The organism is Streptomyces sp. NPDC001922 (genome assembly GCF_042891165.1).
GTDB lineage: Bacteria > Actinomycetota > Actinomycetes > Streptomycetales > Streptomycetaceae > Streptomyces.
Genome location: NZ_JBIASV010000006.1, coordinates 220559 through 277478, shown reverse-complemented (window position 1 = coordinate 277478; position 56920 = coordinate 220559). Strand labels below are relative to the sequence as shown.

51 protein-coding genes and 1 riboswitch are annotated in these 56920 nt (G+C 71.1%); of the genes, 31 read left to right on the top strand and 20 right to left on the bottom strand.

Annotated elements, in window-relative coordinates; genetic code table 11:
- Positions 1–593: 593 nt before the first annotated feature.
- The gene (locus tag ACFYYR_RS13110; protein WP_388850961.1) at positions 594–1466 is read left to right on the top strand and encodes a universal stress protein; all 873 of its coding nucleotides are present in this window, start codon (positions 594–596) and stop codon (positions 1464–1466) included.
- A gap of 227 nt (positions 1467–1693) precedes the next feature.
- Here ACFYYR_RS13110 and ACFYYR_RS13105 read toward each other — a convergent pair whose 3' ends face one another.
- From ACFYYR_RS13105 to ACFYYR_RS13095, 3 genes are all read right to left on the bottom strand, one after another.
- On the bottom strand, positions 1694–2002 hold the full coding sequence (locus ACFYYR_RS13105) for a hypothetical protein (RefSeq protein ID WP_388850958.1): 309 nt from the start codon (positions 2000–2002) through the stop codon (positions 1694–1696).
- 142 nt (positions 2003–2144) lie between these two features.
- Complete coding sequence (locus tag ACFYYR_RS13100) at positions 2145–2633, bottom strand: SRPBCC family protein (RefSeq protein WP_388850955.1); 489 nt, start codon at positions 2631–2633, stop codon at positions 2145–2147.
- Between the two features lie 327 nt (positions 2634–2960).
- A complete protein-coding gene (locus tag ACFYYR_RS13095) occupies positions 2961–3404 on the bottom strand; it encodes a MarR family winged helix-turn-helix transcriptional regulator (protein WP_388850952.1) in 444 nt (147 codons plus the stop codon).
- Positions 3405–3577: 173 nt separating this feature from the next.
- Between ACFYYR_RS13095 and ACFYYR_RS13090 the strand changes: the two genes are divergently transcribed.
- The 4 genes from ACFYYR_RS13090 to ACFYYR_RS13075 all read left to right on the top strand — a co-directional run bounded on the left by ACFYYR_RS13090 (position 3578) and on the right by ACFYYR_RS13075 (position 8280).
- Positions 3578–4747 carry a PP2C family protein-serine/threonine phosphatase gene (locus ACFYYR_RS13090; protein ID WP_388850949.1) on the top strand — a complete coding sequence of 390 codons (1170 nt, stop codon included), beginning with the start codon at positions 3578–3580 and terminating at the stop codon, positions 4745–4747.
- 184 nt (positions 4748–4931) lie between these two features.
- Entirely contained in the window at positions 4932–6173 is a 1242-nt protein-coding gene (locus tag ACFYYR_RS13085; protein WP_388850946.1) for a PP2C family protein-serine/threonine phosphatase, read from the top strand.
- On the top strand, positions 6173–7846 hold the full coding sequence (locus tag ACFYYR_RS13080) for an ATP-binding protein (RefSeq protein ID WP_388850943.1): 1674 nt from the start codon (positions 6173–6175) through the stop codon (positions 7844–7846). Before ACFYYR_RS13085 ends, ACFYYR_RS13080 begins: the two co-directional genes overlap by 1 nt.
- A complete protein-coding gene (locus ACFYYR_RS13075; RefSeq protein ID WP_388850940.1) occupies positions 7843–8280 on the top strand; it encodes a response regulator in 438 nt (145 codons plus the stop codon). Before ACFYYR_RS13080 ends, ACFYYR_RS13075 begins: the two co-directional genes overlap by 4 nt.
- A gap of 290 nt (positions 8281–8570) precedes the next feature.
- Here the strand turns inward: ACFYYR_RS13075 and ACFYYR_RS13070 are convergent, their stop codons facing one another.
- From ACFYYR_RS13070 to ACFYYR_RS13060, 3 genes are all read right to left on the bottom strand, one after another.
- On the bottom strand, positions 8571–10196 hold the full coding sequence (locus ACFYYR_RS13070; RefSeq protein WP_388850937.1) for an FAD-binding oxidoreductase: 1626 nt from the start codon (positions 10194–10196) through the stop codon (positions 8571–8573).
- A gap of 295 nt (positions 10197–10491) precedes the next feature.
- The gene (locus ACFYYR_RS13065) at positions 10492–11094 is read right to left on the bottom strand and encodes a TetR/AcrR family transcriptional regulator (RefSeq protein WP_388850934.1); all 603 of its coding nucleotides are present in this window, start codon (positions 11092–11094) and stop codon (positions 10492–10494) included.
- Between the two features lie 186 nt (positions 11095–11280).
- On the bottom strand, positions 11281–11454 hold the full coding sequence (locus ACFYYR_RS13060) for a hydrophobic protein (RefSeq protein WP_388851390.1): 174 nt from the start codon (positions 11452–11454) through the stop codon (positions 11281–11283).
- A 267-nt stretch (positions 11455–11721) separates the two neighbouring features.
- Here ACFYYR_RS13060 and ACFYYR_RS13055 point away from each other — a divergent pair, with 267 nt between their 5' ends.
- From ACFYYR_RS13055 to ACFYYR_RS13040, 4 genes are all read left to right on the top strand, one after another.
- Positions 11722–12693, top strand: coding sequence for an RNA polymerase sigma factor SigF (locus ACFYYR_RS13055; protein ID WP_388851387.1), 972 nt, complete (start codon positions 11722–11724; stop codon positions 12691–12693).
- Positions 12694–12896: 203 nt separating this feature from the next.
- The gene (locus ACFYYR_RS13050; RefSeq protein WP_388850931.1) at positions 12897–14069 is read left to right on the top strand and encodes a PP2C family protein-serine/threonine phosphatase; all 1173 of its coding nucleotides are present in this window, start codon (positions 12897–12899) and stop codon (positions 14067–14069) included.
- A 217-nt stretch (positions 14070–14286) separates the two neighbouring features.
- Positions 14287–15207, top strand: coding sequence for a YihY/virulence factor BrkB family protein (locus tag ACFYYR_RS13045; RefSeq protein ID WP_388850928.1), 921 nt, complete (start codon positions 14287–14289; stop codon positions 15205–15207).
- A 332-nt stretch (positions 15208–15539) separates the two neighbouring features.
- The gene (locus tag ACFYYR_RS13040; RefSeq protein WP_388850924.1) at positions 15540–15980 is read left to right on the top strand and encodes a hypothetical protein; all 441 of its coding nucleotides are present in this window, start codon (positions 15540–15542) and stop codon (positions 15978–15980) included.
- A 59-nt stretch (positions 15981–16039) separates the two neighbouring features.
- Here the strand turns inward: ACFYYR_RS13040 and ACFYYR_RS13035 are convergent, their stop codons facing one another.
- Both ACFYYR_RS13035 and ACFYYR_RS13030 read right to left on the bottom strand, forming a co-directional pair.
- Positions 16040–16432 carry a type II toxin-antitoxin system VapC family toxin gene (locus tag ACFYYR_RS13035; protein ID WP_388850921.1) on the bottom strand — a complete coding sequence of 131 codons (393 nt, stop codon included), beginning with the start codon at positions 16430–16432 and terminating at the stop codon, positions 16040–16042.
- Positions 16429–16659, bottom strand: coding sequence for a hypothetical protein (locus ACFYYR_RS13030; RefSeq protein WP_388850918.1), 231 nt, complete (start codon positions 16657–16659; stop codon positions 16429–16431). Before ACFYYR_RS13030 ends, ACFYYR_RS13035 begins: the two co-directional genes overlap by 4 nt.
- A gap of 350 nt (positions 16660–17009) precedes the next feature.
- Here ACFYYR_RS13030 and ACFYYR_RS13025 point away from each other — a divergent pair, with 350 nt between their 5' ends.
- On the top strand, positions 17010–17279 hold the full coding sequence (locus ACFYYR_RS13025) for a hypothetical protein (protein ID WP_388850915.1): 270 nt from the start codon (positions 17010–17012) through the stop codon (positions 17277–17279).
- 317 nt (positions 17280–17596) lie between these two features.
- Here ACFYYR_RS13025 and ACFYYR_RS13020 read toward each other — a convergent pair whose 3' ends face one another.
- Positions 17597–18793: a DGQHR domain-containing protein gene (locus ACFYYR_RS13020; protein WP_388850912.1), complete on the bottom strand. Its 1197-nt coding sequence runs from the start codon at positions 18791–18793 to the stop codon at positions 17597–17599.
- 655 nt (positions 18794–19448) lie between these two features.
- Positions 19449–20870: a hypothetical protein gene (locus tag ACFYYR_RS13015; RefSeq protein ID WP_388850909.1), complete on the bottom strand. Its 1422-nt coding sequence runs from the start codon at positions 20868–20870 to the stop codon at positions 19449–19451.
- A 581-nt stretch (positions 20871–21451) separates the two neighbouring features.
- On the opposite strand from ACFYYR_RS13015, the gene ACFYYR_RS13010 reads away from it, so the two are divergent.
- The gene (locus ACFYYR_RS13010) at positions 21452–22693 is read left to right on the top strand and encodes a hypothetical protein (RefSeq protein WP_388850906.1); all 1242 of its coding nucleotides are present in this window, start codon (positions 21452–21454) and stop codon (positions 22691–22693) included.
- A 1305-nt stretch (positions 22694–23998) separates the two neighbouring features.
- On the opposite strand, the gene ACFYYR_RS13005 is transcribed toward ACFYYR_RS13010, so the two are convergent.
- The 6 genes from ACFYYR_RS13005 to gcvT all read right to left on the bottom strand — a co-directional run bounded on the left by ACFYYR_RS13005 (position 23999) and on the right by gcvT (position 29367).
- A complete protein-coding gene (locus ACFYYR_RS13005; RefSeq protein WP_388850903.1) occupies positions 23999–24391 on the bottom strand; it encodes a type II toxin-antitoxin system VapC family toxin in 393 nt (130 codons plus the stop codon).
- Complete coding sequence (locus tag ACFYYR_RS13000) at positions 24388–24660, bottom strand: hypothetical protein (RefSeq protein ID WP_388850900.1); 273 nt, start codon at positions 24658–24660, stop codon at positions 24388–24390. The genes ACFYYR_RS13005 and ACFYYR_RS13000 overlap by 4 nt, the downstream gene beginning before the upstream one ends.
- Positions 24661–24915: 255 nt before the next feature.
- Positions 24916–26298, bottom strand: a complete 1383-nt coding sequence (locus ACFYYR_RS12995; protein ID WP_388850897.1) for an L-serine ammonia-lyase — start codon at positions 26296–26298, stop codon at positions 24916–24918.
- A 90-nt stretch (positions 26299–26388) separates the two neighbouring features.
- Complete coding sequence (gene glyA, locus ACFYYR_RS12990) at positions 26389–27654, bottom strand: serine hydroxymethyltransferase (RefSeq protein WP_388850894.1); 1266 nt, start codon at positions 27652–27654, stop codon at positions 26389–26391.
- Positions 27655–27685: 31 nt separating this feature from the next.
- A complete protein-coding gene (gcvH, locus tag ACFYYR_RS12985) occupies positions 27686–28063 on the bottom strand; it encodes a glycine cleavage system protein GcvH (RefSeq protein WP_388850891.1) in 378 nt (125 codons plus the stop codon).
- A 170-nt stretch (positions 28064–28233) separates the two neighbouring features.
- Positions 28234–29367, bottom strand: a complete 1134-nt coding sequence (gcvT, locus tag ACFYYR_RS12980; RefSeq protein WP_388850888.1) for a glycine cleavage system aminomethyltransferase GcvT — start codon at positions 29365–29367, stop codon at positions 28234–28236.
- A gap of 158 nt (positions 29368–29525) precedes the next feature.
- A riboswitch (glycine riboswitch) is annotated at positions 29526–29631 on the bottom strand.
- A gap of 143 nt (positions 29632–29774) precedes the next feature.
- On the opposite strand from gcvT, the gene ACFYYR_RS12975 reads away from it, so the two are divergent.
- From ACFYYR_RS12975 to ACFYYR_RS12925, 11 genes are all read left to right on the top strand, one after another.
- Positions 29775–30479, top strand: coding sequence for an AAA family ATPase (locus tag ACFYYR_RS12975; protein WP_388851384.1), 705 nt, complete (start codon positions 29775–29777; stop codon positions 30477–30479).
- A gap of 231 nt (positions 30480–30710) precedes the next feature.
- Positions 30711–31493, top strand: a complete 783-nt coding sequence (locus ACFYYR_RS12970) for an enhanced serine sensitivity protein SseB (protein ID WP_388851381.1) — start codon at positions 30711–30713, stop codon at positions 31491–31493.
- A gap of 176 nt (positions 31494–31669) precedes the next feature.
- The gene (locus ACFYYR_RS12965; protein WP_388851378.1) at positions 31670–32473 is read left to right on the top strand and encodes an enhanced serine sensitivity protein SseB C-terminal domain-containing protein; all 804 of its coding nucleotides are present in this window, start codon (positions 31670–31672) and stop codon (positions 32471–32473) included.
- An 839-nt stretch (positions 32474–33312) separates the two neighbouring features.
- Positions 33313–34311, top strand: coding sequence for an ABC transporter permease (locus ACFYYR_RS12960; protein ID WP_388850885.1), 999 nt, complete (start codon positions 33313–33315; stop codon positions 34309–34311).
- A gap of 115 nt (positions 34312–34426) precedes the next feature.
- The gene (locus ACFYYR_RS12955; RefSeq protein WP_388851374.1) at positions 34427–36202 is read left to right on the top strand and encodes an ABC transporter substrate-binding protein; all 1776 of its coding nucleotides are present in this window, start codon (positions 34427–34429) and stop codon (positions 36200–36202) included.
- A gap of 119 nt (positions 36203–36321) precedes the next feature.
- The gene (locus ACFYYR_RS12950; protein ID WP_388850882.1) at positions 36322–37320 is read left to right on the top strand and encodes an ABC transporter permease; all 999 of its coding nucleotides are present in this window, start codon (positions 36322–36324) and stop codon (positions 37318–37320) included.
- Entirely contained in the window at positions 37317–38414 is a 1098-nt protein-coding gene (locus ACFYYR_RS12945; RefSeq protein ID WP_388850879.1) for an ABC transporter ATP-binding protein, read from the top strand. Before ACFYYR_RS12950 ends, ACFYYR_RS12945 begins: the two co-directional genes overlap by 4 nt.
- A gap of 20 nt (positions 38415–38434) precedes the next feature.
- A complete protein-coding gene (locus ACFYYR_RS12940; RefSeq protein ID WP_388850876.1) occupies positions 38435–39586 on the top strand; it encodes an ABC transporter ATP-binding protein in 1152 nt (383 codons plus the stop codon).
- Between the two features lie 34 nt (positions 39587–39620).
- Positions 39621–40283 (top strand): trimeric intracellular cation channel family protein, encoded by a 663-nt coding sequence (locus tag ACFYYR_RS12935; RefSeq protein WP_388850873.1) that lies wholly within the window; start codon positions 39621–39623, stop codon positions 40281–40283.
- A 156-nt stretch (positions 40284–40439) separates the two neighbouring features.
- Positions 40440–41294 carry a thioesterase family protein gene (locus ACFYYR_RS12930; RefSeq protein WP_388850870.1) on the top strand — a complete coding sequence of 285 codons (855 nt, stop codon included), beginning with the start codon at positions 40440–40442 and terminating at the stop codon, positions 41292–41294.
- A 206-nt stretch (positions 41295–41500) separates the two neighbouring features.
- Complete coding sequence (locus ACFYYR_RS12925) at positions 41501–42670, top strand: cysteine desulfurase family protein (protein WP_388850867.1); 1170 nt, start codon at positions 41501–41503, stop codon at positions 42668–42670.
- 111 nt (positions 42671–42781) lie between these two features.
- On the opposite strand, the gene ACFYYR_RS12920 is transcribed toward ACFYYR_RS12925, so the two are convergent.
- A complete protein-coding gene (locus tag ACFYYR_RS12920; RefSeq protein WP_388850864.1) occupies positions 42782–43423 on the bottom strand; it encodes an N-acetylmuramoyl-L-alanine amidase in 642 nt (213 codons plus the stop codon).
- 89 nt (positions 43424–43512) lie between these two features.
- Here ACFYYR_RS12920 and mnmA point away from each other — a divergent pair, with 89 nt between their 5' ends.
- Both mnmA and ACFYYR_RS12910 read left to right on the top strand, forming a co-directional pair.
- Positions 43513–44661, top strand: a complete 1149-nt coding sequence (mnmA, locus tag ACFYYR_RS12915; protein ID WP_388850861.1) for a tRNA 2-thiouridine(34) synthase MnmA — start codon at positions 43513–43515, stop codon at positions 44659–44661.
- A 264-nt stretch (positions 44662–44925) separates the two neighbouring features.
- Complete coding sequence (locus tag ACFYYR_RS12910; RefSeq protein WP_388850859.1) at positions 44926–45363, top strand: hypothetical protein; 438 nt, start codon at positions 44926–44928, stop codon at positions 45361–45363.
- A 170-nt stretch (positions 45364–45533) separates the two neighbouring features.
- On the opposite strand, the gene ACFYYR_RS12905 is transcribed toward ACFYYR_RS12910, so the two are convergent.
- From ACFYYR_RS12905 to ACFYYR_RS12895, 3 genes are all read right to left on the bottom strand, one after another.
- Positions 45534–46142: a hypothetical protein gene (locus tag ACFYYR_RS12905; protein ID WP_388850856.1), complete on the bottom strand. Its 609-nt coding sequence runs from the start codon at positions 46140–46142 to the stop codon at positions 45534–45536.
- 215 nt (positions 46143–46357) lie between these two features.
- Positions 46358–46642 (bottom strand): DUF397 domain-containing protein, encoded by a 285-nt coding sequence (locus ACFYYR_RS12900; protein ID WP_388850853.1) that lies wholly within the window; start codon positions 46640–46642, stop codon positions 46358–46360.
- A complete protein-coding gene (locus tag ACFYYR_RS12895; protein ID WP_388850851.1) occupies positions 46639–47451 on the bottom strand; it encodes a Scr1 family TA system antitoxin-like transcriptional regulator in 813 nt (270 codons plus the stop codon). The genes ACFYYR_RS12900 and ACFYYR_RS12895 overlap by 4 nt, the downstream gene beginning before the upstream one ends.
- Positions 47452–47573: 122 nt before the next feature.
- On the opposite strand from ACFYYR_RS12895, the gene ACFYYR_RS12890 reads away from it, so the two are divergent.
- The 7 genes from ACFYYR_RS12890 (at position 47574) to ACFYYR_RS12860 (ending at position 56440) form a co-directional block, all read left to right on the top strand.
- A complete protein-coding gene (locus tag ACFYYR_RS12890; RefSeq protein ID WP_388850848.1) occupies positions 47574–47993 on the top strand; it encodes a hypothetical protein in 420 nt (139 codons plus the stop codon).
- Between the two features lie 332 nt (positions 47994–48325).
- The gene (locus ACFYYR_RS12885; protein WP_388850845.1) at positions 48326–49294 is read left to right on the top strand and encodes a ricin-type beta-trefoil lectin domain protein; all 969 of its coding nucleotides are present in this window, start codon (positions 48326–48328) and stop codon (positions 49292–49294) included.
- A 52-nt stretch (positions 49295–49346) separates the two neighbouring features.
- Positions 49347–49886 carry a TIGR00730 family Rossman fold protein gene (locus ACFYYR_RS12880; RefSeq protein ID WP_388850842.1) on the top strand — a complete coding sequence of 180 codons (540 nt, stop codon included), beginning with the start codon at positions 49347–49349 and terminating at the stop codon, positions 49884–49886.
- 38 nt (positions 49887–49924) lie between these two features.
- Positions 49925–50614 carry an SDR family oxidoreductase gene (locus tag ACFYYR_RS12875; protein WP_388850839.1) on the top strand — a complete coding sequence of 230 codons (690 nt, stop codon included), beginning with the start codon at positions 49925–49927 and terminating at the stop codon, positions 50612–50614.
- Positions 50615–50890: 276 nt separating this feature from the next.
- Positions 50891–51847 carry a methionine synthase gene (locus ACFYYR_RS12870; RefSeq protein WP_388851371.1) on the top strand — a complete coding sequence of 319 codons (957 nt, stop codon included), beginning with the start codon at positions 50891–50893 and terminating at the stop codon, positions 51845–51847.
- 31 nt (positions 51848–51878) lie between these two features.
- Positions 51879–54059 (top strand): NAD-dependent DNA ligase LigA, encoded by a 2181-nt coding sequence (ligA, locus tag ACFYYR_RS12865; RefSeq protein WP_388850836.1) that lies wholly within the window; start codon positions 51879–51881, stop codon positions 54057–54059.
- A 221-nt stretch (positions 54060–54280) separates the two neighbouring features.
- Positions 54281–56440: a putative bifunctional diguanylate cyclase/phosphodiesterase gene (locus ACFYYR_RS12860; protein ID WP_388850833.1), complete on the top strand. Its 2160-nt coding sequence runs from the start codon at positions 54281–54283 to the stop codon at positions 56438–56440.
- The last annotated feature ends 480 nt before the right edge of the window (positions 56441–56920 follow it).

The following is a 56920-nucleotide window of genomic DNA, read 5'->3' as shown; positions in this document are numbered from 1 at the left end:
GACGGGGCGGCGCCGGCGCGTGCCGCGCCGCCTCTCGTCCCCTCCCGCGGCTCGCCATACGGGCGGCACCGAGGCGGTGCCCGGGCAAGCCGCCTCCGTTTCGCCCGCCGAGGACCCGCCCCGACAAGATCTGCGCGGTCGGCTCCACAGCCGGAGACGACCGTTCGAGGGCACGTGGCGCACGGCGAGAGCAGCTTCGCGGGTGAACGCCACCACCGATGAATCCGCATGGCGTCGCGCGTGGCGCCGGCCTGGCGTTCGCCCAGGACCTCCGCGGACGACCCCATCGACGGCCGGCCCGGCGTGATCGTCGCAGGTCTGCCGGACCCGCCCGCCTTCCCGGCCCTGGTGGTCCGCAGCCGGCCCGGCGACGAAGGCCGCAAGAGCAGCGTCCCGGATCCGGGCGACGGATCCCGCGGGACTCGGGCCTGTTCCGATCAACGCAGTGGCAGAGCCACTGCGGCGTCGAGTTCGAGCCGAGATGATCGAGATTCCGGGGAGCACGGCCATGTCGCCCTGTGCATGGCCCATGCTGGACTGAGCACTTCGGCTGCAGCGACTGGCCCTGTCGAGACCGTGGAGGCACCCCCTTGATGACCCGTGCCATCGTCACAGGAGTGGACGGATCGCCCGAGAGCTTGGCCGCTGCGGAATGGGCAGCCCGCGAAGCCGCACTCCGGGCGCTGCCCCTTCGCATCGTGCATGCCTGGATCTGGCAGGACCGGGACGCGCCGATCGTCCAGGACAGGGAAGCGCAGGGCCGGTCCGCCCATGCCGTTCTGCGGGAGGCCGAGACGCGCGTGGCCACCGCATACCCGGACACGCAGGTCACCGCCGAACTGGTACCGGACACCGCGGTTGCCGCCCTGCTCTCCGAAGCCGAGCGGGCGAACATGCTGGTACTCGGCTCCCGCGGGCACGGGGCCATCGCCGGCTTCCTGCTCGGCTCCTACGGGCAGCAGATCATCGCGGCATCCGCCTGCCCTGTGGTCTCCGTCCGTGCCCCCGAGAGGGACTCGGGCGCGACACAGGGGGCAGAGGTCGTCGTCGGCCAGCAAGGCGACCGAGAGGACAGCGACCACGTTCTCCGGTTCGCCTTCGAGGCTGCCGCCGCACGGGGCGCGACCCTGCGGGCCGTGCGAGCCTGGAGCCTGCCACCCGTCTTCGCCTACAGCCCCGGATCGATGCGTCTGGCCGACGAAGCCGGCGGGCTGGAGCCGTTCGAGAGGCAAGCGCTGGAACAGGCAGTGAAGCCGTGGCGGGAGAAGCACCCCGACGTCACGGTGATCCCGCACGTGGAACTGGGAAGTGCCGGACAGGTGCTGCTGTCGGCCGCCACCCGGGCACAACTGCTCGTCCTCGGACGCCGGGTACGCCGCTCGCCCGTCGGTGGCCGTATCGGATCGGCTGCTCACGCCGCCCTGCACCACGCCCCCTGCCCCGTAGCAGTGGTTCCGCACCCCTGAGAACCGCTGCCGATCACGTGGTCCGTGCCCTCGAGTCGGGGTTCCGCACTCTGCGATCACGTGCGCGTTCACCGGTGGGAGCAGAGTCTTCCGGCAGCTGGATGCGGTGTCCGACCGGCGCACGGGCCCCTGATCGCGCACATCCATCGCGTGGACGTGCCGCCGAGGGGTGAGGCAGAGGCGATCCAGCCGCTCGTGGACGTTCACGGTTCGCAGGGCAAGGCGGCTCAGTGGCGGCCGTGCCGCTGGGTGCTCGCCCGCCGTCGGCGGTCGTTGCACAGCAGGCACTTGCCGTAGCCGGGCGGCAGCGGGTCCTCCGGGTCCCCGTACAGCGGGTCCACCGCGCCGCGGGGGTGCTGGGAGCAGCCCGTGGCGCCGTGTTCGCCGGACAGCGCGCCGGCCGCGGCGAGCGCCCGGCGCAGCGCGTCGACGAGGGCGGCCGCCTGGTCGCCGGACGGGTCGGCCTCCAGGGCGAACGCGATGTCACTGGCCGAGCTCAGCGCGGTCCGCAGTTCGCGCAGGTCTGCGTAGTTCATGCTGCGGAGCCTAGGCGCCCGCACCGACACCGCCCGCCGGCGCCTGCTGTCCGGTGGTCCGGCGCAGCCACGTGCAGGTCTTCCGCGGGCCGCGGCGGCCGGGGCCGTTCCGCCCCTCCCCGGGGGCCGCCCCGCTCAGGCCTCAGGCCTCGGGTCCGGGGCCGGGTTCGGGCTCGGGCCGCTCCACCGACGCGGCGACCTCCGCGAGGTCCTTCTCGATCGACTGGCTCACCGACTTGGCGCCGAGCCCGCCGAAGAGCTTGGTCAGCACCCCGGCGAAGCCGCCCGGCGGACGGGCCGTGAACGTCATGCGCACCGTCGTCGCGTCCGCGCCCTCCCGGCTCAGCTCGAACGCGGACGTGTAGTGGGCACCCCGCGAGTCGGCCTCGACGACGAAGCTCTCCGGCTTCTCGCACGCCGTGACGTACATCTCCTCGGTGGCTTCCCTCCCGAGCATCCGCCGGGTCTCGCGCCACCGGGTGCCCTCGGCGAACGGCCCCGGGGTGAGCACCTCGACCCGCTCCACACCGCTGAGGATGCGCGGGGCCGACTCCAGGTCGGTCAGCGCGTCCCAGACCCGGTCGACGGGCGCCGCGATCCGCCGCTCGACGACGACCTCCGTATCAGTCATGGACCTCTCCTGACGCCGATCACCCAGCATCACCACCCTGGCACCCGGCCGGAGGGCCCGCTACCGGAGCGGGCGGGGCGCTGCCCGGGACGGGGTCCCGTGGCCGGTCACGGCGCCGCCGCCGCCGGTCCGCGGCAGCACGTTGGCAAACTCTTTCTATTTGACAACTGTGTCCGTGAGGCAACAATCTTGCTCCGGCGGGACCGCGTCGCTCCGACGTGCCCGCACCCGCGCCGGGGGAGGGCGCGGACCGCGAGACGAAGGGGAGGTGCAGGCGGTGACGGGCAGCGCGGACCGGCGGGTGGGCCGCTTCACCGGACGCGGCGGTCAGGCCGACTGCGCGTCCCGGCCCGGTACGTCGGCGCCGTGTCCGGGCGTCGCGTCCTCGACCGCCGAGCGGAAGCCGGTCAGCCCCTCGACCAAGCCCTTCCGGGCGGTGGGGGACATGCCGCCGATGACGGCGAGCAGTGCCTCCTCGCGCCGGGCCCGGAGGTCACGGAGGTACGACTTGCCGCGGCCGGTCAGCCACAGCTCCAGCTCCCGCCGGCTCACCGGGCTGGGAGCGCGCTCGACGAACCCGAGTGCCTGCAGGCGGTCGCACAGCCGGCTGACCGAGGACGGGGCCGAACCCAGGACTTCTCCGAGCGTGCGGAGGTTGATGCCCTCGTCGCGGTCCAGGATGTACAGCACCCGCAGCTGTGAGGGGGAGACGGGGGTGGACGACACCGCGTCCCGGCCGCGTTCCCACAGGACCTCGAGCAACTCGATCACCTCACGGGCGGCGTGAGCGGCATCGCGAGCGCGTCGGGGGGATGGTGCGGGATTCACATGCCCAACTCTGACACCCCGGATCGCCCTTGTCAGCCCCGGGGGCCGTTACGTGCTTTGCCTCCCCTTTGCAGACCTCTCGGACAGCAGCACACGCAGAAAGCGATCGTCGAACGGTGGACAGCTTTGCGGCTGTGGAGCGCGCCCTGCGCGGTGCCGCCCCCCACGAACTTCCGGACGTGGTCCGGGCCACCCTGGTGAAGCACTACGCGGCCACCGCCGTCAGCCTGCTCATGGCCGACTACGGGGCGACCACCCTCCGGCAGGTCGACGTCCTCCCGTCCGCCGCGGAACCGCTGTTCGTGCATGCCAGCACCCCCGGCCGGGCCTTCGGCGCCCAGCGGCCCCAGGTCTCGGCCGGCGGCACCCCGCCCGTCGTCACCGCCCATCTGCCGGTGACCGTGCGCGGCGACCGGCTGGGCGTCCTGACCGTCACCCTGCCCGGGGCCCGGTACTCGCCGGAGGTGCTGAGCGAGCTCGGCGACATCTCCGAGATCCTCGGCCGGGAGATCGTCGTGGCCGCGCGCGACACCGATCTGTACCTGCGGGCCCGCCGCGCCGACCGGCTCACCCTCGCCGCCGAGATGCAGTGGCAGCTGCTGCCGGGCCAGGCGTGCTCGCGGCCGGAGTTCGACCTCGGGGCGCAGCTCGAACCCGCGTACGCCGTCTTCGGCGACACCTTCGACTGGTCGACCTCCGCCGACCACCTCACCCTGACCGTGGCGAACGGCACCGGGGAGGGCATCGAGGCGGCCCTGCTGACCGGTCTCGCCGTCAACGCCCTGCGCAACGCCCGCCGGGCCGGGCTCGGCCTCGTCGACCAGGCGTGCCTGGCGGACCAGGCGGTCTACGGGCAGCACCGCGGCGCGGCCCATCTGTCGGTGCTGCTGCTCCGGTTCGAGCTGGCCACCGGGCGGATCGAGGTCGTCGACGCCGGATCGCCCCGCGTCTGGCGGCTGCGCGACGGCGTGGTGGAGCCGCTGGAGTTCGAGGCGCAGCTGCCGCTGGGGATGTTCGAGGACACCATCTACCAGGCGCAGTACGCCCGGGTGCTGCCCGGCGACCGGCTGCTGTGCGTCAGCGAAGGAGTGTGCGAGGCGGCGTCGCCCGCCGGCGAGCGCTACAGCGAGCGGGCGCTCGCACGAGCCGTGACGAGCACCCGGCTGCTGCCCGCGTCCCAGGTCCCCCGGGCCCTGCTCCAGGAACTCGCGGGCCACTGCGGACGGCCGCCCCGCCCCGAGGACGACGCCCTCGTCCTCTGCCTCGACTGGCATGGCAGACCGTGAGGCCGGAACCAAGGCTCTCGCGCCCGGCGGCGTCCCGGATATCGTTGCGCCCGGACAACGGACTGCCCCTCGGTCGGCCTCGCCGCAGAACACTGCGCGTACGCCCTGTCGGGGACGGAGAACCGAGGTCGACGGGCTCCGGCGGAAGGAGACCCCGCGACGGAGTGTGGGGGTGGAGATGGACATGGCGGAGCTGACCGTCCGCCCGCCGGGCGAGGAGCCCGGCGCGGATCCGGACGCGGATCCCGGCGAGCTGGTGGTGCTGCTGGTCGAGGACGACCCGGGCGACGCGCTGCTGGTGGAGGAGCTGCTGGCGGACAGCCGGGTGCCGGCCCGGCTGCAGTGGGTCCAGTCCGTGGGGGACGCCTGCCGCGCGCTCACGGCGGGCGGGCCGCACTGCGTCCTGCTGGATCTGCACCTGCCCGACGCCCAGGGGCTCGGCGGCCTCGCCCGGGTCCTCCAGGCCGCTCCCCGGACCCCTGTGGTGGTGCTCACCGGGCTGGCCGAGGAGGGCGCGGGACTGGCGGCGGTGACCGCCGGCGCCCAGGACTACCTGGTCAAGGGGCGGGTGGAGCCCGATCTGTTCGGGCGGACGCTCCGCTACTCGATCCAGCGCAAGCAGGCCGAGCAGGCGGCGGCCGACCTCCAGGCCGAACGGCTGCGGGCGCAGGAGAACGCGCGGCTGGAACGCGGCCTGCTGCCCTCGCCCCTGCTGGACACGGCCGACGTCGAGGTGGTGACCCGCTACCGGCCCGGCCGGTCCCAGGCCCTGCTCGGCGGCGACTTCTACGACGTGGTGGAGTCGGGGGACGGCGTCGTCCACACCGTGATAGGCGACGTCTCCGGCCACGGGCCGGACGAGGCCGCCCTCGGGGTCTGCCTGCGCATCGCCTGGCGCACCCTGGTGCTCACCGGCGTCACCGGCCCCGACCTGCTGCGTCAGCTGGAACGCATCCTGACCGCCGAGCGGTCCGGCCCGGAGCTGTTCGCCACGGTGAGCACGCTCGCCCTGGAGCCGGACCGGCGCCGGGTCCGGGTGCTGCGCGCGGGCCACCCCGGACTGCTGCTCCGCAGCATGTCGGGGCCGCGCGGGTCCGAGCCGGTGGTCGATCTCGTGGAGCCCGAGTGCGGGCCGGCGCTGGGGCTGATCCCCGGGGCGGCCGACTGGCAGGAGGAGGAGCTCCGGCTGCCGGAGCAGGGCGCGCTGATGCTGTTCACCGACGGGCTGTTCGAGGGCCGTACCTCCGCGACCGGCTCCGCCCGGCTCGGTGAGGACGGGCTGACCGCACTGGCCCGCACCCATGCCCACCTGCCCGGACCCCGTTTCGTCGACGCCGTGATCTCCGGCGTCGAGACGATCGCCGCCCCCGGCGGCGGTCTCGCGGACGATGTCGCCGTGGTGCACCTCGAATGGAACGAGACCTGATGACCGAGCAGGAACCGGCGCCCGCGGGCCCCGCCGCCCGCGCCCCGAAGGTCCGCTTCCACCAGCGGCTCACGGTGCAGTCCTGGATCCACGTCCTGATAGCGGCGATGGCCGTGCTGGTGCTGACCTGCGCGGGTGTCGGCGCGGCGCTGCTGAACCGGACCGGCGAGGCCACCGACCGGCTGGTCGACCGGATCTCCCCGGCGCGGGCGTCCACCCTCCGCCTGCAGACCGCCCTGGTGGACCAGGAGACCGGCGTCCGCGGCTATCTGCTCAGCCGGGACCGGCAGTTCCTGCTGCCGTACGACCGCGGCCGGGCGACGGAACGGGCGGCGGTCCGCCGGATCGAGTCGCTGGTGGGCAACGACCCCCGGCTGGCCCGGGACCTCCACGGGGTCATCGCGGCGGCCCGCGACTGGCGCCGTGACCAGGCCGAGCCGCTGATCGCGGCGGTCCGCCGGGACGAGAAGCCGGACCGCGAGCGGATCGAGCAGAGCAAGCGGTCCTTCGACCGCGTCCGCATCCGGTTCAGCGAGCAGAACCGCCATCTGGACGAGCTGCGCGCGGAGACCCGGGCCCGGGTCGAGCGGTCCGAATCGGTCCGCGACGGCGCCCTGGCCGCCATGCTCGCCGTGTTCCTGCTCTCCGGGGTGGCGCTGGCCGTACTGATGCACATCGCCGTCGCCGGACCGCTGGGTGCGCTGCGCACCGCCTCCCGCCGGGTCTCCGCCGGTGACTTCGACCACCGCATCCCCGCGCACGGCCCCCGGGACATCCACGAGGTGGGCCAGGTCGTCGAGGAGATGCGCCAGCGGATCGTCGCGGAGCTCGCCACCTCCCACGCCCAGCAGGACCTGCTGGAGCGGCAGGCCGCGGACCTGGACGCGCAGACGATGGAGCTGCGCCGGTCCAACGCGGAGCTGGAGCAGTTCGCCTACGTCGCCTCGCACGACCTCCAGGAGCCGCTCCGCAAGGTCGCCTCGTTCTGCCAGCTGATCGACAAGCGCTACGGCGACCAGCTGGACGAGCGGGGCACGCAGTACATCGCCTTCGCCGTGGACGGCGCCAAGCGGATGCAGGTGCTCATCAACGACCTGCTCACCTTCTCCCGGGTGGGCCGGCTGAACGACGCCGACGAGGAGGTCGACCTGGCCCGGCCCCTGGACAAGGCGCTGGCCAACCTGGGCGCCGCGGTCGAGGAGTCGGGCGCCGAGGTCGAGCGGCCGGCGGCGCTCCCGCGGATCACCGGGGACCCGATGCTGCTGGCCATGCTGTGGCAGAACCTCGTCGGCAACGCCCTCAAGTTCCGCGACCCGGACCGGCCGCCGGTGGTGCGCATCAGCTGCGAGAGCGAGGCGGATTCCGGCTGGCGGTTCACCGTCGAGGACAATGGGATCGGCATCCCGGAGGAGTTCGCGGACAAGGTGTTCGTGATCTTCCAGCGGCTGCACGGCCGGGACACCTACGGTGGGACCGGCATCGGCCTGGCCCTCTGCAAGAAGATCGTCGAGCACCACGGGGGACGCATCTGGGTCGACACCGGCCGGGACGTGGGCACGCGGATCTGCTTCACTCTCCCCGGCCTCACCTCCGCGCCGTCCGAGGACACCGGAGGGGACTCCCATGCCGTCGCCGTCCCGGCCGGCCCGAACGCCCTGGAAGGAACCGTATGACCGCTGCCCATCCCATCGAGGTCCTGCTCGTCGAGGACGACCCCGGCGACGAGCTGATGACCCGCGAGGCCTTCGAGGACAACAAGATCGGCAACACGCTGCACGTGGTGCGCGACGGTCTGGAGGCCCTCGACTTCCTCTACCGGCGCGGCGAGCACACCGACGCCCCGAGCCCCGATCTGATCCTGCTCGACCTCAACCTGCCGAAGTACGACGGCCGGCAGGTGCTGGAGCGCATCAAGTCCGACGACGACCTGAGCCACATCCCGGTGGTCGTGCTCACCACCTCCTCGGCCGAGGAGGACATCCTGCGCAGCTACAAGCTCCACGCCAACGCCTACGTCACCAAGCCGGTCGACCTCGACCAGTTCATCGCCGCCATCCGGCAGATCGACGCGTTCTTCGTCACCGTCGTGAAGCTGCCCAACCGCTGAGCGCCGCTCCGGACGCCGGGGCGGGGCCGGGCGGTGCGGCGGCCCGTCGGCACGGGCGCCACTGAAAGGGCGTACGCATATCGGCGTCGGAACCGGCGGGTGGGTGGAGCGGGTCTGCCCCATGTCCATGGCCGGGCCCGGGCGTTGAGCCGGGCTGTTGCCAGGCGGGTGGCCCGGTCCGGGTGGCCCAGTCGATCTCGGGTGGTCCGGCGAAAGGACTCTCCGGCCGGTGCGGCCTTGCGGAAGGCCACGCCACCTGACGATGAGGGGTGTCAGGAGGAGTGCCCGGCTCAGTCGGACGGCCGTACCGACAGGGCGTGCCGGAAGTGGTTTCGTGGATCCCACGTCCGCTTCACACGTTGGAGCCGGGCGTAGTTCTCCCCGTAGTAGAGGGTGTGCCAGGGCACGGAGGAGGTGTTCTGTTCGGGGTCGGCCAGATCGGGGTCGGGATAGTTGATGTAACAGCCGCCGTTGCGCGCGTCATGCGGTGGTACGCCACCGGTTGTGGCGTACACCTTCTGGTAGAGGTCGCGTACCCACTTCTGATGCGCGGCGTCGTCCTCGGCCGACGAGCCGGACGCGGTGAAGATGGCCTTGAGTACACAGGCGCGTTGCGCGACGGCGGTATCGCCGGGGCGGACGGCATTGACCTTGCCACCGGTGGAGACCAGCCACACCGCGCCCTGCGGACCGGCTTCGGGCTCGGCGGACAGGGCCTGCCACAACACCTGGATCTGCGCGTCGGTGAACCGGTCGCGCAGATACCCGGTCTTGACGACGAAGCGGGAGCCGAGAATCGCCTCACTGTCGCCCGCCGACGTCTGGTTCTCGAGCCAGGGCCGGTACGCCTGCTCGAGGTGATGCGGTGCGCTCGTGCCCGCGGTGAGGGCGGCGACGTAACCGTCCAGTGTGCGCTCGGCCTGCGGGCCGACCACCTGACCCTTCACGATGACCGCGCCGAGCTTGGTCCCGAACAGCAGCAGCGCGCTGTGCAGGGCGGTGCCGGGGGAACCAGGCGCGCTGTTGGCGGCGTGCCATCGGCCGTGCCGGCGTACCAGCCGGGTGAACGATGCGTGGTCGAGCTGGTCCCATTTCCACAGCAGTTGGAAGTCCAGCACCCGCGCGGGCGGGCGCGGCAGCAGGTGCTGCGGGTCGTCGCCGGCCGCACCGGGTGTCCGCAGCCAGTAGCGGGTCACCACGCCGAAATTGCCGCCGCCGCCTCCTGTGTGCGCCCACCACAGGTCGCGGTTGGGATCGTGGGGCTCACGGGTGGCCACGGTGACCCGTACCCGGTTCGAGGCGTCGACGGTCACGACCTCGACGGCGTACAGGTGGTCGACGCCCAGCCCGTGCAGCCGGGACATCGCGCCGTGCCCACCGCCCATGATGTGCCCGCCCGCCCCGACCTCAGGGCAGCTGCCGAGCGGGACGGTCACCCCCCACCCGAGGAACAGCCGCCGGTACAGCTCCCCGAGCTGTAAGCCCGGTTCGACCGCGAACGCCCGCCGGGCGGGGTCGTACCAAAGGCCGGTCATCCCGGCCAGGTCGATGATGACCTCGGTGCCGGGGTTGTCGACGAAGTCGGCGAAGCAGCCTCCACCGCTGCGTACGGCGATGCGTTTCCCGGCTCTCACCGCCTGGGTGACCGCGGCGACGACCTGGTCGGTGGAGGAGGCCAGGTGAATGTAGTCCGGTTCGGCGCGGAACCGTTGGTTGGTGCCCCTGGCGACCAGATCGGGGTATCGGGTGTCGCGGCGGCCGACCTTGTCCCCCGGCATCAGCGGCGGGCAGGTGGCGGGCGTCGCTGCGGCGGCCGGCCGGGGCGCGGCCCAGCCGCCGGCACCGTCAGGGGCGAGGCCACCCACCGCGCCGACGGTCAGACCTGCCAGAACGGCGCGGCGGTCAGGCATGTTCATCAAACTTCCTCCTGGAAAACAATCCGTGCATGAATGCGGTGGGGAAGTGCCGGGCACGCCGGGCGAGGCCGAGATGCCCTGACGCAGGGCGCGGATCCGGAAGCCGGCCGGACATCACGATCCGCCGATCAACAGGTTGACGACCGCGTTGGTGGCCAGGCCGCGGCCGGGACAACCGTGACCACGCAAGATCCGGCGAGGACCCCGCCGGTGAGCTGCCTGGGGATCAGCAGCGTTCCGGAACTGGTGCTGTCGAGCAGGCTGAGCCCCGTCAGCCCCAGCGCGAGCGCGGGCGTCATCCTTCCCCGCCTCGGTCGAACGTTCGATCGACGTACGCCCGCAGTGCCGCACGCGAACTCGCGGCGTCGAAGGTGCTGGTGGCCGCGTGATGCAGGCACAGCCCGTCCACGAAAGCCACCAATGCCGCGGCCTCGGCCCTGACATCGAGGTCGAGCTCGAGCTCCCCGGCTCGTTGAGCCCCCTCGAAGGCCTCGGTGAGGCCGTCGATCAGCTCGGTGACCCTCGCCTGGTGAATCGCGGCCATCTCCCGATCGGTGAGCGAGGCCTGGACGAAGCTCAGCCAGACGCCCAACTCCTTCTCCCGCTCGGGCTCCAGCGGCAGGATCTGCTCCATCAGCGCAACGACGACCTCCCGGACCGGAAGCACGATCGGGACTCGGTGCACCCGCTCCTGCGTACGTCGGCAGACGTAGTCGAACCCGAACCGCAGCAGTTCGTCCTTGGAGCGGAAATAGCGCTGCACCAAGCCCACCGACACCCCTGCCGCGGCCGCGACATCCGTCAGGGTGGTCCGCATCAGTCCTCGCTCGGCGACCGTGGCCAGTAGCGCTTCGGCGACCTGGATTCTTCGTGTCTCGGCGGCGGCATGTTGGGTCATCGATAAAATAGTACCCACATATTCTTTGCTGGCAACAGCCGGCCCGCTACTTGCCCACCTGAGAGGTGGGCGGCGAGATGCGGGTCGGCCGGAGCGCACAGCAGTGGGGCCACCGGTCGATCCGGTGGCCCCACGGCCCTTCCCGTCCGGCGCGTCGTCAGGGGGTACGGCCCGCCGGATCCCACGTCACCAGCGGTACCACCGGCCCCTGCGGCCGCCCGCGCCGGCGGCGGGCCGGATGACGAATCCCAGCAGCCAGACCGCCAGCACGATGACGGCGATCCACCACAGGGCCTTGAGCGCGAACCCGGCGCCGAAGAGGATCAGGGCGAGGAGCAGTACGAGGAGCAGGGGAACCATCTTCATCAACCTCCGAACAGCCGGTGCATCGTCGTCCGAGCAGCCGTGTGCCCCCGATGGTTGCCGTCATGCAAAGGTTTTTCCCGGTCGGTTCCGGTGGTGCCCGTGGGGCGCGAGGGGCCGGTTCCCGCTTCCGGGGTCTGGCGTCCTCGCAGGTGGCGGCAGGTGGTCGGTGGTGGGAAATTCCTCCGGATCGTGGAGTGTGACCCTCCGGCGGACGGGCAGGGGCAATGGTGTCGTACGACAACAGTTGCTATGCGGGAGAGACTGATGAACACCATGGCCTTGAACGCGCCCACCGGCACGGCCCCCGAGGCGCTCGACGCGCCCACCGGGACGTCCCCCGACGCACTCGACGCACTCGACGCACCCGGCGCGGACGGGTTCGGCGCCCCCGGCGAGGCCGGACCGCCGCCGGCGGCCCCCGATGTCGGCCTGCCCCTGGTCACCGACCCCACCAAGGTGGCACCGCAGGACGCCCGCGCGATGTCGAAGCTCTTCTTCGACCGGCTCGCGGTGCTGGAGGAGGGGACGCACGCGTACCAGTACGCCCGCAACACCCTGATCGAGCTCAACCTGTCGCTGGTCCGCTTCGCCGCCTCCCGGTTCCGCAACCGGGCGGAGCCGATGGAGGACATCGTGCAGGTCGGCACGATCGGGCTGATCAAGGCCATCGACCGGTTCGACCTGAGCCGCGAGGTCGAGTTCACCACCTTCGCCGTGCCCTACATCGTGGGGGAGATCAAGCGGTTCTTCCGGGACACCTCCTGGGCCGTGCACGTCCCCCGCCGCCTCCAGGAGTTCCGCCTGGACCTGGCCAAGGCCGTCGACGACCTGTCGAGCCGGATGGGCCGCTCCCCGACGACCGAGGAGCTGGCCGAGCACATGGGGCTCACCGCCGAGGAGGTCGTCGAGGGGCAGATCGCCAGCAACGGCTACGTCGCCGGATCCCTGGACATCCCCGGCGGCGCCGAGGACGGCAGCGGCCACGACACCCCGCTGGCCGACCGCATCGGCGACACCGACCCCGCCCTGGAGAACGTGGAGAACTTCCACGCCCTCCAGCCGCTGCTCGAGAAGCTGGACGGCCGGGAGCGGAAGATCCTGGAGCTGCGCTTCGGCCGGGAGATGACCCAGTCCGACATCGGGGCCGAGCTCGGCATCTCCCAGATGCACGTCTCCCGGCTGCTGAGCCGGACCCTGGCCTCGCTGCGCTCCCGGATGCTCGTCGAGGAGTAGGACGCCGGCCCCGGTGGTGGCGGCGTTCCGTGGCCGGGTCCCCGCGCCGGGCCGCCCCGGACACCGCGGCCCGGCGCACGGCTGCGAAGCGGCCTGTTCCGGAACCTCCTCTTACGATGGCAAGCGCACGGGCGGACGACGACGTGCCGGCGGCTCGCACGCCGACGCCCGGATGGTTTCCATCCCTGGAGAAGCAGGACGATGTGGACAGAATCGCCGCAGCCGAGCGTGCGCTGCGCACCGCCGCCCCCCACACGCTGATCGACGTGACGGCCGCGGCGCTCCGGGAGAGGTACGGCGCCACCGGCGTGGCCCTCCGGCTCGCCGACTACGGCCTCACCACCCTGCAGGCCGTGGAGCGCGGGCCGTTCCGTGCCGAACCGGTCTCCGTCCACGACAGCCCGCAGGGCCGCGCCTTCGGGGCGCAGGAGCCGTTCGTCACCGCGGAGGAGACGGCCGGGACGCTGACGGTGCACCTCCCGGTCACCATCCGCGGCGACCGGCTGGGGGTGCTCTCGGTGTCCCTGCCCGAGGGCACCGACGTCCACGCGCTGCTGCCGGACCTGCGGCACCTCTGCGAGGCCCTCGGCCACGAGATCCTCGTCGCCGACCGGGACACCGACCTCTACCTGCTCGCGCGCCGCGCCACCCGGCTCACCCTCGCCGCCGAGATGCAGTGGCAGCTGCTGCCCGGTCACTCCTGCGCCCGCCCCGAGTTCTCCCTCGGGGCCCATCTGGAACCCGCCTACGCGATCTTCGGCGACAACTTCGACTGGTCCGCCTCCGCCGATGTGCTGACCCTCACCGTCACCAACGGCATGGGCGAGGGCAGCGAGGCCGCCCTCCTGTCCAACCTCGCCGTCAACGCCCTGCGCAACGCCCGCCGGGCCGGCCTCGGCATCGCCGATCAGGCCGCACTGGCCGACCAGGCGCTGTACGGGCACTACCGGGGTGCCGCCCACGTGTCGGTGCTGCTGCTGGCCTTCGACCTCGCGACCGGCGAGGTGCAGGTCGTGGACGCCGGGTCGCCGCGGCTGTGGCGGCTGCGGGACGGTGTCGTCAGCGGAATCACCTTCGAGCCCCAGCTCCCGCTCGGCATGTTCGGGGACAGCCACTACACCGTGGAGCGCTTCCGGGTGACCACCGGCGACCGCCTGCTGTTCGGCAGCGACGGCGTCTATGACACCCTGTCCGCCGCCGGGGAACACTACGGCGACCGGGCCCTGGCGCGGTCCCTCATCTCCAGCCGGCTGCTGCCCCCGCCGCAGGTGCCCCGGGCGGTGCTGCGCGACCTCGCCACCTACCGCTCGGACATCCCGCTGGAGGACGACGCCCTCGTCGTCTGCCTCGACTGGTACGGACGCGACGGCGGATGACGGCCCGCCGGGCGTCCGGCGCCGGAGGCGTGCCGGTCCCCGCGCCCGGCGGGTGCCCGTACGGTGACGGCCGCGGGCGGCGGTGACGGGCGCCCGACGGACGGCGGAGTGCCCCGGGGAGGTGTGGTGCCCCACGGAGGGCAGGGGCCCGCGCGGCAGGCAGGGCACCCGGGGCAGGCAGGGCGCCCACGAGGCGGACGAACGTGAGGACACGAGCATGGACATCATCGGCAACCGCCGAACGGGAGACACCGTGCCCAGTGACCCGACCGCCGGCGCCACACCGTCCCCCGTCGGCCTGCCCCGCTCCGAGGACTGCCTGACCGCGCTGCGCCGCACCCCTGCGGCGGTGTGGAACGAGGACGCGACCGACTGGGCCGCCGCGCTCACCTACTACGCGGTGCTCGCGGTCTTCCCCACGCTGCTCGTCACCGTTTCGGTGATCGGCGCGACGGACAGCGCGGCGACCGAGAATCTCATCCGGAGCGTCGTCGGCCTCGTCCCGGCCGAGTCCCGGTCCGTCATCCGCGGCACCCTGGAGGGCATGGCGGCCCAGAGCTCCGCCGCCTGGCTGCTGATCGTCGTCGGCACGATCGGCGCACTGTGGTCCGCCTCCAGCTATCTGGCCGTGTTCCGCCGGGCGCTGCACGCGATGCACGGCGTGGAGGACCAGCGCCCGGTCTGGCGGCGTGCGCCCCGCATCGTGCTCACCGCCCTCCTCCTGCTGGCCCTGCTGGTCTCCAGCGTGCTGGTGCTGGTCCTGACCGGGGAGGCCGCCCGCCCCCTCGGCGCCTTCCTGGGCCTGGACACCGTGGCGGTCACGGCGGCGTGGAACGCCCTGCAGTGGCCGCTGCTGCTGTGCCTGGTGGCGGTGCTCGTCCTGGTGCTGTTCCGTACCGGCCCGGCCGAGACCCGCGGGGTGCGGCGCCGCGCCCTGGGCGGCGCACTCGCCGTCGTACTGTGGCTGATCGCCTCCGCGGGCTTCACCCTCTACTCCTCGAACGTCGGCACCTACAGCCGGCTGTACGGCTCCCTCGCCGGGATCGTCGTCTTCCTGGTGTGGCTCTGGCTCTCCCATCTGGCCCTGCTCATCGGGGCCCAGTTCAACGCGGAACTGGCCAAGCTGCACCGGCGGTGAGGGGCGGTGTGCCGTCTCCGGCTCCCTGCTCGGCGGGCTCTGCCCGGCATGCTCCGAGCGCGCTGTGTGGCTTCGGCCGGCTCCGAGCCCACCGCATGCCGCCGCCCGCGGTGAACCGCCCCGTACGCCACCGCGTCTGACCTCCCGAACGGCCGCGGGGGCACGGGGAGACCCGCGGAGCGGAGACACGGGGAAGACCCCTCGGGGGCACGGGGACCCGCGGAGACGACCCACGGGGGGCATGGGGAAACCCGCGGGGGCTTGGGGAGACCCGCGGGGGCACGGGAAGAGAGGAGACGCCGATGCGCCGGAGCCCGGCCAGGAGAAGCCCGGTGGCGATCGGGGCCGCAGCGGCGGCCGCCGCGGTCGTCGCCCTCGCCACATGGTACGTCGTCGACACGGTGCGAGAGGTGGACCAGGACCTCGACCACCGCATCGCCCGGAAGGTCCCGTGCACCGAAGGCATGCGCTTCGCCGGTCTCGACGGTCTGCCTCCGGGCGCCCGCGACAGCCGGTGCCGGATGTTGAGCGGCATCGACACGCTGTACGACGTCCGCTTCCGCATCCCCCGCACCGACCTCACGGCCTGGCTGGAACGCACCTACCCGCACACGAAACTGACTGCAGACGCCTGCCTCCAACACAAGGCAGACGCCTGTGCCCAGTTTTCCCCCGCCCCCGCGTCCGGCGCGAAGGCCCACGTCATCGACCTGAACGTCACCTACGAGAGCGGCAACAGCGCCCGGGTGCGCTTCGCGCCCTTCACGACGTAGACGGGGCGGGGCGTCATGGATGCGGTCTTACCGACCGGCAGAGAGCCCGGGACGGGGAGTCAGATCTTCACGACCCGGGTGCCGTGACCGCACAACATCGGCAGGTCCTCGGGGTCGGAAGTCAGTACGGTCACCGGCGCGGGCGACGCCAGGGCGGTGGCGGCCACGAGGGCGTCGAGTGCGTACTTGTGGCCGTGCAGCCCGGTCGCGGCGAGCAGTTTGCTCGCGTGGCGGGCGATGGCCTCGGTGGGCGGCACGATGTTCACGCGGGAGACCGCGTGGTCGAAACGGGCCTGATGCACCCGGGGATCCCGGGCCTCGACGAGGGTGACGGAGCTGATGACCACCCGGATGTCCTCGGCCTCGGCTGCGGCCAGCCACTCGGTGAGCTCGGGAGAGCGGACCACCAGCCGGGACAGCCCTTCACAGTCGAGGAGCAGCGTCCCGCTCACGCGGCGTCCGCCGATCCGCCGGCGTCACCCCGGAGCAAGGCTCGCTTGGCCTCGACCGCTGCCGGGTCGATTGGACCGTGCTCGACCTCGGCATCTTCGATGAGCTCACGCAGCCGGTCCCGTTCGAGTTGCCGCTGGATGAGCGATTCGACATACGCGGACATGCCGCGCTTGCCGGTGCGCTCCCTGAGCGCGGCGATCGTGCCTTCGTGCAGGGAGACGGACACGGGCCGGACCGGGCCCTCGCCGGGGCAGGTGAAGTCGCCATGCCGACGATTTTAACAACTTGTTTGTTATTCGGCAGGGGCTCTAGGGGAGCGGGTGAGCCCCTACTCGCAGGGCGCCATCGAAGCAGCAGGTCAGGGCCCTGAACGCCGGTGGTGTGGCCCCTCCCGTCACGACCCTCGACGGTTGGCCGGGCGAAAGCCTCGCCCCAGATACGGTGCGCCATGGCAGCCAGGCGAATAGCTTCGCGAAGGATCTCCGCCTCGGGAATTCCGCGGCGCCCGCGCCGGCCTGAGAGATCTCTTCGCCTCGGGCGCCGCGAATCGCATCATCCATGTTGGAGGGAATTGCCATGGTGAGTGACTTTTTTCGCCTCTATATCGAGACGATGGACTACCGGGACGGCGTGGCCTATTACGCATTCATCGATGGTGTACCTGCGAGGCAGGTCACGAACGTAGGTCACCTATGGCTGAGTTCACGCCGAGACCACCACCCGGCGGTGGGGCCGCTGCTCACGGACCAGTTGCTGCAGCCAGGCGAGTTCAGTGAAGGCGATCGAACCACAGCCGAGGAGTTCGAAGAGGCATGGCGCCGTGCGATCGAGCAGGAGGAGGTCTGACCATCGAACACCGGACGGGAGATCTTCGCGGCGCAAGCTGCGCCGGCCACACGGGTGCGATTGCGCGGGCGTAGCAGGTCGGATTTGCCGTAGACCTTGAGGAGCGGTGCTCGGAGCCGCCACAGCAAGGCCGCGCCACGGTGGCAGGTCGCCCCTGCGAGGCGCGGTGATGCCCGGTGGGCTTCGGTGCCGCGTGATTTCAAATACTGGCTGGCCTTCCATGTGGTGGAGGCCCCTCGCCAAGGCGGGGTCCTCCACCGTTGCCGTTTGCCGGGCTCAGATCTGACTCCCTTGTCGCTCCGGGGCTGTCTGCGCTATCAGAGTTGGATGGATTCCGCAGGGGAGGGCAGGCGGCTCTGGATCAACAAGCCGAGCCGCCTCCTGCCGGCGTCGCCGCTGAATCCCGAGGCAACCGAACCGACCTTCCAGAAGTCGGCGCCCGAGCGGGTCGACAGTTGGCCGTCATTGTCGACGGACTCGCCTTCCAGTGTGGGAAGGTCCTTCATGACCTCCGTGTACGCTCCGGGCTGGCCGAGTCGTCCGCCAACGCTGCGGACGACTTCAACGACTTGGGGCAGTACACGGTGCAACGCGACGGCCCCGTTGCCCTTTTGGAGAACGTAGTCCGATGCTTCCTCAAAGGGCTCGGGCATGACCTGCTTGATTCCCGACCAATAGGCGTTGAGGACGGCCGCGACGGTAGCGGCATCCGCTCGTCTGAAGGACGGCATGTCCAGCACCGGCTTGAGGGAACGAGCGAACTGCGGCTTGGGGATGGTCACCCCGTCGCCCCTGGTCTTGCGCCGGTTGGCATCCTGGAACCGGCCCTGCCATGGGCCGTCGAGCTTTTCCAGCTCGTCAACGACGGCATAGGCCCGGGTGATCCAGTCCCTGTCCTCAGCCGCTAGCATCTCACGGAGCTCGGGATCGGCCTCGGCCATTTTGGTCAACAGCTGCCACGCGAGATCGGTCTTTACGCTGGCGGCGTTCGTGTTGACTTCGTAGAACTCGCGCATCTCCTCGCCCGGGTCGAGGCCCAGGGTGAGACTGATGGGAACAGGGAAATCTTCGAAGTCCACCTGTTCGCTGAGCAGCTGATTCAGCCCGCCCGCCCGGTGCTGACCGTCGTAGATCCACAGCGACAAGTCCTCGGTGAATTCGATACGCCCGGTGCCGATCCAGTTCCCACTTTTGAGGACGGCTTTCTCGTATCCCGCCTGGTCGTCGTCGACCACGATGACCACCCGCTCTTCGTCCATGTCGACCTTGCGGACGTTGACGAGCAGTGGATTGGGCATCCGGCCCTTCTTCTCGTCGTAGTACCGGGCCGCCTTGCGCACCCGGGCCGTGACGGGTGCGCGCTGGTAGCCCTCACCGGTGTCCGGGTCGAAGATATCGACCTCCTGGTGGTCGGACACGGTGACGGCATCAGTGAACGCCTGCAACATGCACGTACCCCGCTGTACACACAGTGCCCCCACGATCTGAATGGTCGCCGCATTCTGCTCGCCCATACGCCCCTCGCGTTTTCAGATTGACGCCACGGGCTGCGGCGTCCAGATCTAAAGCGTGGAACTTCCTCTTAGATCCGTCAGCTGGATCTAAATGACGGATCTAAATTGCGCGTAGAGAGCTGCTCTCTGCCGTTTCTGTTTCCATAAATGACCAGATGTGAGAGGTCTGCGAGAGACTGCGGAGCGATCGCGTTTCCACAGGTCACCGTTCGCGAAACTCTTCGCGATCACCAAGGCCTCCGTCGCCGACCCCGGCAGCTCGCCGGCCACGGTCCCCCTGCGTCTCGTGTCTCGTGAACACCCTCGGCGAACGGTATCTGGCATTCGCCCGCGCCACGCTCAGTCAGCAGCTCAATCCCCGCTTCGACCGTTGGCACGCGGCCTGCGCCTCGCGGGCCACGCGTTCGACGCCGACGACTACATCGATGCCCGTTCCGGACGGGACTTTCCGTACCGCTCCCACCTGTTCCGGTTGGCACCGAACCCACCGGAGTGACATGTACTAACGAACCGTCGAACCAGAAGACACGTTCGATCGAATGGGTGCTGAGCTGTGATTGCGGGGGCTGGCTGGCCCCGTGGATCAGTGCAGGAGGGGCGCGGGCGTGGGCCGCGCCCGAGCTGGGCCCGGAGCATGAAGGGCAATCCCGTCTCCTCAGCGAGACCCCCAACCGCGGTGCGCTTCGGGGCCGTGTGGGCTCCAGCCGTTTAGGTACGGGGCCAGCTCCTCGGGCCTCGGTTCGCGAGCGATGGGCATGGCCGGTAGATGGGTCAGTGGGTCGAGGCTCTGAACGTAGCGGCGTGCCCAGGCCAGCCACCCTCGTGCCGATGCCACCGCCGCTTTGTCTTCCCCAACTGCTGCCTCTTCCAGCCGACGCTCCAGGGCGTTGCAGTACGCGCTCAGGCTCGCCGCTTCCTGCCACTGGCCGGCCTGCGCACGGAGTACCTCGGCGTACTGTTCCTGCGCGGCCAGAGCCTTCGCCTTCTCCATGGCTGCCCGCCAGCGAATCTCGCGGTCCGCCTTCGCCCGCTCTTCGTCCACCTTCCGTTGGGCGTCCTCTACAGCACGGGTCTCGACCTCCCGGAGCACGGCTCCCAGGATGTCCTCCAGCACCCAGCGCTTGCGATCAGCCCAACGGGACTGCCGGCTGGCTTGGCTGTAGCCGATTTCGATCACGAGGCTCTTGGCGCGCTCTGGGTCGGTGGACTGGGGAAACTCCTGCTGGATCGTGACGGTGTAGGTATAGCCGTCCACGGCCAGGTCCAGTTCGCCCTCGCGACGTGAGTAGCTGGAGGGGTAGTGCCGCCCGTTGTACGTGTAGGCACGGCTGCGGTGCCGGGAAGGCACTTCGTGCCCTTTCACCTTGTGCCCGCGGCGTACTGCCTCGGCGGCGAGGCCCTGGAGAAGCAGCAACGATCGACGACGCAGGGGGGCGGGCATGACGAGTCGGGCCTCGTCGTCTTTCAGCGCGGCAACGACCGGATGCGGGGATCGCAACTGAGTGGGTACGCGAACGGGAGGCGCTTCATCTGGCCTCTGCCTCAGTGAGTTGGGGTGAGGGCCCTCAATCAGAGAGATCTGCAGGTCGCGGTTCCACATGCGGAGACTCTCAATGCGCTTGCCCTCAGGGAGGAGGATGTGGCGCTTCGCGTAGTCGATCACCCGGCGCCATTCCGTCACCGTCGCGTCGTCGGGCTCGCTGATGGTGACTCGCCTGTCCTTGGTGAGGAGCTCGATGAGTTCCTTTGCCTTGGACCGACGGGCGAGTGCGACCGGCCTGTCGGCGTAGGACGCCGAGCGGGTTCGGCCTGTCGGCTTTACGTCCCCGGTCTTCTTGTCCGCGGAGTGTGCGGGATCGTCCGGGTGGTGGCCGTGCTGGATGTAGAAAGTGCCTGCCTCGGTGACCCGAGCATCCACCTCGCCCTCGCTGCGCTTGATCGTCACCAGCCCTCGGTCGCGCAACGCATACGCGGTCCGGAACTTGCCGGGGTCCCAGGGCCCCTCGGACTTCCTGCCGTTCGCGAGCCGGCTGAGTAGGGCGAGCTGTCGTTCGTTCAGGGGAGACCAACGATGCATGGGAACAGCTCACTTCGGAGTCGAGCCAGGGGCAATGACTCGTACGAGTGGTCGCTTCTGGCAGCACCGAAAGCCTGCGAGTTCGCGCTGGCCGGACCCCCTGATTGCGTGAGCGCTGCGTGAGCGGACTGGGGTAGCACCAGGAGGGATCAGGCGTCATGCCTGGCGTGGTCGCAAGTCTCTGATCAGCGAAAATGGGATTCGGCGGCACCGCCCACTATCGCTTGGGGTGATCTTGCAGGCCCTCGTAATGCGTAGGCCAAGGGTTCGAATCCCGAAGGCGGCTCTTCCTGGGCCCAGGCCAGATGCCCGTTGACCTGGGGCTATTACTTTCCGTGAAGGGGTCTCGCTGCGTCTGACCGGACCAAGAGTCGCCGCTCGGGGGGAGTTGGCGGATAAACGATGGACAAGCGTGCGGCGGGTGTGCAGAGCGGTGGACGAGTGCGCTGTCGAGAACTGGCCCGTCGCGCCGGAGGCGAAGGGGCTGCGGGTCTGTGTCTCTCGGGCTGTCGACAGCGACGCTGTTGGGGGTTTGCATAAAACGGGCGGGCCGAGCTGGCGGCTGGTGAAGAATCAGCCGGGTGGACAACGAGATCCAGCTGATCAGCGACGGCGACGGACTGACGGTCATCGGGAGTGAGACGGATGTCGAACATTTCCTCGTCTCGGAGGGGCTGTCGTCGAAGGACATCGGATTGCGACGGCTCAAGTCCGTAGCCGGTACTGGGGCTGTGGTCGCGCAGGCAGGTTCGGACATAGCCGCCGAATCCGCTTGCTGGGTGAAGCTGACCCGGGAGTCGGCACAGGTCGTCAAGAAGTACGGGCTGAGGGAAAGCTCGAAGACGGGTCTCAGCACCGGTGTGGTGAAGGGGCCCAAGGGCCAGACCAGAGGCTTCGTCGAATTCGCGAGCGGGCACCGATCGCTTCTGGGTAACCCGGCGGTTCTCGCTCGTGCTGCCGGGGTCATGGCACAGCTCGCGATGCAGCAGACCATGGACGAGATCACCGACTACCTCGCCATGATCGACGAGAAGGTCGACGACGTGCTCCGCGCTCAGGAGGACGCCGCGTTGTCGGAGATGATCGGAGCGGAGCTCGTGATCGAGGAGGCCATGGCCATCCGGGAGCAGGTGGGCCGGGTTTCCGAGATCACGTGGTCGAAGGTGCAGGCCACGCCGGGGACGATTGCCACGACCCAGGTGTACGCGCTGCGTCGACTCGACGCGCTCGCGGAGAAGATGGAGCGCAAGGCCAAGATCGGTGATCTCGCCGAGGCGGCCAAGGCAGCCGAGTCCAAGGCTCAGGAGTGGCTCGCTGTTCTCGCTCGTTGTTTCCAGCTGCAGGACGCGATCGCCGTGCTCGAACTCGACCGGGTGCTGGACGCGGCTCCGGAGGAGCTGGACCGGCACCGCCTCGGGATTCGGATTGCCCGGCAGAATCGGCTGGATCTCATCTCGCGGAGCACCGAGCGTCTGGTGGCCCGGATGAACGCGGCCGCCGGAGCGGCCAACGCGAAGGTGCTGCTGCACCCGACCAAGTCCCCGGCTGTGGTCCAGTCGAGCAACCATGTCGTGACCGGCGTCCACGACTTTCACGGGCGGCTCGGGATCGAGTCCGGTCGCCGGCCGTCGGAGACGAGACGATGGGCAGCCGCGGCGGCGGAGGTGAGGGACAAGGCGCTTGAGACAGGAGCGAAGGGCGTCGGTGCCGCCAGAAACCTCGGCAACGAGACCCTCGACCGGGCCAGCTCGGTCAAGGGCAAGCTCTCCAGCGGGATCGCCGAGCGAGCGCGTCGTCGGCGTGGGGACGAGGGGGGAACGTGACGAGGAAGGCTGAGTGAGCGCCGACCATCAGCCACCTGCACAGCCCGACTACACCCTCAACTGCGAAGAGCCGCATTACCGCGGAGGAACCGGTCGTGAACTTGCGCTTCGGTGCCGGCGTCGGGGACTTCACCCTTGACGTCCAGGAGGAGAGCGTTCAGCTTCTCAAGAGGCATGGGCGGGATCTTCCTGCCTCCCCAAGGCCCCGCCCGCACAGGAGGTCGGCAGGTTCCTTGTGCTTCAAGCCCGACCACGACAGTGCTGTGAAGCCCGGCGTCGGAGCTGAGCGGCCTGGACGTCGCAGCCAGCGGCAAGGACTCCATCGACGCCCGGCGGACCTGGGAGCGGGAGCCGGCGTCCCTCGACATCGGAGGCAAGTCCCTCGTCTTCATGAGGGCCGATGTCGACGAGGGTGAGGGCCGCGAGACGTTCTACGTGGGTCGCCGCGTGGTGCGTGACGAGTAGCTGCAACCCGTTGTGGTCTCCTGGAGTTCGCAGGCCGCGGTGAGGATCACGCAGCATCTGACCGATGCCTACGTCAGGCTGCTGCCCGGCCCCGCCGACATCGACTACCTGGCCGAGACGGCCAGGGCCCGCCCCGTCGTACGCCTCCTCAAGCGGATCTGCCCCAGCCTTGCAGCCCAGGATGTGCTGCGGGGCCTGTTCTCCCGCGGGGCCGCCCTCGGTCGTGCCGCCGAGGGCATTCTGTCGGCCGCCGAACAGGACCTGCTCGCCGTACCCCGCCCGGGAGCCGGTCCAGGTAGCCGTACGGCGCGCTCGCGGGCAGAGCCGAGCCGCGAAGACCTCGTCCTTCTCGATGAGTTGGAGTACGTACTGGGCGGACGCCCCCAGAAGGTGTACGGGCACCTGGTCATCGACGAAGCACAGGATGTCACGCCGATGGAGGCCAGGGCCCTGGCACGTCGCTGCCCCAGCGGTTCGATGACGGTGCTCGGCGACCTCGCGCAGTCGACCGGGCCCTACCTCCACCAGGACTGGGACGGGCTCGGGAAGGCGCTCGCCGGCCGGGACGGATGGCGGGTCACCCAGCTGCTCCCGCGCTGCCCTCACCCGCTCCACCAGCCCTTGCCCGGTCCGCCCCTCTCGGGGCCGGTGATCCGCATGGCAGCCAGCGCCAGATCCGCGTCACCACCGCGCGCGGGCTCCTCCAGGAGCCGTTCTCGTGATTGCGACCTCTCCTCCGGGCGATCTCACTCCCGACACCGATCTGGGTGCGAGCCCGAGAGTGTGGGCGCCGGCCAGAGAGTCGGTATGGTCGCGGCCGACCTGCCACCTCGTGTTGCGTCAGATCTTGACGACGCAGACGCCGGAGCCGCACAGGACCTGGAGGTCCTCCGGATCTGAGGTCAGAATGGTGACCGGGGCAGGTGAGGTCAGCGCGGTGGCGGTCACGATCGCGTCGAGGGCGTACTTGTGGCCATGGAAGCCGACTGCGGCGAGGAGCTTGCTTGCGTGGCGGGCGATGGTTTCGTCGGCCGGGATGACGTTGACGCGGGAGACGGCGTAGTCGAATCGGGCCTGATTGATCTTCGGGTCGCGTGCTTCGACAAGGGTGACGGAGCTGGTGACGACTCGGATGTCCTCGGCCTCTGCGGCGGAAAGCCACTCGGTGAGCTCGGGTGTGCGTCTTACGAGTTTGGACAGGCCCTCGCAGTCCAGGACGAGGGTGCCGCTCACGCCGCGTCCGCCGAGCCGACCGTGTCGCCGCGCAGGAGGGCTCGTTTGGCTTCGACTGCGGCCTGGTCCACGGGTCCGTGCTCGGCTTCGGCGTCTTCGATGAGTTCGCGTAGCCGGTCGCGCTCCAGCTGCCGCTGGATGAGGGCCTCGACGTAGGCGGACATGCCGCGTTTGCCGGTACGTGCCTTGAGCGCTGCGATGGTGCCCTCATGCAGGGAAACGGAGACCGGGCGGATCGGACCTTCACCGGGAGCCGGGGAGGTAGTCATGCGACCAGTTTAGCAAGACTCTTGTTATTTCGCTGGGATGAATCTGCCCTTTGACGCCGCTCGGACGGCGGTGGTCCGGCGTGCGGTGACTGCCGCGAACCTCCAGGTCAGACGCTCGTCTCGAGGGGATTTCCCCGGGGACTTTTCGGGAACTTCAAGCCTGTCCCAGGGACATTCCGGGGACCTCCTGCCACGTATGCAGGGCAGGCCCCGACAGCGCTGAAATCCGCCAACGCGCTGTCAGGGCCTCTTCCCTCAGCACTCGATGACGTTCACCGCGAGTCCGCCCCGCGCCGTCTCCTTGTACTTGACCTTCATGTCCGCGCCCGTGTCCTTCATGGTCTTGATGACCTTGTCGAGGGAGACGTGGTGCCGGCCGTCGCCGCGCAGCGCCATCCGGGCCGCCGTGACGGCCTTGACCGCCGCCATGCCGTTCCGCTCGATGCACGGGATCTGCACCAGGCCGCCCACCGGGTCGCAGGTCAGGCCGAGGTTGTGCTCCATGCCGATCTCGGCGGCGTTCTCCACCTGCTCGGTGCTGCCGCCCATGACCTCCGCCAGGCCGCCGGCCGCCATCGAGCAGGCCGAGCCGACCTCGCCCTGGCAGCCGACCTCGGCGCCGGAGATGGAGGCGTTCTCCTTGAAGAGCATGCCGATGGCGCCCGCGGCGAGGAGGAAGCGGATGATGCCTTCCTCGTCGGCGCCCGGCACGAAGTTCGCGTAGTAGTGCAGCACCGCGGGGATGATCCCGGCCGCGCCGTTGGTGGGGGCGGTGACGACCCGGCCGCCGGCCGCGTTCTCCTCGTTCACGGCCATCGCGTAGAGGGTGATCCACTCCATGGCGCGGGCCGTGGCGTCGCCCTCGGCGCGCAGCTGGCGGGCGGAGTTCGCCGCCCGGCGGCGGACCTTCAGACCGCCCGGCAGGATGCCCTCCCGCGTCATGCCGCGGGTGACGCACGCCTGCATGACCTGCCAGATCTCCAGCAGGCCCGCGCGGATCTCCTCCTCGGTGCGCCAGGCCTTCTCGTTCTCCAGCATCAGCGCCGAGATCGACAGGCCGGTCTCCTGGGAGATCCGCAGCAGCTCGTCACCGGTGCGGAACGGGTACTTCAGCACCGTGTCGTCGAGCTTGATCCGGTCCTCGCCGACGGCGTCCTCGTCGACGACGAAGCCGCCGCCCACCGAGTAGTACGTCTTCTCCAGCAGCGGTGCGCCGGTCTCGTCGTAGGCGTAGAGGGTCATGCCGTTGGCGTGGTACGGCAGGGAGCGGCGGCGGTGCAGGACGAGCTGCGAGGACTCGTCGAAGTCGATCTCGTGCGCCTCGCCGATCTCCGCGCCGAGCAGGCGCAGGCGCTTGGTGCCGCGTATGCGTTCGACCTCGTCGTCGGCGGTCTCGACGTCGACGGTGCGGGGGGAGTGGCCCTCCAGGCCCAGCAGGACGGCCTTGGGGGTGCCGTGGCCGTGGCCGGTGGCGCCGAGCGAGCCGAACAGCTCGGCCCGGACGGAGGCGGTCTGCGCCAGGAGACCGTCCCTCTTCAGGCGCCCGACGAAGATGCGGGCCGCGCGCATGGGGCCGACCGTGTGGGAACTGGACGGGCCGATGCCGATGGAGAAAAGGTCGAAGACGGAGATGGCCACGGTGGCGGACTCCCTTGTCTGTGCTCGTGGTACTGGCGGTGCGGGGCGGGGCACCCGCGTGCAGGATGCGGGTGCCCCGCCTCCGGCCGGTTACTTCTTCAGGCCGGGGTAGAGCGGGTGCTTCTCGGCCAGGGCCGTGACCCGGGCCTTCAGGGCGTCCGCGTCGTAGGACGGCTTCAGCGCCTCGGCGATGACGTCCGCGACCTCGGCGAAGTCCTCCGCCTGGAAGCCGCGGGTGGCCAGCGCGGGGGTGCCGATCCGCAGGCCCGAGGTGACCATCGGGGGCCGCGGGTCGTTCGGGATGGCGTTGCGGTTGACGGTGATGCCCACCTCGTGGAGGCGGTCCTCCGCCTGCTGCCCGTCCAGCTCGGAGTTACGCAGATCCACCAGGACCAGGTGGACGTCCGTGCCGCCGGACAGCACCGAGACACCGGCCTCGGTGACGTCGTCCTTGGTCAGGCGCTCGGCGAGGATCCGGGAGCCGTCCAGCGTGCGCTGCTGGCGCTCCTTGAAGTCCTCGGAGGCCGCGACCTTGAACGACACCGCCTTCGCCGCGATGACGTGCTCCAGCGGGCCGCCCTGCTGACCGGGGAAGACCGCGGAGTTGATCTTCTTGGCGAGGTCGGCGGTGCACAGGATCACGCCGCCGCGGGGGCCGCCCAGCGTCTTGTGGGTGGTCGTGGTCACGACGTGGGCGTGCGGCACCGGGCTCGGGTGCAGCCCCGCGGCCACCAGGCCCGCGAAGTGCGCCATGTCGACCATGAGGTACGCGCCGACCTCGTCGGCGATCCGCCGGAACGCCGCGAAGTCCAGCTGTCGCGGGTAGGCGGACCAGCCCGCGACGATCAGCTTCGGCCGGTGCTCCTTGGCGAGGCGCTCGACCTCGTCCATGTCGACCAGGTTGGTCTTCTCGTCGACGTGGTAGGCGGCCACGTTGTAGAGCTTGCCGGAGAAGTTGATCTTCATGCCGTGGGTCAGGTGCCCGCCGTGGGCGAGGTTCAGACCCAGGATGGTGTCACCGGGGGAGAGCAGGGCGAACATCGCCGCGGCGTTCGCCTGGGCGCCGGAGTGCGGCTGGACGTTGGCGTGCTCGGCCCCGAACAGCTCCTTGATCCGGTCGATCGCGAGCTGCTCGATCACATCGACGTGCTCGCAGCCGCCGTAGTAGCGGCGGCCCGGGTAGCCCTCGGCGTACTTGTTGGTCAGCACCGAGCCCTGCGCCTCGAGGACCGCGACCGGAGCGAAGTTCTCCGAGGCGATCATCTCGAGCGTGGACTGCTGGCGGTCGAGTTCGGCGTCGACGGCGGCGGCGACGTCCGGGTCGAGCTCGTGCAGGGACTGGTTGAGAAGCGACATCAGGATCCCAATCGGGCGACGGGTGGGCGGATCAGTTGCCGGTGAAGGCGGTGTACTCGTCGGCGGAGAGCAGATCCGCCGGCTCGTCACTGACCTTCACCTTGAACAGCCAGCCGCCCTCGAAGGGGGCGGAGTTCACCAGCGCGGGGTCGTCCACGACGTCCTGGTTGATCTCGGTGACCTCGCCGGTGACCGGGGAGTACAGATCGCTGACCGACTTGGTCGACTCCAGCTCACCGCAGGACTCGCCCGCGGTGACGGTGTCGCCGGCCTCCGGGAGCTGGACGTAGACGACGTCACCGAGCGCGTCGGCGGCGTGCGAGGTGATGCCAACGGTCGACACACCGTCCTCGGCGACGGTGAGCCACTCGTGCTCCTTGCTGTAGCGCAGCTGCTGGGGGTTGCTCATGACCTGATTCTCCTGGATGAGGGGGCGTGCTGTGGTGCCGGTCTTGACAGATGGGACGGCGGTGACGAGAGATACCCGACAACCGGTCGGCAGTGGGTGACCGGCCGGTGACAGGCGACGTCGGGGTCGCGCGGACGGGCCGCGACACCGGCGCGCCGCCGGCCGGGACGTCAGCGCTGCCGCTTGTAGAACGGCAGGGCGACGACCTCGTACGGCTCGTGGCTGCCGCGGATGTCCACCGCGACCCCCTCGGTGCCGGGCGCGGCGTACTCGGCGTCCACATAGGCGATGGCGACGGGCTTGCCCAGGGTGGGCGAGGGGGCACCCGAGGTGACCTCGCCGATCACGGTGCCGGAGCCGGCGGCCACCACCGGGTACCCGGCGCGCGGCACCCGGCGGCCCTCGGCGATCAGGCCGACCAGCTTGCGCGGCGGGGCCTCCTCGGCCCGCTTCGCCGCGGCCTCAAGCGCCTCACGGCCGACGAAGCGGCCGTCGTTGGTGGTCTTCTCGAACTTCACGACCCGGCCCAGCCCCGCGTCGAACGGGGTGGTGTCCGTGGTCAGCTCGTGCCCGTACAGCGGCATGCCCGCCTCCAGGCGCAGGGTGTCCCGGCAGGACAGGCCGCACGGCACCAGACCGGCGTCCTTGCCCGCCTCCGTCAGCGCCTGCCACAGCGCCTCGGCGTCACCGGGCGCCACGAACAGCTCGAAACCGTCCTCGCCGGTGTAGCCGGTCCGGGCGATCAGCGCGGACACGCCGGCCACGGTGCCGGGCAGCCCGGCGTAGTACTTCAGCCCGTCCAGGTCGGCGTCGGTCAGCGACTTCAGGATGCCGGGGGACTCCGGGCCCTGGACGGCCAGCAGGGCGTACGCCTCCCGGTCGTCCCGCACGGCGGCGCCCTCGAAGCCGGCCGCGCGCTCGGTCAGCGCGTCCAGCACGACCTGCGCGTTCGAGGCGTTGGCGACGACCATGAACTCCTCGTCGGCCAGCCGGTAGACGATCAGGTCGTCGAGGATGCCGCCCCGGTCGTCACAGATCATGGTGTAGCGGGCGCGGCCGGGGGCGAGCGCGGAGAGATTGCCGACCAGGGAGTAGTCCAGCAGCGCCCCGGCCTCCGGGCCGGTCAGGGTGATCTCACCCATGTGGGAGAGGTCGAAGAGTCCGGCGCGGGTCCGCACCGCCAGGTGCTCGTCGCGCTCGCTGCCGTAGCGCAGCGGCATGTCCCAGCCGGCGAAGTCGGTCATGGTGGCGCCGAGCCCGCGGTGCAGCGCATCGAGGGCGGTACGGCGTGGTGCATCGGTCATGTTCAGGCTCCCAAGCAAGGGTGGCGAGGCTCTGTCGACAACAACACAGCCTCCCCATCTGTCATCGGAACCTGAGAGGTTCGCCACGACCCGGCAGGCGGGTCACGGCTTGCACCTTGGGTGGGACCGCTCCACGGCGGCCCGCTTTTCAGATGTGCCTCGCCTGCGCGGTACGGGGCCTGAGAGATTCAAGGGAGGACTTGCTCCTTCGGCGCTCCGGCGCCCGGCGCACTGCCGGTCCGGAAACTCTCCCGCGCGGGTTACAAGCGGCCGGTATGGAGTTTGCGCGCACATCATTGCACGCCTGTGACACTTTCGGACCCTGCGGGCGGGGGATAAGGCGGTTGTATGGCATTACCTTTTCTTGAAACTCTGCGGCAGCCGCAGTGACCGGACCTGGGAGGACGATCACGGTGCAGAGCCACGGAACGTTTGCGACAGCCTCGGGGGCCGGGCTCGGCGCGGTGCCCCACCAGACGGGCCCGGGCGCCCCGGCCGCCCCGGGCGTCGTCCGCCCCGGCCGCCTGGCCGGTACCACGGAGCTGCGCGGGCGCCCGGCCGCCGCGCTGCGCTACCCCGCCGGGGACGTCCTGGTCGTCTCCGGACTGCCCGGCAGCGGCAAGAGCACCCTGATCCGGCGGGCGGCCGGCGCCCCGGAGCAGGGCGGGGCCCCGGTCCACCGGGTGGACTCGCAGGACACCCGGGACCGCTGGGAGCGCCGGATGCCCGCGCTGCTCCCGTACGCCGTCTACCGCCCCCTCGTCCGCCTGGCGCACTACGCCGGGCTGCGCCGCGCGCTGCGCTCCGGCGAGAGCGTCGTGGTGCACGACTGCGGCAGCCTCGCCTGGGTGCGCCGCTGGCTGGCCCGCGACGCCCGGCGCCGCGGCCGCTCCCTGCACCTCGCGCTGCTCGACGTGGAGCCGCGGGTCGCCCTGGAGGGGCAGGCCTCGCGCGGGCGCGGGGTCTCCGGGTACGCCTTCGCCCGGCACCGGCGCGCCGTGGGGCGGCTGGTCCGGGAGCTGGAGGCCGGGCGGCTGCCGGACGGCTGCGCCTCGGCCGTCCTGCTGGACCGCCGGGCCGCGACCACGCTCTCCGGCATCGGGTTCGACTGACCGGCACCGACGGCCACCGGCCGTCCGCGGCGGCCCCGGACGGTTCCGGAGCGCCCCCGTCCGGAGGATCCGGCCGCGCACGGCGGACGGGACGGCGCGGAATGGCGGAAAGGTCCGGCGCGTCCTGGAGGTTCCCGACAGAAATCCGGGTCCCCCCAGGGGAGCTCCCGGGGCCCGCAACCGCTAGGGTTCCTGTGCAGTTCGGACGAGACGTGGTGGGGCCCGATGAGCATGACGGAGCAGCACAGCTATACCTCGCTTCCCGACGGGGCGACCCCGGGCAGCGGATTCCCCGGCAATGCGCTCGAAGAGGCGCTCGCCGCCTCCGTGGGCGTGGCCGGCGCCGGACCCCGGCTGGTCGAGGTACTCGGCCGCAGCCATGTCTGGGTGCCGCTGCCCAACGGCGGCAGCCGGGAGAGCCGGGACCTGGACCTGCCCACCGTCGAGATCGACGGCGCCGCGTACGTCCCGGTGTTCAGCTCCGAGCAGCAGTTCCTCCAGGTCGTCGGCTCGCACGTCTCGTTCACCGTCGCGCCGGCCCGGGAGTTCGCCCGCGGCCTCCCGCCGCAGCTCGGCATCGCCGTCAACCCGGGCGGGGCCGTCGGGGTTCCGCTGCCGCCCGCCGCCGTCGCCGAGCTGTGCCGGACCGGCCGGACCGAGCTCGACGGGCCCGCCTCGGGCGGCCGGGTGCGGCTCTTCGAGCCCGACTGGCAGGACGAACCCGTCGACTTCCTCGCCGCCGCCGCGGGCGAGTTCGCCGTCACCGGGCTGGTCCGCACCGCCCGCCGCGCTCTCGCCAGCGTCGAGGGCGATGCGCCCGCGCTGTTCGTCGGCGTCGAACTCATCCGCTGCGAACCGGAGGACCGGACCGTGGTGATGGAGGCCCTGGGGCGTGCGCTGGGCGCGGTTCCGGTGCCCTGGCCGGTGCAATTGGTCCTCCTGGACGTCGCGAACGACCCCGTGGGGCACTGGATGCTGGAGCGCGTGCGCCCCTTCCACACCGCGGAGCGCTGAACGCGACCCGTGTGTACCCCCGGTGGTGCACCGGGACGGGCCACCGTCGGCCCGTAAGCTGGTTGGATGACCGGGCGGGAGCGGGACTGCCCCGCACAGTGCCGACAGGCCGGAAGAAGGGGCGGAGTCTGGTGAGCGCGGGAGCCAGCGCAGCGGCGGCCGGAGCCGTCGAGCAGATGCTGCGGCAGGTGACGCCCGGGCGGTACGACGCCTATGAGGCCCTGCTGCGCGCCCTTGCCGAGGAGCAGGTCTGGATGCTGCTCTGGCACGGACGGCCCGGATCACCGGACGCCCAGTACGGGAACATGGAGGTCGGCGGGCTGGGTTACGCCCCCTGCGTCACCTCCGCCCAGGAGCTGGCGGCCAGCGGCTGGAACCGTGCCCACGAGGTCGTCACCGGCTGGGAGATCGCGGCGGCCCTCTATCCCGAGCGCTGGGGTCTGTGGCTCAACCCGCACGCCCCGGGCGGCGGCGTCGGCATTCCCTGGGCGGACCTCCGCCGGATCGCCGGCGGGCTGGACCGGCTGCCCGCCGGTCCGCTGCGGCTGTCCGAACCGACCATCGAGATCCCGCAGTTCTACGCGCTGCTGACGCAGAACGCGCACCGCACCCCCGCCGTCCGGGCGCTGCGCCGCGCCTGGGTGCAGCCAGCCCTCGGCGCGCCGTACCTGGCGATCGGCCTGGAGCTGTACGACACGGGCCCGCAGGCGGTGGACTCCGTGCGGGTGATGATGCAGCAGTCGATCGGGGCCGTCCCGGACGGGCTTCCGGTGTCGACGGTCGCGATGTCCGACGAGTACGACCCGGTGGCGACGTGGCTGCGGGCGCACGCCCGGCCGTTCTTCGACCGGGATGCCTACGGCGCGGCGGCGCCGCCCCCGCCCACCGCGCCCGCCCCCGGCTACGGTTACCCGCCCGCGCCCGCCGGCGGTGCCCCGGACGCGCCGGGCTGGCAGGGGCCGGCACCCCGGGCGTACTGACCGCACCGGGCGGGCCGGCCGGGTGTCGTCCGGTCCGTGCCGGCGCGGGCGCGTCCGCCCGGTCCGCGCCTGCCCGGTCCGCGCCTGCCCGGTCCGCCTTGGCCCGGCCTGCCGTTGCCCGGCCGGCGTCCGCCTGAGCTGTGTATGCCTGACCTGCGTCCGCCCGGCCCGCGTCCGCCGGTACCGGCGGGCTGATCGCTGCCCGTCGGCACCGACCGCACCGACCGCCGACCGCACTGACCGCCGCCCGCCCGACGCTCGTCCGCAGGTGCCGTCCGCGCCGCTGCCCCGTCGCTCCCCGAGCCCGACCGCGTCGAGCCCGAACGCGCCGATCCCGACCGCGCCGAACCCGACCGCGCCGAACCCGAACTCCCCGCGCCCGACCGCGCCGAGCCCGAACCCCCCGAACCGGCGGCGGGACTCCGGGACCTGGCGCATTCTGTGCGGCTCGGCACGCTTTTCGGCCCCTCCGCACCTCCCCGGAAGCCCCGGACGGCATCGTTCCGCACGGCTGCCGACTGCCCCCGGGGATGCCATGACGTGCAGCAACTTCGCGTCATATCAAGGGATATGGCCAGGTTCGGGTTCCGCTTGTGCTGTTCTGTTGTTCGGATAACGGAGGATGCCTGGTCACATCACAGTTGCGCATCCATTGCCGGGGAAGTCTGGCGGGGCCTCAGACCGCGATGAAGACTCCCGGCAACGACGCGGCGTCGGCCCTCTGGGACCGCTCCGGAACGTTTTCGTACCACTCGTTCAGCTCGCACCACTGATGTGATCAAGCCGCTCCGGCGGCGGGCGTGGGCCGTTTCATGCGGCCGAGAGGGGTTCCCCAGACGATGACCGCACCACCGCACGACACGAGTGCCGTCGAGACCGCGGCCGTCGACGTCGCCGCCGACGTTCCGGTCACGGCGATCCAGGGACGCTCCCCGTGGCGCATCGCCTGGATCCGGTTGAAACGGGACAAGCTGGCGCTCGCCGGTGGCGTCGTCGTGCTCCTCCTGATCCTGGTCGCGGTGTTCGCGCCGCTCATCGTCGGTCTCCTGGGCCATCCGCCGGACGAGTTCCACGAGGAGAAGATCGACCCGCTGTTCGGCACCCCGTACGGCTCCTGGGGCGGCATCAGCGGCGACTTCCTCTTCGGCGTCGAGCCGGTGAACGGCCGGGACGTGTTCTCCCGCGTGGTCTACGGCGCGCGGATCTCGCTCCTCGTCGCCTTCCTGGCCGCGATGGTCGCGGTCGCCCTCGGCACCGTCTTCGGCGTGGTCGCCGGCTACTTCGGTGGCTGGGTCGACGCGGTGATCAGCCGGGTCATGGACGTGCTGCTCGCCTTCCCGCAGCTCCTCTTCATCATCGCGCTGGTCTCGGTGCTGCCCAACGAGATCCTCGGCGTGTCCGGCAGCGGAGTGCGCATCGGCGCGCTGGTCGTGGTGATCGGCTTCTTCGGCTGGCCGTACGTCGGGCGCATCGTCCGCGGCCAGACCCTCTCGCTGCGCGAGCGGGAGTACGTGGAGGCCGCCCGGAGCCTGGGCGCCGGGCAGATCTACATCCTCTTCCGGGAGCTGCTCCCCAACCTGGTGGCCCCGATCACCGTCTACACGACGCTGATGATCCCCACCAACGTGCTCACCGAGGCCGCGCTCAGCTTCCTCGGTGCGGGCGTCAAGCCGCCCACCTCCTCGTGGGGGCAGATGCTCGACAAGGCGGTGGACACCTATGAGTCGGACCCCACGTTCATGGTGATCCCCGGTCTGGCGATCTTCGTCACGGTGCTGGCGTTCAACCTCTTCGGCGACGGCGTGCGGGACGCGCTGGACCCGAAGGGCTCCCGTTGAGCCCACCGGCACCGACCGCAACGACCCAGCTCAGAACCGCCCCTGCCGATCCGTCGGGCGGCCATTCCACAACAGTCGTCGCCCGGTGGGCCGCGACCCTTACGGAGGTTGCTAGATCGTGAGAACGAACCACGCTTCGAGACGCAGACTGGCCGCCGGCTCAGCCCTCGTCGTCGCCGCCCTCCTGGGCACCGCCGCATGCGGCGGCGGAGGAAAGGACGACGACGCGAAGGGAGGTGCCCCCGGGTTCAACGCCGCCGTCGGCAACATCGCCAAGGCGTCGGCGAAGAAGGGGGGCACCCTCAAATTCATCGGCACCCAGGACGCCGACTCCTGGGACCCGCAGCGCGGCTACTACGGCTTCATGTGGGACTTCGCGCGGTTCTACACGCGTCAGCTCATCTCCTTCAAGACCGCTCCGGGCAAGGCCAGCACCGAGCTGGTGCCGGACATGGCCACCGACACCGGCAAGGTCTCCGCGGACGGCAAGACCTACACCTTCACCCTGCGCGACGACGTGACCTGGGAGGACGGCAAGCCCGTCACCTCGCAGGACATCAAGTACGGCATCGAGCGCATCTGGGCGCAGGACAAGATCTCCGGTGGCCCGATCTACCTTCAGCAGGTCCTCGACCCGAAGAAGGAGTACGCGGGCCCGTACAAGGACAAGAGCAAGGACAAGCTGGGCCTGAAGTCCATCGAGACCCCGGACGAGAAGACGATCGTCTTCAAGCTGCCGAAGGCCAACGGTGACTTCCTCCAGATGCTGGCGATGCCCTCGGCGACGCCGGTGCGGCAGGACAAGGACACCGTGGAGAAGTACGGCCTGAAGCCGTTCTCCAACGGTCCCTACAAGTTCGACTCCTACACCCCCAACAAGGGGATCGCGCTCTCCCGGAACGCCGAGTGGAAGAAGAGCTCGGACCCGATCCGCAAGGCGCTGCCGGACAAGGTCACGGTCAAGCTCACCACCAACGCCGACGACATGGACAACCGGCTGATCGAGGGCGACTACGACCTCGACATCAACGCCACCGGTGTCGGCGCGGCCGGCCGCCAGAAGGCCCTGCGGCAGCACAAGGAGAACCTGGACAACCCGCAGACCGGCTTCATCCGGTACGCGGTGTTCCCGCAGACGGTCAAGCCGTTCGACAACGTTCACTGCCGCAAGGCGGTCATCTACGGCTCCGACCACAAGTCGCTGCAGAACGCCCGTGGCGGCCCGATGGCGGGCGGCGACATCGCCACCAACATGCTGCCGCCGGCGATCAAGGGTTCCGACCCGAAGTACGACCCCTACGGCGTGCTCAAGAACAACGGCGCCGCGGACCTCACGAAGGCGAAGGCCGAGCTCAAGGCCTGCGGCAAGCCCAACGGCTTCAAGACCACCATCGCGGTCCGCAACAACAAGCAGCAGGAGATCGACACCGCGCAGTCGATGCAGGCGTCGCTGAAGAAGATCGGCATCGAGGCCGACGTCGACCAGTACGACGGCGCCCAGAGCTCCGGCATCATCGGCGCACCGAAGAACGTCGACAAGAAGAACTACGGCATCATCATCATGGGCTGGGGCGCCGACTTCCCGTCCGGCCAGGGCTTCTCCCAGCCGCTGGTGGACGGCCGGTTCATCCTCGACAGCGGCAACAACAACTTCTCGATGCTCAAGGACCCGTCGATCGAGAAGCTCTTCGACAAGGGCCTCGCCGAGACCGACCCCGACAAGGCGGCGGACTACTACCGGCAGATCAACGAGAAGGTCTCCGAGCACGCGGTGTACCTGCCGTTCACCTTCGAGAAGAACATCATCTGGCGCAGCTCGCGGCTGACCAACGTGTACACGGCCGACTCGTACAACGGCCGTTACGACTACGCCTCGCTCGGCGTCAAGTGATCACCCGTACGCTTCCCACGGCGCATCGCCGCTAGGCACGAAGGGCAGGTGATGGCCGCGCGCGGCGGCTCGGGGGACCTCTGCGGAGGTCTCCCGGGCCGCCTGCCGGGCCGACTGCAGTGCTCGCATATCTCATCAGGCGGCTGGCCGCCGTTGTCTTGATGCTGCTCGTGGTCACGCTGGTGACGTTCGGCATCTTCTTCATGATCCCGAAGCTGACGGGCAGCGACCCTGCCGCGATGTTCATCGGGAAGCAGGCGGACCCCGCGGCGATCGAGGGCGTCCGGCAGAAGCTCGGCCTGGGTGATCCGATCCTCGTCCAGTTCTGGGAGTTCGTCCGCGGCATCTTCCTCGGCCGCGACTACGTGGGCGGCGGATCCTCCATCCACTGCGCGGCGCCCTGCTTCGGGTACTCGTTCCGCAACGAGCAGGCCATCTGGCCGGTCCTCCTCGACCGCCTGCCGGTCACCCTCTCGCTGGCCGCGGGCGCCTGCGTCCTGTGGCTGCTCGGCGGCGTGACCACCGGCATCGTCTCCGCGCTCAAGCGGGGCTCGCTGCTGGACCGTTCGGCCATGAGCATCGCCCTCGCCGGCGTCTCCCTGCCGATCTACTTCACCGGCCTGCTGTCCCTGGCGATCTTCAGCTACCAGCTCGGCTGGGTCGAGGGCGAGTACGTGGAGTTCACCGAGAGCCCGGGCGGCTGGTTCGGCGGTCTCGTCCTCCCCTGGGTGACCCTCGCCTTCCTGTACGCGGCGATGTACGCCCGGCTCACCCGGGCCACCATGCTCGAGATCCTGGGCGAGGACTACATCCGCACCGCCCGCGCCAAGGGCCTGCGGGAGCCGGTCGTCATCGGCAAGCACGCGCTGCGCTCCACCATGACGCCGATCCTCACGATCCTCGGCATGGACCTCGGCGCGCTGGTCGGCGGCGCGATCCTGACGGAGACCACCTTCAACCTGCCGGGCCTCGGCCAGGCGGCGGTGAAGGCGATCGGCGACCGGGACCTGCCGCTGATCCTCGGCGTGACCCTCATCGCGGCGGCGGCCGTGGTCGTGGCCAACCTCGTCGTGGACCTCCTGTACTCCGTGATCGACCCCCGAGTGAGGCTCTCGTGACGGATATGACCAAGTCCGGCGCCCTCGGCGAGCCGGTCGCCACCGCCTCGCCCGCCGCGGAGGCCTTCCTCGACGTGCGGGATCTGCGGATCCACTTCCCGACCGAGGACGGCCTGGTGAAGTCCGTGGACGGGCTCTCCTTCCAGCTGGAGAAGGGGAAGACGCTCGGCATCGTCGGCGAGTCCGGCTCCGGCAAGTCCGTGACCTCGCTGGGGATCATGGGTCTGCACAAGGTGGGCCAGTACGGCCGGGGACGGGCGCAGATCTCCGGGGAGATCCGGCTGGCCGGGAAGGAACTGCTGTCGGCCGACCCGGAGGAGGTGCGCCGGCTCCGCGGCCGGGAGATGGCGATGATCTTCCAGGACCCGCTGTCCGCGCTGCACCCCTACTACACGATCGGTGCCCAGATCGTGGAGGCCTACCGGGTCCACCACGACGTGGACAAGAAGACCGCCCGCAGGCGCGCGGTCGAGCTGCTGGACCGGGTCGGCATCCCCGAGCCCAAGGCCCGGGTGGACAGCTATCCGCACGAGTTCTCCGGCGGCATGCGGCAGCGCGCGATGATCGCGATGGCGCTGGTCAACAACCCGGAACTGCTCATCGCGGACGAGCCCACGACCGCCCTCGACGTCACCGTCCAGGCGCAGATCCTCGACCTCATCCGGGACCTGCAGAAGGAGTTCGGCTCCGCGGTCATCATCATCACCCACGACCTGGGTGTCGTCGCCGAACTGGCCGACGACATCCTGGTGATGTACGGCGGCCGCTGCGTGGAGCGGGGCCCGGCGGAGAAGGTCTTCTACGAGCCGCAGCACCCCTACACCTGGGGCCTGCTGGGCTCCATGCCGCGGATCGACCGGGAGCAGACCGAGCGGCTCATCCCCGTCCAGGGCTCCCCGCCCAGCCTGATCAACGTCCCCAGCGGCTGCGCCTTCCACCCGCGCTGCCCGTACGCGGACGTGCCGGCCGGGGGCGTCAGCCGCACCGAGCGCCCCGAGCTCCGCGAGGTGGCGAGCGGGCACCACGCGGCCTGCCACATGACGCCGGAGGACCGGACCCGGATCTGGACCGAAGAGATTGCCCCGAAGCTGTGAGCAAGGCAAAGGACGCCGAGATGACGATTCCGGAGCAGGCCGCCGCATCTCCTGAGCCGCTGCTCAAGGTGTCCGGGCTGGTCAAGCACTTCCCGATCAAAAAGGGACTGCTGCAGCGCCAGGTCGGAGCGGTCCAGGCCGTGGACGGTCTCGACTTCGCCGTACGGCCGGGGGAGACCCTGGGCGTGGTGGGCGAGTCGGGCTGCGGGAAGTCGACGATGGGCCGGCTGATCACCCGGCTGCTCGAACCGACCGCGGGAAAGATCGAGTTCGAGGGCAAGGACATCACCCATCTCGGCACCACCGGGATGCGGCCGATGCGCCGCGACGTCCAGATGATCTTCCAGGACCCCTACTCGTCGCTGAACCCGCGGCACACGGTGGGCTCCATCATCGGGGCGCCCTTCCGGCTCCAGGGCGTGGACCCCGACGGCGGGGTGAAGAAGACGGTGCAGGGCCTGCTGGAGCTGGTCGGCCTCAGCCCCGAGCACTACAACCGCTATCCGCACGAGTTCTCCGGCGGCCAGCGGCAGCGCATCGGCATCGCCCGCGCGCTGGCCCTCAAGCCGAAGCTCGTCGTCGCGGACGAGCCGGTCTCCGCGCTGGACGTGTCGATCCAGGCGCAGGTCGTCAACCTGCTGGACGACCTCCAGCAGGAGCTGGGCCTCACCTATGTGATCATCGCGCACGACCTGTCGGTCATCCGGCACGTCTCCGACCGCATCGCGGTGATGTACCTCGGCAAGATCGTGGAGCTCGCCGACCGCACCTCGCTGTACGAGACGCCCATGCACCCCTATACCCGGGCCCTGATGTCCGCGGTGCCTGTGCCCGACCCCCGGCGGCGCACCGAGCGCAACCGCATCCTGCTCAAGGGCGACGTCCCCTCGCCCATCGCGCCGCCGTCCGGCTGCCGCTTCCACACCCGCTGCTGGAAGGCGACCGAGCTCTGCTCGACGCAGGAGCCGCCGCTGGTCCAGCTGCGGACGGGCCACCAGGTGGCCTGCCACCACCCGGAGAACGCCCCCGACCAGGCGCCGGCCGACACCCCGCTGGAGGGCGCCGCCGACGCGATCGGCCTCAGCACGGCTGCCGCCGGCGCGGACGCCGACGGGGACGCCACGGGCCCCGTGCGCGGGAAGAACGTGAGCAAGGAGACCGGCACGGAGTAATGGCCCCGGGGCGGACCGGCGGCATGATGACCGGGTGCTCCTCACCGATCTGTACACCCCCTCCGTCCAGCACTCCCTGGACCTCGTCGGGATCTTCGTCTTCGCGATCTCCGGTGCGCTGCTCGCCGTGCGCAAGAACTTCGACGTGTTCGGCATCGCGGTGCTCGCCGAGGCGACGGCGCTGGGCGGAGGGGTGGTGCGTGACCTGATCATCGGTGCCGTTCCGCCCGCGGCCTTCACCGATCTGGGCTACTTCCTGATGCCGCTGGTGGCGGCGACCTGCGTCTTCTTCCTGCACCCGCAGGTGGAGCGGATCAACGGCGCGGTGCTGGTCTTCGACGCCGCGGGCCTCGGACTGTTCTGCGTGGCGGGCACCACCAAGGCCCACGAGTACGGGCTCGGGCTCACCCAGTCCGCCGTCCTCGGCCTGGTGACCGCGGCGGGCGGCGGTGTGCTCCGCGACGTGCTCGCCAACGAGGTGCCCTCCCTGCTGCGCTGGGACCGCGACCTCTACGCGGTGCCCTGCGTGGTGGGCGCCACGATCACCGCCCTGCTGATCCGCTTCGAGGCGCTGAACGCGCTGAGCAGCGCGAGCGCGGCGGTCATCGCGTTCATGATCCGGATCCTCGCCATGCGCTTCGGCTGGCGCGCGCCCCGCGCCTGGCACCGGCGCTCCGCGGCGGTGGAGGAGGCCTGACCCGGGCCGTGGGGAGGGCCGGGACCCGGCACCACGAGGGGAGGCGCGTCGGTCCGGGCCGCACGGACCGGCCCGCGGGCGCCGGATCCCGGGGCTCCGCTGTGATGTTCAAGACAACAGTACCCGCCGGTAACCTCTCGGTGTACCGTGCAGCGCATGGCACAGGCAGCAGCAGAGGCAACCATCGGCAGCAGCGAATTCGACCGCGATACGGCCGTCGTGCAGCGCGCCCCCGGCGTCTACGACGCCCGGCTGTCCGAGGGCTGGACGATCATCCAGGCGGTCAACGGTGGCTACCTGCTCGCCGTCCTCGGCCGCGCCCTCGGTGAGGCGCTGCCGCACCCGGACCCGTTCACCATCACCGCGCACTACCTGACGGCGTCGACCCCGGGCCCGGCCGAGATCCGCACCGAGACCGTACGGACCGGCCGCACCATGTCCACCGGCACCGCCACCCTGGTGCAGCGGGCCGAGGACGGCTCGGACGTCGAACGCATCCGCGTCACCGCCCACTACGGCGACCTCGCGGCCCTCACCGACGAGGTCCGCACCACGGCGAAGCCCCCGGCCATGCCCCCGTACGAGCAGTGCCTCGGCGCGAACGACGGGCCCGGGGCCAGCGTCATCCCCGGCAGCAGCGCCATCACCGACCGCCTCGACCTGCGGCTGGATCCGGCCACCGCGGGCTGGGCGGTCGGCTCCCCCTCCGGCAACGGCGACATGCGGGCCTGGTTCGGCCTCGCCGACGGCCGCGACCACGACCCGCTCTCGCTGCTGCTCGCCGTGGACGCGCTGCCGCCCACCGCCTTCGAACTCGGCGTCCTCGGCTGGGTCCCCACCGTCGAACTCACCGTGCACGTCCGCTGCCGGCCCGCCCCCGGCCCGCTGCGCGTGGCGATCAGCACCCGCAATCTGGCCGGCGGCTTCCTGGAGGAGGACGCCGAGGTCTGGGACAGCGAGGACCGCCTGGTCGCCCAGTCCCGGCAGCTGGCACGGGTGCTCCAGGTCTGACACGGGCGCTCCGGGCCCGAGGAGCGGGGCGGGCCGGGACGGGTCCGGTGCGCCGGGAACGCGTGCGCCGGGACCGGGCGCGCCGGCCCGCGGTGCGGACGGAAGCGTTCCGCCGGGTCCCCTCCCGGCCGGCCGTCCGCCGGCCGGTCATGAGCCGGTACGCGCCTTAACTCCGCCCCGCCGCGGCTCGTAGAATCGGGGGCACCATGGCCTACCTCGACCACGCCGCCACCACCCCGATGCTCCCGGAGGCGGTGCAGGCGATGACCGCCCGGCTCGCCGTCACGGGCAACGCCTCCTCCCTGCACGCGGCGGGGCGCAGAGCCCGCCGCGCCGTCGAGGAGTCCCGGGAACACCTCGCCGCCGCACTCGGCGCGCGCCCCAGCGAAGTGGTGTTCACCGCGGGCGGCACCGAGTCCGACAACCTCGCGGTGAAGGGCCTCTACTGGTCCCGCCGGGCCGCCGACCCGGCCCGGATCCGCGTCCTGGCCAGCCCCGTCGAACACCACGCGGTGCTGGACGCCGTCGACTGGCTGGCCGAGCACGAGGGCGCGCGCGTCGAGTACCTGCCGGTCGACGGCTACGGCCGGGTCCACCCCGACGCGCTCCGCGACGCCATCGCGCGCGACCCGTCCGATGTCGCCCTGGTGACCGTCATGTGGGCGAACAACGAGATCGGCACCGTCCAGCCGGTCCGGGAACTCGCCGCGGTGGCGGCCGAGTCCGGCATCCCGATGCACGCCGACGCGGTCCAGGCGTTCGGGCAGCTGCCCCTCGACTTCGCCGCTTCCGGCCTCGCCGCCATGACGGTTTCCGGCCACAAGATCGGCGGCCCGTACGGCATCGGCGCCCTGCTGCTCGGCCGGTCCCAGGCCCCCGTACCGCTGCTGCACGGCGGCGGCCAGGAGCGTCAGGTGCGGTCCGGCACCCTCGACGTGCCCTCCGTCGCCGGATTCGCCGCCGCCGCCCGGCACGCCGCGGAGCACCAGCCCGTCTTCGCGCGGGAGATCGGCGCGCTGCGCGACAAGCTGATCGCCTCGGTCCTGGCCGCCGCCCCCGACGCGATCCTGGGCGGCGACCCCGACCCGGACGGCCGGCTCCCCGCCAACGCGCACTTCTCCTTCCCCGGCTGCGAGGGCGACTCCCTGCTCCTCCTCCTGGACGCCCAGGGCATCGAGTGCTCCACCGGCTCCGCCTGCACCGCGGGCGTCGCCCAGCCCAGCCACGTCCTGCTCGCCACCGGCAGCGACCCGGACCTGGCCCGCGGCACGCTGCGCTTCTCCCTCGGGCACACCTCGACGGAGGCCGACATCGACGAGCTGGCGGCAGCGATCGGCCCGGCGGTGGAACGGGCCCGGAACGCCGGCCTGAGCTGACGCCCCTCCCGGTCACTGAGGCCGCCGGAACCAGCCGCGGGACCGGATCCGCCGCGGGAGCCGGAACCGCCGGCAGACGGCTCGAGCAGGCAGCGGGGGCGGCCCCAGGCCTCAGACCTGCCGCACCAGCTTCAGATAGCGGTCCCAGTCCCAGTGCGGCCCTGGACAGGTGTGGTCGGTGCCCGGCACCTCCACATGCCCCACGATGTGCTCGCGGTCCTTGGGTATGCCGTACCGCTCGCAGATCCCCGCGGTCAGCTGCGCCGACGAGCGGTACATGACATCGGTGAAGAACTCCGGCCGGTCCACCCAGCCCTCGTGCTCGATCCCGATGCTCCGCTCGTTGTACGCGCGGTTGCCCGCGTGGAACGCCACGTCCAGCTCGCGGATCATCTGCGCCACATGGCCGTCCTTCGAGCGCACCACGTAGTGCGCGGCGGCGCCGTGACCGGGGTCCTTGAAGACCTTCAGGGTGAGCGGATAGGTGGCCTGCGGGACATGGATCACCACCCGGTCGATTCCGTAGTCGGCCGGCCGGTCGGCCCTCCGCCAGTTCGCGTCGGACGCCGGTGTCCACTCGGCGCCGCGGTGATCGAGCTCGCCCGGTCTGCGTGGTTTGTCGTTCCCCGGGAGCCGCCACCACAGCCGGGACAGGGAGTCCGACGCGAGGTACCCCGCCGTGCCCAGGACGGCCGCACCGCCTCCGACCAGCACCGCACGCCGGCCGACCACCCCTCGGGACCGCTCTTCCATCCCGCCCCTGCCTTCCCGGAGGCCCTCCCGGCCACCGGTTCGACAACGGCTGCGGACACGCGTCTGGTTCCCCTTACCCTGGTAGAGCTATGAACGACTTTCCCGGTGCTCCCTCCGGCCCCCGCGACGGCGGCCGCCTCCGTGTCCTCGCCGCCATGTCCGGCGGTGTCGACTCCGCGGTGGCCGCCGCCCGCGCCGCCGAGGCCGGCCACGACGTCACCGGCGTCCACCTGGCCCTCTCCGCGAACCCGAAGTCCTTCCGCACCGGGGCCCGCGGCTGCTGCACGATCGAGGACTCCCACGACGCCCGCCGGGCCGCCGACGTCATCGGCATCCCCTTCTACGTCTGGGACCTCGCCGAGCGCTTCCGCCAGGACGTCGTCGAGGACTTCGTCAACGAGTACGCGGCCGGCCGGACCCCCAACCCCTGCCTGCGCTGCAACGAGAAGATCAAGTTCGCCGCGCTGCTCGACAAGGCGCTGGCGCTGGGCTTCGACGCGGTGTGCACGGGCCACTACGCGACCGTCGTCGTGACCGAGGACGGCTCCCGCGAGCTGCACCGGGCCTCCGACATGGCCAAGGACCAGTCCTACGTCCTCGGCGTGCTCGACGAGAAGCAGCTCGCCCACGCCCTCTTCCCGCTGGGCGACACCCTCACCACCAAGGACGAGATCCGCGCCGAGGCCGAGCGCCGCGGCCTGGCCGTCGCGAAGAAGCCGGACAGCCACGACATCTGCTTCATCGCCGACGGCGACACCCAGGGCTTCCTGGCGAAGCACCTCGGCACCTCCGAGGGCGACATCGTCGACGAGGACGGCACCCGGCTCGGCAGCCACAGCGGCGCGTACGGCTTCACCATCGGCCAGCGCAAGGGGCTGCGCCTCGGCGTCCCGGCCGCCGACGGCAAGCCGCGCTACGTCCTGGACATCTCCCCGGTGAACAACACCGTCACCGTCGGCCCCTCCGACGCCCTCGACGTGAGCGGCCTGACCGCGATCAGGCCCCGCTGGTGCGGCACCGCCCCCACCGGCCCCGGCCGCTACACCGCGCAGCTCCGCGCCCACGGCGGCGAGACCGAGGTGACGGCCGAGCCGGCCGACGGGGAGCTGCGGGTCACCTTCGCCGAGCCGGTCCGCGGGGTGGCCCCGGGCCAGGCGATCGTGCTGTACGACGGCACCCGCGTGGTCGGCTCGGCGACGATCGCCACCACCGAGCGGACGAAGGCCACGGCGGGCTGAGGCTCCGGCGGGCCGCTGCCCGCCCGTCCCACGAGCGGTCCTCCCGCGACCGGCCGCTTCCACGAGCGGCCCCTTCCACGAACAGTCGTCCGGAGCTCGGGATTCTGGTTGTGCGGATATCGGTGGGATATCGGTCATGCCGGCAAGGATCGCGTCATTCCGTCGCAGCGAAGATCAACGGGCCTTATTCTGCTGTGTGTTGTGGATCCGGCGCAGACCCACGGGGGGTGCAGGCCGGAACCACAGAAACGGGAGGAACAACAAATGAAGAAGGCTCTGAAGGGCCTGAGCGTCGGCTCGGTCGCGCTCGCCTGCGTGCTGATGTCCGGAACCGAGGCCCTGGCGGCCGATGGCCACGGCGCCCGCTACGGCGGCTGCCGCAACTACATCAAGGTCTGGCGCAGCGGCAGCAAGGTCGTCGCACAGGGGAAGATGGTCTGCAACCAGCGGGTCAGCATTCTGCGTCCGAGCGCAGCGCTCTCCTCGTACAAGAACGGCGACCTCAAGGACTACACAGGCGGTGGCCTGAACGGCTGTCACCACGCCAGGAAGTGCTACTCCAAGAAGGTCTCGTTGAAGGCCCACAGGGGCTGGAAGTACCGCGGCACCAACATCGGCACGGCGTCCCTCGCCGGGCCGAACCAGGGCGACATGGTGTGGCCCAGGCGGACCCACGCCAATGTCTGGTACAAGGTCCGCTGACCTGCGCCGACCGGCACCGCTGACGAGCTGCGGGCGGCCGGCGGATTGCCGCCGGTGACCTGACCACCCGGTGTGCGGGGGCTCGCGGAGCTTCCGCCTGCCCCTCATGTGGCTGTCGTCCCTTCGGGGCGGCAGCCACACGGCGTTCCACGGCCCGGGCCGGTCGCCGGTCAACGCCTGCGGCGCAGCCCTGCGCAGCACACCACCGCAGCGGTCAGCCCGAAGAGCCCCGCGGTGAACCACGCGTCCTCCGACGTGTGCGAGGCACCGGGACGGTCCGGCAGGCGCGGCGCCAGCATCCCGAAGGGGTCCTGGCGGAGCGTCACGCGGTCCGGGCGCTCGAAGGAATCGGAACAGTTCTCCTGCGGGCCGAGCTCGTACATCGTGTGATTGCCGCCGGTCTCCACCACGGTGCAGTGCGGGTGTTCGCCCCGCCACTCCACCCCCGTGACGACCACCGGGGAGCGGACCCCGAACTCCTCCATGTACAGCCCGTAGAGCCCGGTCCCCGCGCAGAGCCCGAGGACGAGGCCCAGGACGGCGACGAGCAGGGCAGCCCACCTGCGGCGCCAGACCCCGCCGACCAGCACGACGGTGGTGGCGAGGGTCGCCAGGGCGACCACGGCGCCGCAGAGATTGGTCGCCGGATGCGGGAACTCGCCGAGCACCGAGGCCGTGGCGAACCCGGCCGGCAGGAGGAGGGCCCACACCAGTGAGTTGAGGAGACTCGGGGGAGCGTCCGGGATGTCAACGGTCTTCTCCGGTACGGAGGATGACACGGTCCCTGCTGGTCGCACCCGGTTTCCCCTCGGTCGTGTGCGGGTCGAAATCCAGCATGCACGACGGGACGCGAGCGGCAGCGTGCGGGGGGACGTGAACCGGCCGTACCCGGGCGGTGCTTGAAGGAGCGTCACCCGCGAAAACAGCATGCGAAAGGCCCCGCTGGGAGGGTGCTGCTCCTCGTGCGGGGCCTGTGGCGCGGTTCCGGGCCGGATCAGTCGGCCGATGTTTCCCGTTGTCGGGCGGCGTAGTCGAGGAAGGCCGACCAGGCGTCGGGGGTGAAGGTCAGGGCGGGCCCGGAGCGGTCCTTGGAGTCCCGTACGTGCACGGCTCCGGGGCAGGTGGCGACCTCCACGCACTGACCGCCGTCGCTGCCGCTGTGGCTGGACGTGCGCCACTCGATGGCGATCTCGATGCACTCACCCCCGTCGCTCCCGCTGTAGCTGCTCTTGAACCACATGAGGTCGGCTGAACTGCGCAGTGCGCGTTCGGTGTTCATGATCCTCCTGCCAATGAGCGCTCGATGTGCTCGGTCGACTCCTCCGGGGAGAGGGCCTGCGAACGGATGATCCCATAGCGGTGGGTGATGACACTGACCTCTTCGGGCTTCGAGACGAAGTAGCTGCCGCGTTGCCCTTCGACATAGGCGATGGTCCGGTGGTCGGGTGTTTCCAGCAGTGTCATGGGACCGTCGAGCCCGGCGTGCGTCTCCCGGCTGTCGGGCATGACCTGCAACACCACGTGCGGCAGGGCTGCGCAGGTGAGCAGGTGGCGCAGCTGGCCGTCCCGCACCGTGAGGCCGCCGATCGTTCTCCGTAGGACCGACTCTTCCAGCACGAAGGTCAGCCTGGCGGGCGGCCGTCGTGTCAGTAATTTGCGCTCCATGCGGGCTTGGACCGCGCGTTCGACGTCTTCTTCGTCCAAGGCAGGGCAGCGTGACCGGAACACCGCCCGGGCGTACTCCTCCGTCTGTAAGAGCCCGTGCAGCACATGAGTGCTGTAGACATGCAGCGCCAGCGCCTCCGCCTCCAGCTGCACGTACTCCTGCGCCCAGTGCGGGTGGTCCTCCCGTTCCATGTGCGGGGCCAGCACCGCCAGCATGCCGTTCGCGCCCAGCGCCTCGTCCACGCGCTCGATGTAGGCCGGCTGTGGGGAGCGTTCGCCGCGTTCCACCATCGCGATCAGTGAGTCGGAATAGGTAATGCGTTGCGCAAGTTCCTTTTGCGTCAAACCGCGACGCTCTCTGAGGAATCGTGACTGGATTCCGAAGATGTGAAGGCTGGACGGTGGTTGATCCTGTCGGGTCATGGGGACTTCCTCGCTGACGCCGGTCGTACCGGATTGCACCAACCACACAACAGGCCCGTATCGCCGCACCCGTTGTGCGATGTCGTTGACCACGCTAGGGACGCGGCGAAAGCGTTGTCGGCATGACCGAGAACGACCCCACGTTTCAGCGACCCGCCCCCGTACCCGGCCCCGCGTCAGCCCCTCCTGTCGTTCCCATCTCCGCTCCCGCCCTGGCCGGTGGCCTGCGGCTGCTTCCCTGGCCCACTCCGGACGGCAGGCCGTGTTATCTCTCCTCCGACGGAAACGGCCGGGTGGCCGAACTCGCGGACCGTGTCGAGGAAATGCAGCTGAGGACCGGAGGGGAAATTCTCGGGCACGCTCGACGGATGCTCTCCGACCCTGCCGTGCCGACCCGCGAATTTCGCTTCCTGTCCGCCCGGCTCGCGGAGGCCCTGCATGACGCCCTCCGCATTTCGGAAAGTCGCGGCATGCGCATCGGGCAGGAAGGCATTACCGACGGAAACATCTCCCGCGAGACTGTGTACGGAATGCGTGACTGAGTATCCGGATTGCGATTTTCGCAGGTGAGCGCCGTGGTGTGAGTGCGGCGCCACGACAGGGCTGTCGATGTCGCAAGACCCTGGACTTTGGCTGTGGTTGGGCGTCAGGATGGGGCAAGTCATCGCTTGACAGCGTCCTGCCGGTGCCCCAAGGATGGCGGCGCCTTAGGGTTCAGTTGTCGTTCCTGTCCAACAGTCTGTGACGAGAAGCCCACATGACATCCGGCTGTCTTTTTTGTAACTCCTCGAATCCCGAGGGTGAGTGCCAGAACTGCGGGAGTATTGACGGGCTGTCTAATTCCCCGGTGAAGTCGTCCGCAACGGTTTCCGTTGTGCCGGGAAACTCTCCGGTCTTCCTGCCGGATGCTCGAATCCCGTTGGATCCGGCGGTCGTTGACGCCTTCGACGAAAGATCCGGCAGCACGGAGGGGGAGGAGCGGAACGCCACCTCCGGGCAGGCCGCCGCCCCGCCCCCGGCCGGCTGGGCACGGTGGACCGCCCGGTGGGGACTCCCCGCGTTCCGCCCCGGACGGCAGCAGGACAGGCAGCGCGACCCGTCCGGCGAACGCTCCGACCCGTTCTCGGACCGCCTGGTGGGCGCAGGCCCCGCCGTCATGATCTGCATCAGCATCGCCGTGCTCTCGGTGCTGGTCGTCCTCTCCGTGTCCGAGCCCCCCTCGACGGAGGAGGAACCGGTCGCGGCGTGGCCGCGGAAGGCGGCACCGCCCTCGTTCGGCAACGACGCCGTCCCGACCACCGAGGAGAGCCCTTCCGACCGGCCCGACGACAAGAAGAAGCCGTCGAAGTCGGCCGAGCCCACGCCGTCGCCCACCCCGAAGCCCACCCGGCACAAGAAGCCCGGGCCCCCCGCCCCCTCGGCCCCGCCGCGCACCGAGCGCGGCGCCCTCGCCTATCTGAACGCGGCGTCCAGCCACTGCCTGGACCTCCGGTACGGATACCGCGACCCCGGCACCCAGCTGCAGATCTACAACTGCCACGGGTCGGAGAACCAGCAGTTCACCTACACGGAGACGGGCGAGTTCCGGGTCTTCGAGGACCTCTGCATGACCTCCACCAACGGCGCGCAGCGCGGCTCCCCGGTGGTGGCCGACCCCTGCGACGGCGGCTCCGCACAGCAGTGGCACACCGAGGCCGACGGCACGGTGCGGCAGGCGGGCCTCTGTCTCGACGTCCTCAACGCCGGGCGGGACCCGGAGACCCCCGTCCAGCTGTGGGACTGCGGGACCGCTGAGAACCAGCGCTGGCTGCCGACCGTCCTCCGCCAGGGACAGGTCTACTGACGGCCGGAAAGACGGGTACGGTTCCGGCCTCGCCCGACCTAGGGTGAGGGCCATGAACATCTGCGTCTTCTGTTCCGCGGAGAACCTCGACGAGCGGTACACCCGCCCCGCCCGCGAGTTCGCGCGGCTCATGGGGAAGGGCGGCCACACCCTGGTGTGGGGCGGGTCGGAGTCCGGGCTCATGAAGGTCATGGCCGACGGGGTGGAGGCCGCGGGCGGCCGGCTGACCGGCGTCTCCGTGAGGTTCCTGGCGCACCTGGCGCGGACCGGGGTCGACGAGATGGTGGTCACCAAAGACCTCGCCGAACGCAAGGCGGAACTGCTCGCCCGCGCCGACGCAGTCGTGATCATGGTGGGCGGCATGGGCACGCTCGACGAGGCCACCGAGATCCTGGAACTGAAGAAGCACGGGCTGCACGACAAGCCGGTGGTGCTGCTCAACGCCGCCGGGTTCTACGACGGGCTGCGGCAGCAGTTCCAGCGGATGGACGCGGAGGGCTTCCTGCCGCGCCCCCTCTCCGAGCTGGTCTTCTTCGCCGAGGACGGCGCGGAGGTGCTCGCCCGCCTGGAGGAGACCGTCGGCTCGGGGTGAGGCGGGCGGCAGGCCCGCGGTGAGGCAAGCTGGGGGGCATGACTGCACACCTGATCACCGGCGCCGGGTCCGGCATCGGCGCCGCCGTCGTCGACCGGCTGGCCGAGCGGGGCGACGAGCTGTGGCTGCTGGCGCGCGACGCGGGCCGGGCCAAGGAGCTGGAGAGCCGGTTCCCCGGCGCCCGCACGGTCGTCGGAGACCTCGCGACCCCGGAGAAGCTCTCCTGGGCGCTCAGCCACCAGGCCCTGCCCGACCGCCTCGACTCACTGGTGCACAGCGCGGGCGTGGTGGACCTCGGCAGCATCGCCGACCTCACCCCGAAGACCTGGAACGCGCAGCTCGCCGCCAACCTGGTCGCCCCCGCCGAGCTGACCCGGCTGCTGCTGCCCCAACTCCGGGCCGCCCGCGGCCAGGTGGTGTTCGTGAACTCCGGCGCCGGGCTGCGCACCAACCCCCAGTGGGGTGCCTACGCCGCCAGCAAGCACGGCCTCAGGGCGCTGGCCGACGCCCTGCGCGCCGAGGAGCACGACAACGGCGTCCGCGTCACCTCCGTCTACCCCGGCCGGACCTCCACCCCCATGCAGGCCAAGGTCCACCAGCAGGAGGGCAAGGAGTACGAGGAGGCCCGCTGGATGGACCCGGCGTCGGTGGCCCGGACGGTGCTGACCGCACTGGACCTGCCGCGGGACGCGGAGATCACCGACCTGTCGGTGCGGCCGGGCGCCTGACCCGATCCGGTCCGGTCCGGCCGGCGGACCGGGGCGCGGCGGCGGAAGCGCGCCCCGGAACCGGCCGGACCGGGCGCGGGGGCGCAGGCAGGGTCCGGTCCGCCCCGGACTCCGCCGCCCGACGGGACGCGTCACCCTGCCGCCCGGACCGCCCGGCAGGCGATCACGGCTGCTCGGCCGGGGAATTCCCGGGGCGGCCGTTCCCGTACGCTTCCCGACGTGAGTACGGAGACCAAGTTCGCACTGCCCGCCGGCTCGGCCACCGGGGTCGGCTCCATGCCCGGGACGGACGCGCGGGAGGCCGCGAAGACCGTCACCGGATCCCTGGAGACCTTCCCGTACCTGCCGGAGCTCCCCGCGCGCGGTCCCGGCGCCGACATGATCGGCCGCACCGCCGGGCTGCTGGTCGAGATGTACGCGCGGGTGGAGCCCAGCGGCTGGCGGTTCGGCGACCGGCCCGGCCGCGACACCCGGCGCGCCTGGGCCTGGCTGCGCGAGGACCTGGACGCCCTGGAGGAGTTCACCCAGGGCTACGAGGGGCCCCTCAAGGTGCAGGCGGTCGGCCCGTGGACGCTGGCCACCGCCCTGGAGCTGAAGAACGGCGAGGCCGCCCTCGCCGACCCGGGCGCCTGCCGTGACCTGGCCGGATCCCTGGCCGAGGGGCTGCGGGCACACCTCGCGGAGGTGCGCCGCCGGGTGCCCGGCGCCGAGGTGGTGCTGCAGCTCGACGAGCCGTCGCTGATCTCCGTGCTGCGCGGCAGCGTCAAGTCGGCCAGCGGCTACCGCACGCACCGGGCCGTGGACCGCGCCGTCGTCGAGGGAGCGCTCCGCGACGTCCTGGCCGCTGCCGGCGGCAGCCCCACCGTGGTCCACTCGTGCGCCCCCGGCGTGCCGTTCGCGCTGCTGCGGCGGGCCGGAGCGGCGGGCATCTCGTTCGACGCCGGCCTGCTCACCGAGCGTGACGACGAGTCGATCGGGGAGGCGGCGGAGGCCGGTACCAAGCTGTTCGCCGGAGTCGTCCCGGGCACGGACGCGGCATTGTCCGACCCTGCCGGTAGCGTCATGGGTGTCAGGACGCTGTGGCGCAGGCTGGGGCTGTCACCGGCGACTCTTCCCGAGTCCGTGGTGGTCACCCCGTCGTGCGGTCTGGCGGGCGCCTCACCGGCGTACGCCCGGGCCGCGCTCGCCCACTGCGTCCGGGCGGCGAGATCACTCGCAGACAACCCTGAGTGACGACACTCGCGGACTACGGGAGGACGAGACGGTGGCTGGCGAACAGGCGGCAGTGCCCGCGGAGATCCGGGACCAGCACCAGCAGCTGGCGGAGCAGGTCGAGGAGCACCGCTTCCGGTACTACGTGAAGGACGCCCCGGTCGTCAGCGACGCGGAGTTCGACCGGCTGCTGCGGTCCCTGGAGGCCCTGGAGGAGCAGTACTCGGAGCTGCGCACCCCGGACTCGCCCACCCAGAAGGTCGCGGGCGCGTACGAGACCGAGTTCACCGCCGTCGAGCACCGCGAGCGGATGCTCAGCCTGGACAACGCCTTCGACGACGAGGAGCTGGCGGGCTGGGCCGACCGGATCGCCCGCGAACTGAGCGGCACGGAGCACCACTTCCTGTGCGAGCTGAAGGTGGACGGGCTCGCCGTCAACCTCACCTACGAGCACGGCCGGCTGACCCGCGCCGCCACCCGCGGCGACGGGCGCACCGGTGAGGACATCACGCCCAACGTCCGCACCATCGCCGACATCCCGGAGCGGCTCAGCGGGGAGCGCATCCCGGCCCTGGTGGAGATCCGGGGCGAGGTGTTCTTCCCCATGGAGGGCTTCCTCGAGCTGAACGCCCGTCTGGTGGAGGCGGGCAAGCCGCCGTTCGCCAACCCGCGCAACGCCGCGGCCGGTTCGCTGCGCCAGAAGGACCCCAAGGTCACCGCCACCCGGCCGCTGCACATGGTGGTGCACGGCATCGGCGCCCGGGAGGGCTTCGACATCGCCCGCCTCTCCGAGGCGTACGGCCTGCTGCGCGAGTGGGGCCTGCCGACCTCCCGGCACAACAAGGTCGTGACCTCCCTCGACGCCGTCCGGAAGTTCATCGGCTCCTACGCCGGCGAGGCCCGGCACTCCGTGGAGCACGAGATCGACGGCGTGGTCGTCAAGCTGGACGAGATCCCGCTCCAGGGCCGGCTGGGATCCACCTCGCGGGCACCGCGCTGGGCGATTGCCTGGAAGTACCCGCCGGAGGAGGTCAACACCAAGCTGGTGGACATCCGGGTGGGCGTGGGGCGCACCGGCCGCGTCACCCCGTACGCGGTGGTGGAGCCGGTGACGGTGGCCGGCTCCGAGGTCGAGTTCGCCACCCTGCACAACCAGGACGTGGTCAAGGCCAAGGGCGTGCTGATCGGGGACACCGTCGTGCTGCGCAAGGCGGGCGACGTCATCCCCGAGATCCTCGGCCCGGTGGTGGACCTGCGGGACGGCGGCGAGCGGGAGTTCGCCATGCCGGCCGTCTGCCCGGACTGCGGCACGGCGCTGCGCCCCATGAAGGAGGGCGATGTCGACCTGCGCTGCCCCAACGCCCGTTCCTGCCCGGCCCAGTTGCGGGAGCGGGTCTTCTACCTCGCCGGCCGCAAGTGCCTGGACATCGAGAACTTCGGCTATGTGGTGGCCTCGGCGCTGACCCAGCCGCTGGAGCCCGCCGAGCCGCCGCTGCGGGACGAGGGGGACCTCTTCGACCTGACGGTGGAGAAGCTGCTGCCCATCCGCTCCTACGTGCTGGACCCGGACTCGGGGCTGCCCAAGCGGGACCCGAAGACGGGTGAGGAGAAGGTCGTCACCCTCTTCGCCAACCAGGACGGCGAGCCGCGGAAGAACACCCTCGCCATGCTGGAGCACATCGAGGCGGCCAAGCAGCGCCCGCTGGCCCGGGTCATCACCGGGCTGTCCATCCGGCACGTCGGTCCGGTGGCGGCGGAGGCGCTGGCCAGGGAGTTCGGCTCGGTGGACCGGATCGCCCGGGCCGACGAGGCGGAGCTCGCCGCGGTCGAGGGCGTGGGGCCGACCATCGCCGCGTCGGTGAAGCAGTGGTTCGCCGAGGACTGGCACCGGGAGATCATCGAGAAGTGGCGGGCCGCCGGTGTCCGGCTGGAGGAGGAGGGCGGCGAGGAGCGCGGCCCCCGCCCGCTCGACGGCCTCACCGTCGTCGTCACCGGCACCCTGGAGTCGTACACCAGAGATGGCGCGAAAGAGGCGTTGCAGAGCCGTGGCGCCAAGGTGACCGGTTCCGTTTCCAAGAAGACCAGCTTCGTTGTCGTAGGTGACAACCCCGGATCGAAGTACGACAAGGCAATCCAGTTGAAGGTGCCGGTCCTCAATGACGAGGGCTTTTCCGTGCTGCTCGAACAAGGCCCCGACGCGGCGCGGGAGACGGCCGAGGTGTCACCCGAATAGCCGTCGGGCATCACCCGTTCGGTGCATATCAGATGCATCCGGTTGCCCCGGCCGCATTCGGGCAACCGCTGCGGATCGCTGCCCCTTCCAGCCTTCTCCGGCCTACTGTTGAGGTGTGCGCCTGCCGTGCACGGCTGCGTGGTGGGACCTCAGACGTGGTGGCATCGGAAGGAGATGCCACCGACGTGGCGTTGGCACCGCCGGCTGTGAGAGGGACGGGAATGAAACCGACCGAGAGCGCCGAACCGGTGTCACGGCTGCGCCGGTTCACCGCACCGGTGAGGATGTCGGTCGCCGCAACCGTCGTGGCCGGGCTCGCCCTGGCCACCGGCGTCGCCCGCGTGCTCGCCGAGGGGCACGCGCTCTTCCCGGGCGGCGTCGTCGGCTGGTCGCTGGCGCTGCTCACCGGCGTCATCGTCGGCCACCTCGTCGCTCTCGGCCGGGACCGCTGGTGGGGCGGCACCGGCTCCGGGGCCGCCCTCACCCTCGCCGTCCTGCTGCTCTACGGCTGGCTGCCCGCCGTGCTGGTCAGCCTGGCCGTCGTGGTCCTGGTCAGCGCCGCGCGCCGGCACCGCTGGCGGCAGGGCGTGCTGCACGGGGCGGCGGACATCCTCGGCCTCGGCGTGGCCGGCCTGGTCCTCGCAGCGTTCGGCACCGTCCCCACGGTGGAGCAGCCCTGGCAGCCGGCCACCTGGACCTTGCCGGCGCTGCCCGAGGTGGTGCTGGCGGCCCTCGGCTACCTCGTCGTGACCCGGGTGCTGCTCTGGTACTGCACGGCTCCGAACGCCGGCCGGCTGCCCACCGTCGCCCGAACGGCCCTGGCCCGCCAGGGACTCGTCGCAGTTGCGCTGCTGGGCATCGCCCCCCTCATCTGTGTCGTGGCCACCACCATGCCCTCGGTGCTGCCGCTGTTCGCGGTGCCGCTGGTCGCCCTGGACTCCACCCTGTGGATCGCCCGCGCCCGCGCCGAGGAACAGCTCCGTGACCCGCTCACCGGGCTGCCGAACCGCCAGTGGCTGCTGGAGAGCGCCTGGGCCGCCCTGGACGACGCGGAACGGCTCGGCACCCGGTCCGCCCTGGTGCTGATCGACCTCGACCGGTTCCGATCGGTCAACGACACCCTCGGGCACCTGGCGGGGGACCGGCTGCTGCTGCAGATCGCCGAACGGCTCCGGGCCGCCCTGCCGCACACCGCCGGGCCCGCCCGCCTCGGCGGCGACGAGTTCGCCGTCCTGCTGCCCACCGTCGACTCCACGACCAGCGCCCAGCAGGTGGCCCGCCAGCTCGTCGCCGAGCTCGGCTCACCGCTGAACCTCGACGGCCTGACCCTCGTCCTGGAGGCCAGCGCCGGCGTCGCCGTCTTCCCCGACCACGCCCTGGACGCCGAGGGCCTGCTCCGCCGCGCCGACGTGGCGATGTACCAGGCCAAGCGGGACCGCAGCGGCGTCGAGGTCTACGAGGCGAAGCGCGACGGCAACACCCCCGACCGCCTCGGTCTCCTCGGCGACCTGCGCCGCGCCCTCGACGCGGGCGATGTCGAACTGCACTACCAGCCCAAGGTCGGCTTCGACGGCCGGGTGAACGGCCTGGAGGCGCTGGTCCGCTGGGTGCACCCGGAGCGCGGCCGGGTCAGCCCGGACGAGTTCATCGCCATCGCCGAGTCCTCCGGCCTGATGCCGCACCTCACCGAGTACGTCCTGGAGACCGCCCTCGGCCAGGTCGCGCGCTGGCGGGCGGCCGGTATCGAGGTGCCGGTCGCGGTGAACGTCTCACCGCGCGACGTGCACAGCCCCGGCTTCGCCGGCGCGGTCGCCGCCCGGCTCGCCCGGCACGGCGTCCCGCCCTCCGCCCTCCAGCTGGAGATCACCGAACACGTCCTGCTGGAGGACCCGCAGCGCGCGGCCGACGCCCTGGCCGGCCTCACCGGGCACGGGGTCAAGATGTCCCTCGACGACTTCGGCACCGGCTACTCCTCGCTGGTCCACCTGCGGCGCCTGCCGGTCAGCGAGCTCAAGATCGACCGCTCGTTCGTGGCCCGGCTCGCGGTGGACAACGAGGACGCCGAGATCGTCCGCTGCACCATCGACCTCGCGCACTCCCTCGGACTGCTGGTCGTCGCGGAGGGCGTCGAGGACGACGAGACCTGGGAGCGGCTCCGCGACCTCGGCTGCGACGCCGTCCAGGGCTGGCTGGTCGCCGCGGCCATGCCACCGGACGAGACCACCGCGTGGCTCCGGCTCCGCAGCAAACACGGCTGGCGCCGCCCCACCCGGGCCCTGGACCCCCCACCCCGCCCCGCCCTCACCACCACCCCACCCCCCGAACCCCAGCACCACACCCCCGAGGAATCCCCCCGCCCGTCGAGCCAACCGGTGAACTGACCCCATCTCCCCCGCCAGCAAACGGACGGCCCCACGCACCCCAGGCGAACCCAGGGAGCCGACGGGCGGAGGAACTACGCCGGAGCTGCCCCGCGCACAAGGCCCTCGGGCGGCCGGGCGAACGCAGGGGCGCGGAGCCGCAGGGCGAGGCGAACGAAGCGGCGCGGTGCCACCGGCGCGGCTGGGACGTGGATGGGGGCAGCAGGGCGAGGTGAACGAAGAGGCGCGAGGCGCCACCGGCCCGGTGGTCCGGACGCAAGGAGGTAGGGACGGCGCAGGGGTGGGTGAACGCAAGGGGGTGGGGGCGCAGGGGTGGGGGGTTCTGGAAGCTGCCGTGTATTTGTGGGCCCCCAGGGCCCGTAAATATACGTTCCGGAACCCCCCCCCCCCGGGGCCCCCCCCCCCCCACCCCCCCCCCCCCCCCCCCCCAACAACCCCCCCCCCCCCCCCCCCCCCCCCCCCCCCCCCGGGGGGCCCGGC

Bases quoted from the DNA above. Each gene is read 5' to 3' on its own strand.
- ACFYYR_RS13060 (WP_388851390.1), bottom strand. From the start codon at position 11,454: ATGGTTCCCCTGCTCCTCGTACTGCTCCTCGCCCTGATCCTCTTCGGC.
- ACFYYR_RS13070 (WP_388850937.1), bottom strand. From the start codon at position 10,196: ATGAACATGCCTGACCGCCGCGCCGTTCTGGCAGGTCTGACCGTCGGC.
- ACFYYR_RS13015 (WP_388850909.1), bottom strand. From the start codon at position 20,870: ATGCATCGTTGGTCTCCCCTGAACGAACGACAGCTCGCCCTACTCAGC.
- ACFYYR_RS13110 (WP_388850961.1), top strand. From the start codon at position 594: ATGACCCGTGCCATCGTCACAGGAGTGGACGGATCGCCCGAGAGCTTG.
- ACFYYR_RS13105 (WP_388850958.1), bottom strand. From the start codon at position 2,002: ATGAACTACGCAGACCTGCGCGAACTGCGGACCGCGCTGAGCTCGGCC.
- glyA (WP_388850894.1), bottom strand. From the start codon at position 27,654: ATGTCGCTTCTCAACCAGTCCCTGCACGAGCTCGACCCGGACGTCGCC.
- ACFYYR_RS13100 (WP_388850955.1), bottom strand. From the start codon at position 2,633: ATGACTGATACGGAGGTCGTCGTCGAGCGGCGGATCGCGGCGCCCGTC.
- mnmA (WP_388850861.1), top strand. From the start codon at position 43,513: ATGAACGACTTTCCCGGTGCTCCCTCCGGCCCCCGCGACGGCGGCCGC.
- ACFYYR_RS13080 (WP_388850943.1), top strand. From the start codon at position 6,173: ATGACCGAGCAGGAACCGGCGCCCGCGGGCCCCGCCGCCCGCGCCCCG.
- gcvT (WP_388850888.1), bottom strand. From the start codon at position 29,367: ATGACCGATGCACCACGCCGTACCGCCCTCGATGCGCTGCACCGCGGG.
- ACFYYR_RS12940 (WP_388850876.1), top strand. From the start codon at position 38,435: ATGACGATTCCGGAGCAGGCCGCCGCATCTCCTGAGCCGCTGCTCAAG.
- ACFYYR_RS13065 (WP_388850934.1), bottom strand. From the start codon at position 11,094: ATGACCCAACATGCCGCCGCCGAGACACGAAGAATCCAGGTCGCCGAA.
- ACFYYR_RS12880 (WP_388850842.1), top strand. From the start codon at position 49,347: ATGAACATCTGCGTCTTCTGTTCCGCGGAGAACCTCGACGAGCGGTAC.
- ACFYYR_RS13075 (WP_388850940.1), top strand. From the start codon at position 7,843: ATGACCGCTGCCCATCCCATCGAGGTCCTGCTCGTCGAGGACGACCCC.
- ACFYYR_RS12890 (WP_388850848.1), top strand. From the start codon at position 47,574: ATGACCGAGAACGACCCCACGTTTCAGCGACCCGCCCCCGTACCCGGC.
- ACFYYR_RS12870 (WP_388851371.1), top strand. From the start codon at position 50,891: ATGCCCGGGACGGACGCGCGGGAGGCCGCGAAGACCGTCACCGGATCC.
- ACFYYR_RS12960 (WP_388850885.1), top strand. From the start codon at position 33,313: ATGACCGCACCACCGCACGACACGAGTGCCGTCGAGACCGCGGCCGTC.
- ACFYYR_RS13025 (WP_388850915.1), top strand. From the start codon at position 17,010: ATGGTGAGTGACTTTTTTCGCCTCTATATCGAGACGATGGACTACCGG.
- gcvH (WP_388850891.1), bottom strand. From the start codon at position 28,063: ATGAGCAACCCCCAGCAGCTGCGCTACAGCAAGGAGCACGAGTGGCTC.
- ACFYYR_RS12920 (WP_388850864.1), bottom strand. From the start codon at position 43,423: ATGGAAGAGCGGTCCCGAGGGGTGGTCGGCCGGCGTGCGGTGCTGGTC.
- ACFYYR_RS12970 (WP_388851381.1), top strand. From the start codon at position 30,711: ATGACGGAGCAGCACAGCTATACCTCGCTTCCCGACGGGGCGACCCCG.
- ACFYYR_RS12875 (WP_388850839.1), top strand. From the start codon at position 49,925: ATGACTGCACACCTGATCACCGGCGCCGGGTCCGGCATCGGCGCCGCC.
- ACFYYR_RS13045 (WP_388850928.1), top strand. From the start codon at position 14,287: ATGGACATCATCGGCAACCGCCGAACGGGAGACACCGTGCCCAGTGAC.
- ACFYYR_RS12965 (WP_388851378.1), top strand. From the start codon at position 31,670: ATGCTGCGGCAGGTGACGCCCGGGCGGTACGACGCCTATGAGGCCCTG.
- ACFYYR_RS12860 (WP_388850833.1), top strand. From the start codon at position 54,281: ATGAAACCGACCGAGAGCGCCGAACCGGTGTCACGGCTGCGCCGGTTC.
- ACFYYR_RS12900 (WP_388850853.1), bottom strand. From the start codon at position 46,642: ATGAACACCGAACGCGCACTGCGCAGTTCAGCCGACCTCATGTGGTTC.
- ACFYYR_RS13020 (WP_388850912.1), bottom strand. From the start codon at position 18,793: ATGGGCGAGCAGAATGCGGCGACCATTCAGATCGTGGGGGCACTGTGT.
- ACFYYR_RS12910 (WP_388850859.1), top strand. From the start codon at position 44,926: ATGAAGAAGGCTCTGAAGGGCCTGAGCGTCGGCTCGGTCGCGCTCGCC.
- ACFYYR_RS12930 (WP_388850870.1), top strand. From the start codon at position 40,440: ATGGCACAGGCAGCAGCAGAGGCAACCATCGGCAGCAGCGAATTCGAC.
- ACFYYR_RS13000 (WP_388850900.1), bottom strand. From the start codon at position 24,660: ATGACTACCTCCCCGGCTCCCGGTGAAGGTCCGATCCGCCCGGTCTCC.
- ACFYYR_RS12925 (WP_388850867.1), top strand. From the start codon at position 41,501: ATGGCCTACCTCGACCACGCCGCCACCACCCCGATGCTCCCGGAGGCG.
- ACFYYR_RS13085 (WP_388850946.1), top strand. From the start codon at position 4,932: ATGGCGGAGCTGACCGTCCGCCCGCCGGGCGAGGAGCCCGGCGCGGAT.
- ACFYYR_RS12895 (WP_388850851.1), bottom strand. From the start codon at position 47,451: ATGACCCGACAGGATCAACCACCGTCCAGCCTTCACATCTTCGGAATC.